Consider the following 56577-nt stretch of genomic DNA (forward strand, 5'->3'; position numbering starts at 1 on the left):
TGGCTGAACCCGGATAACGACGATAGAAAAGCACCCGATGAAATGAAGTTCGCAGCATGAAATAGCGGACAACTATGTTGACAATCACCGCAGGCAGCGCGGCAACAGGAAACCTTGCAACGCGAGCAGCGCAGTCGGCACCAGGACATGCAGCAGCACGACCACGCGCAGCAGCAGGCGCAGGACGTGACGCAACGCGAACAGCAACTATCGCAGGCGCAGCACGCTCGGGAACGCGCTCACGACCAGCAGACAACACAATCGCGCCAACCGCAGCAACCGGAACCGCCGCACGACCGGCACGTTGCATCACGCGAGCAAGCACAGCACCAGGCGCAGGAAACCCGGGACAGCTCCGCCTCGCCACTGCCGGTAGCGAACACGTTGCAGCATCCAGCCCAGCGTTCGGCACACGATGCCGCTGCACACCCCACAGAACCAGCACAGGCCTTGGGTGAGCCTCGGCTTGCAGCCGACCTGGCACACCAGCAAGCATTGGCCAGGCTGGCGCACGAAGGCGATGCACACGGCGTCGCGCAACCGGCGGCACGGGCCGCTGCGACGCGGGTAGCGGCAGTACCCTCCTCTGCGTCGGATGATGCACAGCGACAAGCCGCTCAGCCGCTGCACTCCCACCAGATCGATGCTAGGCAGCCGCAGGTGCCACTCTCCACTTCCCAAGCGCGGCCTGCGGACCTTGCGGCGGAGCCTGAGCAGGTGAGGCAGCCGCTGCACTCGCTATCGCCGGCTGTCCCCATCGCTGCGCGGCACGGCGATGCCCCAGCCTGGCAGACAGCCGGGCCAGACACGCCTGACGCTGCTGCGACGATGTCACGACCAGGCCTGCCTATTGCTGAGCGCGCCATCGCCGCTGGCAACAGTGAGATCGTTGCACCGCAGGCATCGGGCCTGGCCCAGGCCGGGCCATCGGATCCACCAGCGGCCGCTGCATCGAAAGATCCGAACACCGCATGGGACGAGCTCTACGACAGCCTGCGTGCACTACGCCTCCAGGGCGAACGGGATCTTGAAAGAAACACGCGTGTCGCAGACGAACGACGCGCGCGCATCGGGCGCGGAGAACAGCCCTTCACCGCGTTGGAATTGCATGGTGAAGACGACCCGGACAGCCCTCCGGCACGAGTGGATGCGCGATACCCGCGACAGCCCATGCCACATCACGCTGCCGGTGCGCATGCCACAGACCAGCAAGGTGATCGACCAGCGCTCCAACGCACGACCATCACCGGCGATCCAGACGTGGATGATCTGGTCTATGCGCTGGACTCCAAGAACGATGTGGCCATCGCACATGCCCTCAAGCGTGTGGCCAACAGCGCGCAGGGCAATGCCTTCGCGCAGGAAGGTCATGCCCATCTGGACGCCAAGGCCCAGCAGGAAGCCCAGGAGCACGTCGCGGCGCACCAAGCCCTCGGGATGGACGTAGCACCAGAGGTACAGACCAGCCGTGGCCCGGTGATGGTACTGACGCTGCCGCAGTTCGCGCACGGGCCCACGCTGCCATACGGCCCGCAGGGTGAGGGGGGCGGCGGCAGCGGCGACGGAGGTGGTGGCGGCGGCGGATAGGCGGCGGATAGCTGGAGTACGCACAACCAATCAATCCTTCGAGAGAACACCATGGATATCCAGAACAATACCGGTCTAGACGACACCACGGCATCGATGAGGGAAGCGATCAAGGCCATGGCCGTCTTGATCGCGGCGCTGCAGCAGCGTGAGCAGAATCTTGAGCAGCGGGTGCAGCAGCAGATGCAGCTTTTGCAGGGCGCAGTCGCCAATGCGGATCGGCAGGTCAACCAGGTGATGGAAGACGCGCTTCCACGCCTGACGCAGGTGAGTCAGCAGGCGTTGATGCAAACGCTGGAGCCGGCGTCCGAGCGCCTGAACCGGACGCTCGCCGATGCGGCACACACGCTCCAGCAAGCGACCGCACGCTATGCGCAAGCACAGCACGCGCTGGAGACTACCGCCACCCGACGCATGTGGCTCGGCTTGGGGGCCATGATGATCGGAGCCATCCTGTGCATGGGAGGGCTGGTCTATGCGGCCAAGGGAGCCCAACCAGTCCTGGCAGAGGCCGCTCAGCGCAGAACCGAGATCGCTTATCTGGATCGGGTTGCACGCGCCGATCTGCTGCCCTGCGGCAAGGACAGACTATGCGCCACGTTCGAGACCAAGGGACCGCGCTATGGCAATCGCGGGCAGTACCGAGCGATCACCCTGCGCCAGCAATCGCCTTAACAGTAAACAGGTCAGTGGACGCGTCGTTATGCGAATCATTGCGCGCCAAACGGTAGCAATGCAATTCACCCGAATGCGCCGAATCCGGCACTTGCGACATTATCCAGGAAGATAATCGTTAAAAATGATCTGGCCCTGGCGGACCGCGACGCGGAGGCCACTGCTATTCCAACCTTGCCGGGGGCAGGCAACCGCAACTGGTCGGGTTTTGTAAAGAACCGGCCCGGACCAGGCTCAGCAAGCTTCTGTGCGGCGAACTGCCCAAGGTTTGATGCCCCACCGCCGTAGAGCGACGGTGTTCAGTCTTCGCGAATGTCGGCAATGTCTTGAAGACCTTGCGGGCACTTGCCTTTGCACGCATAGAATCCGATGTCGGCGCACGCTCAGGCGTTCACCCTTATCTCCGTCCGCAAGGCGACCGGCCGGACGGTCTTCACGGAGAACCACCATGTCTGCAGTTCAACCCTTCATTCGTACCAACATCGGCTCGACCCTGCGCATCACCGAAGAACCGCAGCGTGAGGTGTACTGGATCAACATGCATGCCGACCTGGCCGATCATCCTGGGCGGGCCTGCTTCTCGACCCGACTGGTCGATGACATCACCGGCTACCAGACAAACTTGGGGCAACGACTCGCAGCGGCTGGCGTCTTGTCGCCACACGTGGTGCTGGCATCGGACAGCGACGTATTCAATCTGGGTGGCGATCTGGCGTTGTTCTGCCAGCTCATTCGCGAAGGCGACCGCGCACGCCTGCTGGACTATGCGCAGCGCTGCGTCCGCGGCGTGCATGCCTTTCATGTCGGCCTCGGCGTGCGTGCGCACAGCATCGCCTTGGTGCAAGGCAACGCGCTCGGTGGTGGATTCGAAGCGGCGCTGAGCTGCCACACCATCGTCGCCGAGGAAGGCGTCATGATGGGGCTGCCCGAGGTGTTGTTCGATCTGTTTCCCGGGATGGGCGCCTACTCTTTCATGTGCCAGCGCATCAGCGCTCAACTGGCGCAAAAAATCATGCTGGAAGGGAATCTATATTCGGCCAACGAATTGCAGAGCATGGGCCTGGTCGATCGCGTCGTCCCGCGCGGACAGGGTGTTGCTGCGGTGGAACAAGTGATTCGAGAGAGCAAACGCACCCCGCATGCCTGGGCGGCAATGCACCAGGTGCGCGAACTGACCACGGCCGTACCGCTGGACGAGATGATGCGTATTACCGAGATCTGGGTCGACACGGCGATGCAACTGGGCGAGAAGTCACTGCGCACCATGGACCGCCTGGTGCGCGCCCAGTCGCGTCGCTCGGAACTTGACGCAGGCTGATGCGTCGGCGGTCTGTCTATTCGCGACTCTGGGGGGAGCACTCGTCGTCCCTGGCGCCTTGCAAGCGTGCGCCGAGTGCCTCTCTTCCCGCTGTCAGCTGTTCGCGCAACACCGACAGACGTTGTCTCCATTCGCTCTGCAATTGCCAATCGGCCATGCGCATCAGTTCGCCGCCGTTACCGGCCACTTGCGCCAGGCCCAGATTGCTGGCGACGCCACGCAACGCATGCGCGTTCTCACGCAGTTGCTCCCAATCCGAGCGCGTGCCGTCGCGTTCGATCGCAGTCATGCAGTTATGTGCATCTTCCAGGCACTGCCGGACGAACTGCCGTTCGAATTCGTCGCCCATGCCCAGCGCCGCCAACTCGTCCAGCACGCTGGCGTCGAGCACGCCCTGGAAACTGGTCGGCGCCTGCACCACGGTGGCCGGCGTCGCCAAGGGGCGGGTACTGACAGCCAGGTCGGCCAGGGTGTCGAGCAATCGGGCCGCGACCACCGGCTTGGCGAGAAAAGCGCGCGCGCCGGCCTGTTCGCAGCCACGGATCGCTTCCGGCGTGACGTCGGCGCTGAGCACGATCACCGGCGTGTAACGCATGCCGCTGGCTTGCATCACCCGCAATTGCTTGAGCATCTGCAGCCCATTCATGCCCGGCATGTGCAGGTCCACGATCGCCGCGTCGAAGTCTTCCTCGCTCAGCGCGTCCAGCACCTGTTCGCCCCCGTTGACGCACAGCACCTTGTGCCCGGCCTTTTCCAGCAGACGCTGCAGCACCATGCGATTGGCTTCATGGTCATCGGCCACCAGCATGCGCATGCTGCGTACCCGCGCGCGATGACGCAGGAACGGATTGGAGAACGCGATGACATTCGAGGCTTCCAGTTCGTCGGACGCCTCCACCGGCGCACCGGCGGGACCGCGCGCTTGGGTGGATTTCACCGCCTCGCCGATCTCGACCGGCAACTCGAACCAGAATACGCTGCCGTCGGGCTGGTTCTGCTTGAATCCGATACAACCGCCCATGGCTTCGACCAGCCCCTTGGCGATGGTGGTCCCCAGCCCGGTTCCTTCATAGCGACGCGACAGACCGACATCGGCCTGCTCGAACGCCTCGAACAGCCGCGGGCGCATATCCATCGGCACGCCGATTCCGGTGTCTTCGATCTCGAAGCGCAGCCGCACCGCCTCATCTGCGTTACCGGGTATGCGCGACACCCGCAACAGTACATGCCCATGCTCGGTGAACTTGACCGCATTGCCCAGCAGATTGAGCAATACTTGCCGCAGATGGCCAGTGTCGCCCTTGAGCAGGTCCGGCACCTCTGCAGCGACTTCGGTGATGTATTCCAGGCCCCGCGTCCTGGCCTGCGGCTTGAGGATCATATCGACGGAGCCGATCGTTTCTCGCAGCGAGAAGTCGCGGCGATCGATGCGGATCTTGCCGGCCTCGATCGCGGAGATATCCAGCACTTCTTCCACCAGCGACAACAGGCTGCGTGCCGATGCCTGGATGGTATTGAGGCATTCCTTCTGTTCGGCATCCAGCCGCGTGGTCGCCAGTACCTCGGTCATGCCCGACAGCCCGTTGAGCGGAGTGCGGAACTCGTGGCTCATGTTGGCCAGGAAACGGCTCTTGGCCTGGTTGGCGTGCCGCGCCTCGCGTACTGCGCGGGTCAGCGCACGCAACAAAGAGTCGAAATACAGCGGCACCGCGATCAAGCCCAGCAACAACCCCCAGCTCAGGTAGGGATTGGCTTTCCAGTACGGCGAAATCAGGATGGCACTGAGAAAGCTCAGACTCCCCATGGCGGTGGCGGCGCGCAGATACGGGCTGCCATAGCGCAAGCCGTTACCAATGGTCACCCACAGGCACACCGCATACAGCGGCGAGGCGGGCTCGCCCTGGATGGCCATGATCGCGCCGGTGCAGGTGTAGTCCACCACCATGCCGACCAGGCGGCGTGTATGCGAGATCTGTGGCCTCAGCAGGATCGCCACCATCAATCCAAGCGACACCACCAGCTCGCCGACCAGGATCAACCAGGTCGCCATCAGGGTATCGCCGTGGGTGTGCAGGTAGCGCCAGCCCAGGTAGGAGATGAACAGGGTGGTGATGAGAATACGGATCAGATTCTGCGCGTGTTCCGTATCTGCCCGCCCTGAGAGGCGACCCTTCAGCCATGGTAATGGAGACTTCATAGACGCCTCAGTGCCGCGTTTGCTTGGATGGGGTTGGGGGGTGGCCGCGCAATGGCGCCATGTCGTCACCGTGGTCGTGCCCGGCGACGGGCGGGTGGGCATCGGCAACGTCGTCCAGCAGGCGCAGCAAGGACATGGGAATCACCACCAGTGCCGCCAGCAGGGCAAGCCCGAGCTCGGTCCGTTGTTGCCAATACGGGCTGTTGGCAAGGGTTGCCCCGAAGCTGAGGACGGCCATCGCCACTGCCGTCTGCAGCGCATGCGTGCCGAAGCGTAATCCGTTGCCAATGGTTACCCACAGCACCACGACGTAAAGACACGCCAGCGGCGCACCGAACCAGGTCATCGCCAGGCTGAGCAGACCGTAGTCAGCCAGCATGCCAAGCGTGCGGCGCAGGTGCGAGCGCCCTGGTTTGACGACGATCCACACCACCAGCAGCACCGCCCCACTCTGCGCGATTGCGATCAAGCGCAACAGCAGATGCAGTGGACGGTCGGGCAGGTCCCAGTGCGAGCCGAATGCCAGGACGTACGCCAGGATCAATCCGATCATCACCACGCGCACCAGCGCCTGGCGATGCTCACTGTCGGCGCGCCGTACGAACCGGTCGCGCAACCGGGCGAATACAGCCCTCACGTCATACCCCGGGTCGCGCCGATGCGGTGGAGAATTCGCCGCAGATCTGGTCGAGCTGGGCGCGGCCGCGCAGCAATGCATCCACGCAGCGCGGGTCGAACAGGCGGCCGCGCTGCGCATACAGATAGGCCAGCGCCGCATCCATGGTCCATGCATCCTTGTATGGGCGCGGCGACAGCAGCGCGTCGAAGACGTCGGCTACCGCCACGATGCGCGCTTCCAGCGGAATCGCCTCGCCCACCAGGCCATCGGGATAGCCGGTGCCGTCGTAGCGTTCATGATGGCGCAGCGCGATCAGCGCGCCGATCTGGATGAAACGGTTCTGGCTGCCGCTGAGCAATTCGTAGCCGATGCGCGGGTGACGCTTCATCACGCTCATCTCGTCGTCGGTGAGCTTGCCCGGCTTGAGCAGCACCGCATCGGGAATGGCGATCTTGCCCATGTCGTGCAGCGGTGCAGCCATCTCGATGATGCGCACCTCTTCCTCGGACAGCCCGAGTTGCTCAGCGATCAGGCCGGCCACGTGCGACATGCGCTCCAGGAAGGCGCTGGTGCCGGAATCGCGGTATTCGATGGCACGCGCCAGCCGCGACAAGGTTTCGCGCTCGCGCTCCTCGACCTCGTTCATGCTGGCCAGAAGACGCTGCTCCAGCGATAGCGCGCGTTGCTTGACGCTCTCGCTCTGCTGGCGCAGCTGCAACAGATTGGCGCAGCGCGCGCGCAGTTCGCGCGGGCGGATCGGCTTGACCAGGAAATCGATCACCCCGGCTTCCAGTGCGGCCTGCCGGATCGGCTCGTCACCGACGATGGTGATGAGGATGATCGGGATGTCGCGGTGGATGGGCAGCCGGCGCAGGCGCCGCGCGAACTCCAGGCCGTCCATGCCCGGCATGCGGTAGTCGAGCAACAGCAGGTCCACCCGCCCGGCCTCGCACCAGGCCAGCGCGTCCAGCGGATCGCCGAAATCGAACACCTTCAATTCTGGCGCAATGTCTTCGATCACATGGCGCAGCATCGTCCTCGCGGACATCTGGTCATCGACAATGACGATGTTCAATCCCAGATCCGCCTTTTCCGTCCAGCTACCCCATGCATCCGTCGACACCATGCCGCGCGGACCCCCTGAAATATCCTGCATAGCCGTTGCTCCTCTATTCCGAGAACGGAAAAGCGATGATGCCGACCCCTGTGTCGACTCCCATGGACCGCAAGCGGCCCATGGCTCTGCCCTAGCATATGCAGTATCTGTGCCGCCGACACGCGGTTAGCACAAAAAAAGTCAGGCTTCCGGACGCATGTAGGGGAATAGCAGGACATCGCGGATCGACGTACTGCCCGTCAGCAGCATCACCAACCGGTCGATGCCGATGCCCAGGCCGCCGGTCGGCGCCATGCCGTACTCCAACGCACGGATGTAATCGGCATCGAAATGCATGGCTTCATCGTCGCCACCGTCCTTGGCCTGCACCTGCGCCTGGAAGCGCGCGGCCTGGTCTTCGGGGTCGTTGAGCTCGGAAAAGCCGTTGGCCAGTTCCTTGCCGTTGATGAACAGTTCGAAGCGATCGGTATAGCCAGGCTCGGTATCGCTGGAACGCGCCAGCGGCGACACCTCGACCGGATGGTCGGTGATGAAGGTGGGTTGCACCAGCGTGGGCTCGACGGTGGCCTCGAAGATTTCCAGCAGCAGCTTGCCCCAGCCGTAAGACGGCTTGACCCGGATCTTGAGCCTCTCGCAATGGCGCAGCAGCGCGGCGCGATCGGTGCAGTCGGCCACGCTGATCTCCGGGTTGTGATGACGAACGGCCTCATCCATGCGCCAGCGCCGGAAAGCCGGCGCCAGATCGATGGCGGCGCCGTCCCAGTTCACCTGCGTGGTACCCAGCACCGACTGCGCGGTGTCGCGGATCACCTGCTCTGTCAGGTCCATGATCTCGTGGTACGTGGCGTAGGCCTCGTACAGCTCGAGCATGGTGAACTCGGGGTTGTGCCGGGTCGACACGCCCTCGTTGCGGAAGTTGCGGTTGATCTCGTAGACGCGCTCCAACCCGCCGACCACCAGGCGCTTGAGATACAGCTCCGGGGCCACGCGCAGGTACAGATCCAGATCCAGCGCGTTGTGGTGGGTGGTGAACGGTTTGGCCGTGGCGCCGCCGGGGATGTAATGCATCATCGGCGTTTCCACTTCCAGGAAGCGGCGCGCGTCCAGCCAGGCGCGCATGGCGCGGATGATCCTGGAGCGTTTGATGAAGACCTCGCGCGCTTCCGGGGTGACGATCAGGTCCACGTAGCGCTGGCGGTAGCGCTGCTCCACGTCCGACAGCCCGTGCCACTTATCCGGCAGCGGGCGCAGCGATTTGGTCAGCAGCCGCAGCGTACTGGCCTTGACCGACAGCTCGCCGGTCTTGGTGCGGGTCAGCCCGCCCTCCACCGCCACGATGTCGCCCACGTCCCAGCCCTTGAACGCGGGATAGGCATCGCCGAGCACATTGCCCTGCAGGAACAGCTGCACGCGCCCGGACTCGTCCTGGATCTGCGCAAAGCTGGCCTTGCCCATCACCCGCTTGGCCATCAGGCGGCCGGCCATCTTGACGGTGCGTCCGCTGGCTTCCAGCGCTTCGGGGGTCCAGGTGTCGGCATCGGCGAATTCGGCCTGCAGGTCGCCGGCAAAGTGCTCGCGCACGAAGTCATTCGGATACGCGATGCCCTGGCCGCGCAATGCGCCCAGTTTCGCGCGACGCTCGGCGATGAGGCTGTTCTCGTCGGCGGGGATCGGTGGCGCGGGGGTCTGCTCGGTCATGGCGGGAATCGGTCTGCAATAAGTCGGGCGGTGCCCGGTGGGGAGTGAGCAACCGGCAGCGCCGGCACTCTCTTTTACGTTGGCGGTGTGACGAACGCACGCTGGTCCCGGGTCACCCGGGGCTACATGCGCTCTCGCCGCTGCGATGCAGGCACCGCAGTGGCGCGCCAGGATGCCGTGCGACGACGGCCGCCCGACGCGGCGGTCAGGCATCCAGGCGTTTGGAACCTGCGGCCAGACCGGCCTTCAGGCTGGCCTCGACGAATTCGTCCAGGTCGCCGTCGAGCACTTTCTGGGTATCGCTGCGTTCGATGCCGGTGCGCAGGTCCTTGATGCGGCTCTGGTCCAGCACATAGTTGCGGATCTGGCTGCCCCAGCCGATGTCGGACTTGGTCGCTTCCAGCGCATCGCGCTCGACATTGCGCTTCTGCACTTCCAGCTCGTACAGCTTGGCGGCCAGCATCTTCATCGCGTTGTCGCGGTTCTGGTGCTGGCTGCGGCCGGTCTGGCAGGCCACCACCGTATTGGTCGGGATATGCGTGATGCGCACCGCCGATTCGGTCTTGTTGACGTGCTGGCCACCGGCGCCGGAGGAGCGATACACGTCGGTACGCAGGTCGGCCGGGTTGATGTCGATCTCGATGTTGTCGTCCACTTCAGGCGACACGAACACCGAGGTGAAGCTGGTATGCCGGCGGTTGTCCGAGTCGAACGGCGACTTGCGCACCAGCCGGTGCACGCCGATCTCGGTCTTGAGCCAACCGTAGGCGTACTCGCCCTCGATGCGCACGGTGGCCGACTTGATGCCCGCCACTTCGCCACCGGAGACTTCCATCAGCTCGGTCTTCCAGCCGCGCGACTCGGCCCAGCGCAGATACATGCGCAACAGGATTTCGGCCCAGTCCTGCGCCTCGGTACCACCGGCGCCGGCCTGGATGTCGACGAATGCGTTGGCGCTGTCCATCTGTCCGGAGAACATGCGCTGAAATTCCAGCTTTTCCACGTGCGCCTGGTACTTGTCCAGATCGGCGATCACCGCTACCGCAGTCTCTTCGTCCTGCTCGCTATCGGCCAGCTCCAGCAGATCGCCGGCATCGGCCAGGCCAGCCAGCACGTCGGCGATCCCGACGACGGTCTTTTCCAGCAGGGAACGTTCACGCCCCAGGGCCTGGGCACGCTCGGCGTCGTTCCACACATCCGGGCTCTCCAGCTCCCGGCTGACTTCCTCTAGGCGCTCTTTCTTGGCGTCGTAGTCAAAGATACCCCCTGAGCGAGAGCACGCGATCATTGAGATCGGTGATGCGCTGGCGGATCGGATTGGTTTCGATCATGACGGATTTCCGGCAAACAAGCTGGCTAGTTTAGCAAGCGGGCCGCATGCGCGGAACGCAGCAGTGGCCGGCGCGCGCGCCGCGGCCCGGCAGCACCGCTCGACTAACCGGACGGATCACAAGACACGCCGCCGGCGTCTCGGCTCCGCACAACCCTGGGGAGGCCCCTGCAGAAAACTGCACTGCCGCTCGCGGGCGTTTGCTTCAGACCGTCACCGCGTCCGGCCTGGGCGTGCCGGCCACCTGCCCGGCCCGCGCCCGCAGCCCGGCCAGATGGCTGCGACTGCAGGGCAGCACCGTGGCGTCGCGCAGGTGCACGCGCGCGTCGCCGGAATCGACCGGTTCGATCGCCTGCACCTGGCCCAGATTGACCAGGTAGCTGCGGTGGATCCGTACGAAGACGGCCGCATCCAGCCTGGCCTCGATCGCCGCCATGGTGCTGCGCAGGGGATAGTCATGACCGCGGACGCGCAGGTTGACGTAGTTGCCGGAGGCCTGGATCCATTCGATGTCGGCGGTGGCCACCAGGAAATCGCGGCCAAGCTTGCGCACCAGGAAGCGTTCCGGGCGATCCAGCGGCTCCACGGGTGGCCCCTCGTCCGGCGCGGCGAGCAGATGCGCCTCGCCCTGACGCCGCCGCGCATACCAGCCCAGCGCGTGCTGCACCGCCACCAGCAGCGCAAAGGTGCGCAGGTCCTTGGATAGCTCGTACACCCACTGCAACCAGCCGCCGAAATCGTAGTGCGCGCCGGCCAGCCCGTAGACCAGCTTGCGCACCAGCACCATGCCGCCGACGTGCGCCAGCCACCATCCCAGGGCCGCAGCCAGGTACAGCGGCACACGTCGCAGCCAGGCATCGGCATGCAGCGGCCAGCGTGTGCACAGCCACAACACCGCCGGCAGCAGCAACAGCGCGGCGGTGGCACTGCTCAGCTCCCAGCTCAGCAACTGCCACAGCACGATCGGCTGGCCGTCGCGGCGCGCGGCCAGGCAGGCGGTCCAGACGTTGCCCAGCGCACTTGCGTAAAACACCAGCGACCAGATCACGACGGCCCAGCGCGTGGCGGCACGGCCGGCCCCGTCCCAGGCGATTGGCGGGCGCGACCCGGTCAATTCCATTGCATACGTCCGCAGTTGGCAGGTGCCGATCATAGAGGCCCGCGCAGCAAGGCGAAACCGCCATCCCGGCCGTCCCCATTCGTCCCTGGGTGGACGCCACTGGTCACTGCGGGCGGTGGTTTCCACCCCTGACCCCACCTGCGGCAAGGGCTGGTGGGCAGGATGCGTCCACCCCTCCAGCAACCGCCGACCATGACCGAGCGCCGCCACGATATCGATGCCTTGCGCGTCTTCGCCTTCGCCTTGCTGATCCTCTATCACGTGGGCATGGCCTACGTGGCCGGCTGGGGCTTCCATCTCAAGAGTGCCTACACCACCGACTGGCTGCAGCCGCCGATGATTGCGCTCAACCGCTGGCGGATGCCGTTGCTGTTCATGATCTCCGGCATCGCGATCGGCCTGGCGCGTGCCGAGCGTGCGCCCTGGCAGTTCGCCTGGCGGCGCTGCGGGCGCTTGCTGCCGCCCCTGCTGTTCGGCATGTTCGTGGTGGTGTCGGTGCAGGCCTACTGCCAGGGCGTGAGCAACGGCAAGGTGGTCCCCGGCTTCGGCAGCTTCCTGCTGCGCTACTGGCAGGTCCGGCCGTGGCCGGCCGGCAGCTTCGATGGCTGGGAACATGGCATCACCTGGAACCACCTGTGGTACCTGGCCTACCTGCTGCCCTACACCTTCTTACTGATGGTGCTGGTTGCGCTGGGCCGCGCCCTGCCGGTCACCCTGCCGCGACTGCCCACCTGCATTGCGGTCCCTGCCCTGCTGCTGGCGCCGATCGTGTGGGAAGCCTTCTGTGTGCTGTGGGTGCTGCCACGTCATCCACCGAGCCATGCCCTGGTCGGCGACTGGTTCGTGCATGCCGAGTCGTTTCCGCTGTTCGTGCTCGGATATGTGCTGGCCCACAGCAGCCGGTTATGGACGTGGGTGGCGCAGTGGCGCTGGCCGACGCTGGTGGCCGCGCTGTTGGCCATCACCACCGAGCTGAGCATTCGTCATCTTGGCCATACCCTGGATACGGCCCAGCCCAGCGCGCTGCTGGCCAACGTGCGCTGGGATGGGATCGAACGGCTGGCGCGCGCGGCCTACACCTGGCTGGCCTTGCTGGCGCTGCTGGGGTGGGCGCGGCATCGTCTGAACCACCCGTTCGCCTGGCTGTCGTACTGCACCCAAGCGGTGTTCCCTTGGTACATCCTGCACCAGAGCCTCATCATCCTGGCGCTGTACTGGCTGGCGCCGCTACAGTTGGGCCCCTGGCTGGAACCGGTACTGGTGCTGCTTGCCGCCGTGGCGGGTTGCCTGCTGTTGCACGAAACCCTGATCCGCCGCCTGCGCTGGCTGTGGCCATTGTTCGGCATGCCGATGCGCGCGCCGGAGAACCGCACGCGCCAGACCACACCAGCGATGAAGGCGTAATGGCGCGCGGCACTGTCCCGCGTCGTCGTGCAAAAACCAACATGTGCATGCGTGGAACACCGGAATCGAGTGCCACCACTGCCTGCATCCAGTGCTGCTGCAGGCGACGCGCTCCCACACGATGCATGGTGTTTGCTGCGGGTCACCGACCTGGCTGCACGCATGACAGGCGGCATGGATGCCGCCATCGAGCCTCCATGGAACGATTTACGACGTGTCCCGCGAGCGGTGAGGGCATCGCAGCCTCGCGATTTTCGCGTTTGCTGCAGGGCCCTTGCCCGCTCACCATCGCGGGACACGCTGCAAGTACGTCCTTGTAAGCTCCGTGGCGGCATCCATGCCGCCAAGGGTCCCGCGACGGTGAGCGGGCAAGGACCGGTAGAGATGGTCGGCGTGCAGGGCTTTCAATAAAGCAAGCAGCGACGCGCGGTCCCCGCTCTTCAACAGCACCTAGCCAACTGTCTAGTGCGGTGCCCTCGCCGATTGCGGGACCGTGTGGCGGCATGGATGCCGCCACCGAGCCTCCAGGGACGGATTCACGGCGTGTCCCGCGAGCGGTGAGGACACCGCGCACGCGACGCTGCGAATTTGCTGCAGCGCCCTTGCCCGCCCACCATCGCGGGACACGCTGCAAGTACGTCCTTGTAAGCTCCGTGGCGGCATCCATGCCGCCAAGGGGCCCGCGACGGTGAGCGGGCAAGGACCAGTCGAGATGGTCGGTTTGTCAGGGCAAGCGATACTGATTGCGGTGCCTGGATGACGACGCGCGCAAAGCTCTCAGATCAACCCATGCCCGTTGCCGGCTCGCAATGCTCGACGATCAACTGCACTGCGGTGCCGCCGCGGTAGTCATCACTGACCAGCCGATAGGCCAGCCGCACCATGCGCGCCGGCTCGCTGCCGTGCCAGCCGTTGAAATGGATGGCGTTGAGCGGCTCGGCACGGCCGGCGCAACGCAGCGTCAGCTTGAGGTGACGCTCCTTGAGCACGCGGTATTGCAGCACCTCGAACTGCCCATCGAACAGCGGCTCGGGAAAGCCCTGCCCCCAGGGACCGGCCACACGCAACGCTTCGGCATGCAGGTGGTCGAGTTCGTGCGCGGCCAGTTCGCCATCGCTATGCAGTTCGGCATGCAGCAGCGAAGCGTCCACCATCGTCTGCACTTGCGCTCGAAACGCCTGCTCAAAGATCGGCAACGCCGCACGTTCCATGCTCAGCCCGGCCGCCATCGCATGGCCGCCGAACTTCTGGATCAAGCCGGGATGCCGGGCATCCACCGCTGCCAGCACATCGCGGATATGCAGGCCGGGGATCGAACGCGCCGAACCGCGCAGCTGATTGCTGCCTGGCTCGGCCGGGGCCAACGCGATCACCGGGCGATGCAGCCGGTCTTTCAGTTTGGAGGCGACCAGACCGATCACCCCGGGGTGCCAGTCCGGATCGAACAGGCAGGCGGCGATCGGCAAGGCGCCATCGGCATCCAGCACCACCTTGGTCACCGCCTGCTCGGCATCGTCGGTCATCAATTGCTGCACCGCGCGGCGTTCGGCGTTGATCTCTTCCAGGGTGCCTGCGATCTCGCGTGCGCGGTTCCAGTCCTCGCTGAGCAACAGTTCGATGCCCAGCGCCATGTCTTCGAGACGGCCGGCCGCATTCAAGCGTGGGCCAAGCGCGAACCCGATATCGCTGGCACTCAGTCGCGCCACGTCGCGGCCGCTGGCGTCGATCAAGGCACGCAGGCCGATGCAGCCGCGCCCCTCGCGCAGCCGACGCAGGCCGGCCGAGACCAGCGCCCGGTTATTGGTATCCAGCGGCACCAGATCGGCCACCGTGCCCACCGCCACCAGATCCAGCAATACCGATAGATCTGGCTCGTTGCGGTCGGCGAACGCGCCACGCGCACGCAGCACGCTGCGCAAGGCCAGCAGCACGTAAAAGATCACGCCCACGCCGGCCAAGGATTTGCTGGGGAAATCGTCCACGGCCAGGTTCGGGTCCACGATCGCATCGGCCGGCGGCAGTACCTCGCCCGGCAGATGATGGTCGGTGACCAGCACCGTCCAGCCGCGCGCCTTGGCCGCAGCCACACCGGCATGGCAGGCGATGCCGTGATCGACGGTGACCAAGACATCCGGCTGCAACACGGCCAGCTCATCCACCAGCGCTGGCGACAGGCCGTAGCCATGCACCATGCGATTGGGCACGGCGTGATGCACATCCAGCGCGCCCAGCATGCGCAGGCCGCGCACCCCCACTGCGCAAGCGGTAGCGCCGTCGCAATCGAAATCGCCCACCACCAGGATGCGGCGTTGCTGCGCGATCGCATCGGCCAGCAGGGTCGCTGCCACGGTGCTGTTGTGCAGCCGCTCCGGCGACAGCAACTGCCCCAGCCGCGGCTGCGCGCCTTGCACGTCGGTCACGCCGCGTGCGGCGTAGATGCGGCGCAGCAGCGGCAACATGGCATCGGGCCAGCTTCCGGCCTGCCCTGCCGGGCGCCGGACAATCCGTGGAGTGCCCGTCATTACGCCAGCTGCAACCGCGGTGAACGCCAGAACCGCCAGCGTTGTGCGCGTGCCAGCGACAGCGTTTCGCCGTCCTGGAAATCCAGCACCAGCCGATCCAGCTCGCCGCGGGTCATCGCCGCCAGCAGCGGTGCCACTGCGTCGTCGCCGAATTGCTGCAGCGAGCGCAGATGGCGCAGATCCACCAGCGCATCCACGCGCTGTTCGTCCTGCGCATCGGCACCGGCCGCCAGGGCCAGCGCACGCAGCAGCGATTCACGGCTGCGCACCTGGCGATGCGGCGATGTCACGACCTGCGGCAATACGCCACCGCCCCAGAACCACAGCGAGTTGATCGCCGGTTTGCCGCTGGCCACGCGACCTTCGTTCCAGGGATGCTGATGCAGCATCACCTGTGCTTCGGTCAGCAGCGCGCGCCAGCGCCGGCCAAGATCGCCGGCCGGCAAATGGTCGAACAGGTCATCGCCGATCGCCACATCCGGCGGTGCGAACTCGGGCAGCTTCGCATCCGGCGACAGACGCAGATACCAGCGCGACGGCGTGGGCGCATCGAGCAGGAATCCGGCATCGCCGAACATCGGCTTGAGGATCGGCAGCAGCATCGCCAGATCCTCCGCGGTGGCACCGAGCGCCTCGCCATAGCCCATCAGCCGCGCGCCCTGCATGTCCGGCACCACGTAGGCCGGGTCGGCGCGCACCCAGGTGGCGCCGGCGGCATCGCCGGCATCCAGCTGCCGCGTCAACGCGGCCACCGGCCAGTACGACGGGGTCAGGGTGAAGTGGCGCTGCAATTGCGCCACCTCGCCCGCATTGGCGACGTGCTGGTCGGCACGCGCCAGTGAACGCGTCACCACCGCATTGCCCAGGGTCCCGGGCAGGCGGCGTTTTTCCGGCAGCAGCAGCGTGGCGGTGGTCATCGCGCAGTGATGCCGCTCAATCCAGGTACGCGACGCTGACCACTTCGTATTCGCGCTGGCCAGCGGGCGCGTCGATGGTCACCGCATCGCCTTCCAGTTTGCCGATCAGGGCGCGCGCCAGCGGCGAGGAAATCGCGATCAGGCCCATCTTGATGTCGGCTTCCAGGTCGCCGACGATCTGGTAGCGCTTTTCCTCGTCGGTCTCGACGTCGGCCAGCGTCACCGTGGCGCCAAACACGATCTTGCTGCCGGCGCCCAGCTTGGTGATGTCGATGATCTCGGCATGCGAGAGCTCGCCTTCCAGCTGCTTGATGCGGCCTTCGATGAAGCTCTGCTGCTCGCGCGCGGCGTGGTACTCGGCGTTTTCCTTCAGATCGCCGTGCGCGCGCGCTTCGGCGATCGCGGCGATCACCGCCGGACGCTTGACCGATTTCAGCTGATCCAGTTCCTCGCGCAAGCGCTGCGCGCCTTTGGATGTCATGGGTGCTCTCATGCTTGAAGCTCCTTGTGCAGTTCCTGCAGCGACCAGACAGGGCCGGTGCCGCGGAATTCCAGCGAATGCACCAGCGCCTTGGCGCCGGCGACAGTGGTCGAATAGGTCACGCGATGCTGCAACGCTTCACGCCGGATCGAGAACGAGTCGGAGATGGCGGCACGGCCCTCGGTGGTGTTGACGATATAGACGATCTCGCCGTTCTTGATCGAATCGACGATATGCGGGCGGCCTTCGGCCACCTTGTTGACGATCTCGCAGCTCAGCCCGTTCTGCTGCAACCAGGCACCGGTGCCGCGTGTGGCCACCAGGGTGAAGCCACGCTCCACCAGCGCCTGCGCCACCGGCAACACGCGCTGCTTGTCCGGATCGCGCACCGACACAAAGGCCTTGCCCACCGGCGGTGCCTTGATGCCACCGGCTTCCTGCGCACGCGCGAACGCGGCGCTGAAACTGCGTCCAACGCCCATCACCTCGCCGGTGGAGCGCATTTCCGGCCCCAGGATCGGGTCCACGCCCTGGAACTTGGCGAACGGGAAGATCGCCTCCTTCACCGAATAGTAGTCCGGCACGATTTCCTGGGTAGCGCCCTGCTCGGCCAGCGTCTTGCCGGCCATGCAGCGGGCGGCGATCTTGGCCAGCGGCATGCCGATGGCCTTGGACACGAACGGCACGGTGCGCGAGGCGCGCGGGTTCACTTCCAGCAGATACACGATGTCATCGCCGGCATCGTTGACCTGCACCGCGAACTGGGTGTTCATCAGGCCGACCACGTTCAAGCCTTCGGCCAGCATCACCACCTGGCGACGCAGTTCGGCCTGGGTCTCGGGCGAGAGCGAGTAAGGCGGCAGCGAGCAGGACGAATCGCCCGAATGCACGCCGGCCTCTTCGATGTGTTCCATCACCCCGCCGATCAGTACGTTGCCGTCCTTGTCGGCAATGATGTCCACGTCCACTTCCACCGCGTTGTCCAGGAAACGGTCCAGCAGCACCGGCGAGTCGTTGGAGACCTTCACCGCGTCGCGCACGTAGCGCGCCAGATCCGATTCGCCGTAGACGATCTCCATTGCGCGGCCGCCCAGCACATAGCTCGGGCGCACCACCAGCGGGTAGCCGATCTCGCGCGCCAGCACCAAGGCTTCTTCCGGGTTGCGCGCAATGCGGTTCGGCGGCTGCTTCAGGCCCAGCGTGTCGACCAGTTGCTGGAAACGCTCGCGGTCTTCGGCCAGGTCGATCGAGTCCGGGCTGGTGCCGATCACCGGCACGCCGTTGGCTTCCAGCGCACGCGCCAGCTTCAGCGGGGTCTGGCCGCCGTACTGCACGATCACGCCCTTGGGCTGTTCCAGCTCCACGATCTCCAGCACGTCTTCCAGCGTCAGCGGCTCGAAGTACAGGCGGTCGGAGGTGTCGTAGTCGGTGGAGACGGTTTCCGGATTGCAGTTGACCATGATGGTTTCGAAGCCATCGTCGCGCAGCGCCAGTGCCGCGTGCACGCAGCAATAGTCGAACTCGATGCCCTGGCCGATGCGGTTGGGACCGCCACCGAGAATCATGATCTTGTCGCGACCGGTGGGCAGCGCTTCGCACTCGTCCTCGTAGGTCGAATACAGGTAGGCGGTGCTGGTGGCGAATTCGGCCGCGCACGAGTCCACGCGCTTGTACACCGGGCGCACCTTGAGCGCGCGGCGCAGCGTACGCACCGATTCTTCGTTGCTGCCGATCAGCTGCGCCAGACGCGCATCGGAGAAACCGGCGCGCTTGAGCGTACGCAGGCGCGGCGCATCCAGCGCGGCCATGCCGTCGTCGGCCAGCTGCTGCTCGTGGCTGATGAGTTCCTCGATCTGGTCCAGGAACCAGGGGTCGATGAAGGACAGCGCATACACCTCGTCCACCGTCATGCCGGCACGGAACGCATCGGCCACGTAGAACAACCGCTCCGGGCCCGGCGCCTTGAGTTCGCGCTTGAGCACGGCCATGTCTTCTTCGCTACCCAGATCCAGGCCGGTCGGGTCCAGCCCGATCTTGCCGGTTTCCAGGCCGCGCAGCGCCTTCTGCAGTGATTCCTGGAAGGTGCGGCCCATCGCCATCACCTCGCCCACCGACTTCATCTGGGTGGTCAGGCGCGCATCGGCCTGCGGGAACTTTTCGAACGCAAAGCGCGGGATCTTGGTGACCACGTAGTCGATCGACGGTTCGAACGACGCCGGGGTCAGGCCACCGGTGATCTCGTTGCGCAGTTCGTCCAGCGTGTAGCCCACCGCCAGCTTGGCGGCGACCTTGGCGATCGGGAAGCCGGTGGCCTTGGAGGCCAGCGCCGAGGAACGCGACACGCGCGGATTCATTTCGATGACGACGACGCGACCGGTGGTCGGGCTGATGCCGAACTGCACGTTCGAGCCGCCGGTGTCCACGCCGATCTTGCGCAACACCGCGATCGAGGCATCGCGCAGGCGCTGGTATTCCTTGTCGGTGAGGGTCTGCGCAGGAGCGACGGTGATCGAGTCGCCAGTGTGCACGCCCATCGGGTCGAGGTTTTCGATGGCGCACACGATGATGCAGTTGTCCGCAGTATCGCGCACGACTTCCATCTCGAATTCCTTCCAGCCCAGCACCGATTCTTCCACCAGCACTTCGGTGGTCGGCGACAGCTCCAGGCCGCGGCCGACGATCTCGATCAGCTCTTCGCGGTTATACGCGATACCACCGCCGCTGCCGCCCAGGGTAAAGCTCGGCCGGATGATGGTCGGATAACCGACGCGGGTCTGGATATCCAGCGCTTCTTCCAGCGTGTGCGCCACTTCGGCCTTAGGGCAGTCCAGGCCGATCTCGCCCATCGCCACGCGGAACAGTTCGCGGTCTTCGGCCATGCGGATGGCTTCGCGCTTGGCACCGATCAGCTCGACGTTGTACTTCTCCAGCACGCCGTGGTCGGCCAGATCCAGCGCGCAGTTCAGCGCGGTCTGCCCGCCCATGGTCGGTAGCAGCGCATCAGGCTTTTCCTTGGCGATGATCTTTTCCACCGTCTGCCAGTTGATCGGCTCGATGTACACGGCGTCGGCCATGTTCGGGTCGGTCATGATGGTGGCCGGGTTGCTGTTGACCAGCACCACGCGGTAGCCCTCGTCGCGCAACGCCTTGCACGCCTGCGCGCCGGAATAATCGAACTCGCAGGCCTGGCCGATGACGATCGGGCCGGCGCCGATGATGAGGATGGTTTTAAGGTCGGTTCGCTTTGGCATTGTCTTATTCAGGCCTTCATGAGTTCTTGAATCTTCGCGATATCCACATCTTTACTGAGGATTTCGAGATCATTGATTTCTGCGCAGACGCAATGGAACACGTCGAACCTGCGCTTATCCAGCGTTACATTGGTCTGGCGAGCCTTCCGGAATACTTCCGCAGCACGCACGGCTTCTTGGCCCCGTACCTCGAACTCCTTCATGTCGTTGAGGATGGCGTTCACCGCACCGACATCCGCCTCGTCCAACCCTCGCAGTACTTCGTATCGAATCAGCGGGGAGATCGCGATCTTCACGTCAGGATCGGCGACCAGCGCCTCGAACGTCGACAGCGACGCTTCGTGAGCCGCGTTGCCGTCCTCCCCGTCCAGTGCGCCGATCAGAAGGTTGGCATCGAGCAGTACCAGACGTGTCATGCCTGCTTCCCACCTTGGCGATCGCGGCGCTGCTTGACCAGGTCCAGCAACGCACGCTTGGTAGCGGACTGGTCTTCGCTGACCAGCGCCTCGCGCTTGAGTGCATTGAGATCGACACCAAAGGTCTCTTCAAGCACATCGGCAAATGCCTTCATGTTGGGCGAGTCGATCACAGACGATCTGACGACTCCGTCCGCCGCGTCGCGTTCCAGCAGATAGGCCTCCCCTTGCTCAAGCTGGGTCAACACCAGCGGCGAGTGGGTGCTGATGAAGAACTGCGTATTCGGAAACAGCGTCTTCAGATGCCTGACGATGCTGACCTGCCAACCAACGTGGAGATGACTTTCGATCTCGTCGATCAGCACCACGCCCGGCAGGTTCTGCAGATCCTTGGAATTGCTGAAGCCGGCGTACCCGGAGATGATCGCTTGAAACAACTTCACCACCGAGGCGAAACCCGAACTGAGTTCACCCAGCTCGATCATGCGGCCTTCCACGCTCAGATAAACACGCTGCGACCCGTCGATCTGCAGGCGCTCGGCATCCACGCGCTGATCGATGCGATGCAACAGCTTTAACACCGACTCGATCTCATTACGCAGGTTGTCCTTTTCCACCTGGAAAGGATTGACAGACTGCGCACGCTGTATGAACCACACCCGGATATCCGCATCCATGCCGGAAGAGCGCAAAGAGCCTCCCACGCATTCCTGCAATAACACTTCAAAATGATGAGACCTACGCTCCTGGAAGTTTCCCAGCGCAGGAATAGATGTGGGCTGACTTCCAACCGACGAACGCCCACCCGCACCGATGTAGACCAAAGGGCGCGAGTGGTCTCCCGCATGTAAGGCAACACTCTTTGCTTGTACAAGCCGCTGCAAAGGCTGGTAAAGAAAGCACTGCGTATCGTCGATAAAGACCTTGGACGCGGGCACGCATTTCTCTGGATAAATCCCCCGATCACCCTTGACCCGCAAAAATTCCTCATTGGTAAATAGCAATACCGAATAGACAGCCTCTAACGACTTGGTCTTGCCAACCCCATTGACGCCGAAAAGCACGCGTGCCCGGCTGGCTGCGTCGAACCGCAGCTCCACCTTGCCGACTCCCTTCAAATCTTCGATGTCGATGCGATCAAGCATTGGAATCTCCACTGGGCGACGGGATGCCGTGCAGTCATCAGGGCGAACACATGGCCCGGCAACCGGGTTCAAGCTTTTGCTTCAGCCATCAGGTCCACAAACCGATCGAACAACGGCCCCACATCGCGCGGACCCGGCGAGGCTTCCGGATGGCCCTGGAACGAGAACGCCGGTGCGTCGGTCAGCGCGATGCCCTGGTTGGTGCCGTCGAACAACGAACGATGGGTCACCCGCACATTGGCCGGCAGCGTGCTTTCGTCCACGGCAAAGCCATGGTTCTGCGAGGTAATCATCACCCGCCCGCTATCCAGATCCTGCACCGGATGGTTCGCGCCGTGGTGGCCGGTGGTCATCTTCAGCGTCTTGGCGCCGGCAGCCAGCGCCAGCAGCTGGTGGCCCAGACAGATGCCGAAGGTCGGCACCTTGCGTGCAATCAACTCCTTGATCGCGGCAATGGCGTAATCACACGGCTCCGGATCGCCCGGGCCGTTGGAGAGGAACACGCCGTCCGGGTTCATCGCCAGTACTTCGGCCACCGGCGTGCGCGCCGGCACCACGGTGACGTCGCAGCCCCGTTCGGCCAGCATACGCAGGATGTTGAGCTTGACGCCGTAGTCATACGCAACGACGTTGTATTTCAGCTCGGCCCGCACGAAGGTGTCTGCATCCAGATCCAGCTGGCCTTCCTGCCAGGTGTAGCTGGTTTCGGTCGAGACCACCTTGGCCAGGTCCATGCCCTTCAGGCCGGGGAAGCTGCGCGCGGCTTCCAGCGCCTTTTCGATGTCGATCTCGCCGGCCATCAGCGCACCGTTCTGTGCGCCCTTTTCGCGCAGCAGACGGGTCAGCTTGCGGGTATCGATGCCGGAAATGGCCACCACACCGCGTGCCTGCAGCCATTCCGGCAAGGCCACCTGGCTGCGCCAACTGCTGGGACGGCGCGGCACATCGCGCACGATCAGGCCGGCGGCCCAGATCTTGCTGGCCTCGTTATCCTGATCGGTGAAACCGGTATTGCCGATGTGCGGATAGGTCAGCGTGACCATCTGGCGGGCGTAGGAGGGATCGGTCAGAACTTCCTGGTAACCGGTCATGGCGGTGTTGAACACCACTTCGCCGACGGAAAGCCCGTTGGCGCCTACGGATTCGCCCTCGAACACGGTGCCGTCTTCGAGGACAAGGATTGCGGGTTGGGTCACGTGGGGTCTCGCTCTGGCTGCCTGGGACTCCGATGCGCTTCCGGCCAAATTCCGGTTGCAGCAAAGCGCGGACACGGTGCTGGGGACCGGTCCGACGCTGGTTCGGGCAAGCGGGAATTGTAAAGGCAAGTGCCCCGGCTTGCCAGCCTGACGAGCGAATCAGGCCGACTGCATGGCCGCGCATCCGCACCAACAGGCTGCGGCAGGCCGCACCCGTTCACGTGCGATTGCGCTGCGTTTACAACACCAGGTCGCGCACCCGGTAACTGCCGGCGGGCCGGCCGATCAGGCGCTTGGCCGCGTGCAGGGCGCCGCGCGCGAAGATGTCGCGGTTGGTGGCGCGATGCACCAGCTCCACCCGCTCGCCCAGCCCGGTGAACTGCACCATGTGCTCACCGACGATATCGCCGGCACGCAGGCTGGCAAAGCGCGGCTGCGCACCGCTGCCGGTGGCGGCCTCGCCCAGGGTCAATGCGGTCCCCGAAGGCGCGTCCTGCTTGTGCACGTGATGCGCTTCGACGATGTCGCAATCCCAGCCCGGCAAGGTGCCGGCGGCGCGCTCGACCAGCTCGGTGAGTACCGCCACGCCCAGGCTGAAGTTGGACGCCCACACCAGCGGGATCCTTTGCGCCGCTTCCAGCAATGCCGACCGCTGCGCCTCGTCCAGCCCGGTGGTGCCGGACACCAGCGGTTTGCCGCGCTGCGCGCACAGCGCCAGGATCGGTGCAAAGCCCTGCGGCAGGCTGAAATCGATCGCCACATCGAAGGCCGGCGCGCCGCCCAGCTCGCTGGCGGCGAAGAACGGTACGCCGTCCACCACCCGCTGCGCTGGCGAGCGCCCCACCACCGCACCGACGACCTGCACGGCCTCGTCTTCAGCCGCCAGGCGCAGCAAGGCCTTGCCCATCCGCCCGGAGGCGCCGTGGATCAACACTTTTACAGAGGAACTTGTCATGCCCGCAGGCTAGCGAGGCTGCGGGAGTTGTACAAGGTGCCGGGAATCGGGAATCGGGAATGGTCAAAGCTTGAGGTATGCACCGATGGCACTGTGCGTATCGATGCGGGTGAAATCGCGCGTCACGCCGGCCGCCGGTGGACGCGCGGTTGTCGATGCCGTCATTGGCCCTGCGCTGGCAACTCGGCCAGTGCCTCGCGCAGCACCTCGCCCAACACGTGGATGCCGGTATCGATCCTCTCGCCCGGCACCGTCACGAACGACAACCGCAAGGTATTGGCCTGCGGCAAGGTGGCGAAGAACGGCGCGCCGGGCACGAAGGCCACGTTGCGTGCGATCGCCCGTGCCAGCAGCACTGTGCCGTCCAGCCCCGGCGGCAGGCTGACCCACAGGAACATTCCGCCTTCGGGGCGGTTCCATCGCACCTGTGCGGGAAAATGCCGGTCCAGCGCTTCCAGCATCAGGCTGCACTGGCGTGCATACAGCGCGCGAATCTGCGGGATGTGGGTATCGAGAAAATCGTCCTGCAGGGTCTGGTACACCACGCGCTGGGTGAACGACGGGGTATGCAGATCAGCCGCCTGCTTGGCCTGGATCAACTTGCCCAGCACCGCTTCCGGCGCCACCACGTACCCCAGCCGCAGGCCGGGCGCGAGCACCTTGGAAAACGAGCCCATGTAGATGACGCCGTCGGGGTTCATCGACAACAGGCTGGGCAGCGGCTCCCCGCTGTAATACAGCTCGCCATAGGGATCGTCTTCGACGATCGGTACGCCCGCCTGCGCCGCACGTTCCACCAGCGCCTGGCGTCGGGCCAGCGGCAGACGGCGGCCGGTGGGATTCTGGAAATTGGGCAGGCAATACAGAAACCGTGCATCGGCCAGCAGCGCCGGATCCAGCGCCTCCACCACCACACCCTCTTCGTCGGAGGGCATGCCGACGAAGCCGGGCTGGAACAGCGAAAACGCCTGCAGCGCGCCGAGATAGCTCGGCGTTTCCACCAGCACCTTGCTGCCTTCGTCGATGAACACCTTGCCCAGCAGGTCCAGGCCCTGTTGCGAGCCAGTGGTGATCAGCACCTGACTGGGCCGGATGCTGGCGCCATCGCGGCTCAGCCGCGCAGCCACCCATTCGCGCAGCGGCGCATAGCCTTCGGTCGGGCCGTATTGCAGCGCGGCCTGCGGCGCATCGCGCAATACCTGGTCGCTGGCCGCGCGCATGCGCTCCACCGGAAACGTGGCCGGCGATGGCAGACCACCGGCGAAGGAAATGACCTCCGGGCGCTCGGTCACCTTGAGGATTTCGCGAATCGCCGAACTGGTCAGCGCCTGCGCACGTCGGGAGATCTGGAAGGAAGTGGTCATGGCGCTAGCATAACCAACCGCTGCGGCGGACGGGGTGTGCACTGCGTGGCGCCGGGCCAGCGTGCGTCAGTGCCTGCGCGGTGGCGTCGGGCCGCAACTGTCGCAGCCGCCACAGGACGCGCCCGCCTGGGTGGCCGGCGGCGCCACGCGACGGCCAAGCGCCCGCATCCAGGCTGGCCGCCCATCGCGCAGCAGCACCAGCGCAAGCGCGCCGCGCAGCCGTCGCAAGCCGCCGGGGAACTGCTTGTTCATCACCACCCACACGCTCAGCAGCACCGCGACGGCGATGACCACATACTGCAGGGTGAGCGACAGGTCCATCTCAGCCAGCCCCGAGCGCGACCGCCAACTGGTAGGTCACCAGCGAGGCCAGGTAGGCCAGCGCGAACAGGTAGACCGCGCTGATGGTCATCTGCTTCCACGAGTTGGTTTCGCGTTTGATCGTGGCCAGCGTAGAGATGCACATCGGCGCGTAGATGTACCAGACCAGCAGCGACAGCGCGGTGGCCAGCGACCAACCATCGCTGATGAGTGGCGACAGCGCCTGCGCCGCCGCATCGTCATCGGCGGCCGACAGCGCGTACACCGTGGCCAGCGAGGCTACCGCCACTTCGCGCGCAGCAAGGCCAGGAATCAGCGCGATGCAGATCTGCCAGTTGAAGCCCAGCGGTGCAAAGAACACCGCCATCGCATGGCCGATGCGGCCGGCGAAGCTGTAGTCGATCGCCGGCAAGGTGGCATTGGCGGGCGCCGCCGGGAACGAGAGCAGGAACCACAATAGAATGGTCAGCGCAAGGATGATGCCGCCCACGCGCTTGAGGAAGATCCACGCGCGCTCCCATAACCCCAGCGCCAGGTCGCGCAGCTGCGGCACGCGATAGGACGGCAGCTCCAGCATCAACGGGTGTTCGCTCTTGTCGCGGCGCCACTTCTTCATCATCCACGACACCAGCAGCGCACTGACGATGGCCGCAGCGTACAAGCCGAACAACACCAGCCCCTGCTGGTTGAAGATGCCCCATACCGTCTTTTGCGGAATGAAGGCGCCGATCAGCAGCGCATACACCGGCAGGCGCGCCGAACACGTCATCAATGGCGCGACCATGATGGTGGCGAGCCGGTCGCGTGGGTCCTGGATGCTGCGGGTGGACATGATGCCCGGCACCGCACACGCAAAACTCGACAGCAACGGAATGAACGAGCGCCCGGACAAGCCGGCCGCCGCCATCATGCGATCAAGCAGGAAGGCCGCACGCGGCAGGTAGCCAGACTCTTCCAGCGCCAGGATGAAGGCGAACAGGATCAGGATCTGCGGCAGGAAGATGATGACCCCACCCAGGCCGGCGATGATGCCGTCCTTGAGCAGGCTGTTGAGCGGGCCTTCGGGAAAGCTGGTCCCCACCCACTCACCCAGCGCAGCGGTGCCGGCATCGATCAGGTCCATCACCGGGGTGGCCCAGGCATACACCGCCTGGAAGATCAGGAACATCACCACCGCCAGCGTCACCAGCCCCCAGATGGGATGCAACAGCCAGCGGTCCAGCGCGTCGTCCACCCGCGCCGTGCGCGTCGGCATGGTCACCGCCGCGCTCAGGATCTGCCGCACCTGCGCGTGATAATTACCGTCCGCCGGTGGCGTCGCGGTTGGTGCGGCCAGGCTGGCCGCCTGCGAATCGAGCCGTTCCACCAGGGTCTTGGCGCCACCGCGCCGCACTGCCACGGTTTCCACCACCGGCACGCCCAGCGCCTGTTCCAGCGCCGGCAGGTCGATGACGATGCCGCGTCGCTGTGCGGCATCGACCATGTTCAACGCCACGAGCATCGGCCGGCCCAGTTCGCGCAGCTCCAGCGCAAAGCGCAGGTGCAGGCGCAGATTGGTGGCATCCATCACGCACACCAGCACGTCCGGTGCCGGTTCGCCGGGATAGAAGCCGCGGCACAGGTCGCGGGTGATCGCCTCGTCCAGGCTGGCCGGCTGCAGGCTGTAGGCACCGGGCAGGTCCAGCACCGCGAAGTCACGGCCGGAGGGCGCACGGAAGTGCCCTTCCTTGCGCTCGACGGTGACGCCGGTGTAATTGGCCACTTTCTGCCGACTGCCGGTCAGCTGATTGAACAGCGCGGTCTTGCCGCTGTTGGGATTACCCACCAGGGCCAGGCGCAAGGGCACGGCAGCGACGCTCATGCCGACACCTCTTGACGCACCTGCACGCGGGCGGCTTCACTGCGCCGCAGCGCAAAACGCGTATAGCCAACCTGCACCAGCAATGGCTCACGACCCACCGGCCCGGTGGCCAGCACGGTGACCTCTTCGCCCGCCACGAAGCCCAGCTCGCGCAGCCGCCGTGCAATGGTGTCGTTGGGAAGACGATCCTCTACCGAATCCACGATGGCCACGCGATGCAGGGGCATGTCGGACAACGTCACAAAGACGGCCTGGTGATTAGGAATGGTTCTCAATTCTAGCATCGACGCACTGCATCATGGCCGAGACGGGCCGTACCGCTATCATGGTTCGCATCTCATTCATGGACGTCTATCGCAATGCAGGACACTGGCTTGATCGTCGAGGACCACGGACCGGTTCGCACCCTGCGCCTGCACCGCCCCATGGTGCACAACGCCTTCGACGCGACCTTGATCGCCGCCCTCACCGAGGCCTTGCAACAGGCCGGCCGTGCAGCGCAGATCCGCGTGGTGGTGCTGACCGGTGCCGGCGATGCATTTTCCGCAGGTGCAGACCTGAACTGGATGCGTGGCATGGCCACTGCCAGCGAGGCGGACAATGCCGCCGATGCATCGGCGCTTGCGCGGCTGATGCGCACCTTGGACGAACTGCCCAAGCCCACCATCGCCCGCGTCAATGGCGCCGCCTTCGGTGGCGGCGTGGGGCTGGTGGCCTGCTGCGATATCGCCATCGGCTGCACCGAGGCGCGCTTCGGCCTGACCGAGAGCAAGCTGGGGCTGCTGCCGGCGGTGATCTCGCCGTATGTCGTCGCCGCCATCGGCGCGCGCCAGGCGCGGCGCTGGTTCGCCACCGCCGAAATCTTCGATGCCGGCACCGCACAACTGCTGGGCCTGCTGCATCAGTTGGTGGCGTCCGATCAACTGGACACGGCAGTGGAACGCCAGATCCGCCTGCTGCTGGCGGCCGCACCGCTGGCCGCCAGCACTGCCAAGGCCTTGGTGCGCTCGGTCATGCCGCCCGCTGATCGCGACGCCATCGATGCGGCCAACGCGGCCTGGATCGCCCGCCTGCGGGTATCGCCCGAGGGCCAGGAGGGTCTGGGCGCGTTTCTCGGCAAGCGCACCCCGGCCTGGGTACCGGAGAACGTGGCATGACGCTGCTTGCCTGCTGCGATATCGGCGGCGGCACGGCGGCGCCCGTCGGCATCGGCATCGAGTGCCGCGCTGCGCTAGCCGCCGCGCCCAGGACAGCGGCGGCATGAGCGACTTCGTCCGCATCGTCGAGGTGGGTCCACGCGATGGACTGCAGAACGAGACCCAGCCGATCGCCACCGCCGACAAGATCGCCTTGATCGATCAGTTGTCGGCCACCGGCCTGCGCAGCATCGAAGCCACCAGTTTCGTCAGCCCACGCTGGGTACCGCAACTGGCCGACGCCGCCGAGGTGTTCGCCGGTATCACGCAAGCGCCGGGCATTGCCTATCCGGTGCTGGTGCCGAACCTGCAGGGCTATGTGCGTGCACAGGCGGCTGGGGCGCGCGAGGTGGCGGTGTTCACTGCAGCGTCGGAGGCATTCAACCGCACCAATACCAATGCCGGCATCGACGAATCGATCGAGCGCTTTCGCCCGATCCTGGAGCAGGCCGCCATCGACGGCGTGCGCGTACGCGGCTATGTCTCCACCGTGCTCGGCTGCCCGTACCAGGGGGAGGTGCCGTTGGCCGACGTGGTAGATGTCGCGCAACGGCTGCATGCGCTGGGCTGCTATGAAATCTCGCTGGGCGACACCATCGGGGTCGGCACGCCGCGCAAGGCGCAGCAGATGCTGGCCGCCGTGGCGCAGCAGGTGCCGATGCAGGCCCTGGCGGTGCATTTCCACGATACCTACGGCCAGGCGCTGGCCAATATCGCCGCCTGTCTCGACCAAGGCGTGCGCGTGGTCGATGCGGCGGTTTCCGGCGCCGGCGGTTGCCCGTACGCCAAGGGGGCCAGCGGCAATGTCGCCAGCGAAGACGTGGTGTACCTGCTGCATGGCCTGGGCATGTCCACCGGCATCGACCTGCCCGCCCTGGCCCGCACCGGCCGCTGGCTGGCGCAACTGCTGGGCCGCGAGAGCGGCAGCAAGACCGGCAAGGCGCTGGCGACGGCCGCCTGAGGGGTCGCCAGCGTTACCACCACGATCGCGCGAAGGCTTCGGATAGAATTGCCGGCCACGCACCCACCCGTTCGCGCGCCGATCTGCATTGGCCTGCAACGCTTCTTTCCGGGAATCCTTCCATGCAGCCAACCTCTGTCCTTGCCGCGATCACTGGCGGCGTCTCCGGCCTGGGCCTGGCCGTGGCACAACGCATCGTGGCCGACGGCGGCCAGGTGGCGCTGTTCGATGTCAATGCCGACAAGGCCGACGCCGCGCTGGCGTTGCTGGGCGCAGGCAACGCGCATTACTTCGCCACCGACGTCACCGACGAGGCACAGGTGTCGGCCAACATCGCCCAGGCCGCGCAGGCGCTGGGCGGGCTCAACCTGGTAGTCAATTGTGCCGGCATCCTGGGCGCTGGCCGCGTCCTGGGCAAGGACGCGCCGATGCCGCTGGCGACCTTCCGCAACACCGTGCTGGTCAACCTGGTTGGCAGCTTCAATGTCGCCAAGGCTGCGGCCGATGTCATGCAACACAATGCGGCCGGCGACGACGGCGAGCGCGGGCTCATCATACACACCGCCTCGGTCGCCGCCTTCGAGGGGCAGATCGGCCAGGCCGCATATGCCGCCAGCAAGGGCGGCGTGGTCAGCATGACCCTGCCGATGGCACGCGAGCTGGCGCGTTTCGGCATCCGCGTGATGACCATCGCCCCTGGCGTGTTCTGGACCCCGATGGTGGACGGCATGCCCGAAGCGCTGCAGCAATCGCTGTCGGCCGCGATCCCGTTCCCGTCGCGCCTGGGCCAGCCCGAGGAATACGCCGACACCGTCGCCTTCCTCCTGCGCAATCGCTATCTCAACGGCGAAGTGATCCGCCTGGACGGCGGCGTGCGATTGGCGCCCAAGTAGCCGGGAATCGGGAATCGGGAATCGGGAATCGGGAATGGGGAATCGCAACGACGCCCTACTCTCAGCACCCCGGCCCCGGCTTTTTCGATTCCCCATTCCCCATTCCCCATTCCCCATTCCCTACTCCCGATTCCCATGAAAGCCAACGACATCAAGAAAGGCAACGTCGTCGAATACAACGGCGGCATTTACCAGATCCGCGACATCGAGCGCAGCTCGCCGCAGGGGCGCGGCGGCAACGTGCGCTTCCGCTTCATCATGTACAGCGTGCCCGGCGGCGCCAAGCTGGATGCCAGCTTCGATGCCGACGACAACCTGCCGGACGTCGAGCTGCTGCGCCGTCAGTCCACGTTCTCCTACAAGGACGGCGAAGCATTCGTGTTCATGGACGACGAAGACTTCACCCCCTATACGCTGGACGCGGACGTGATCGGCAACGATGCCGGCTACATCACCGATGGCCTCACCGGCATCTACGTGCAGGTGATCGACGACCAGCCGGTGGCCGTGCAACTGCCGCAGACGGTCACCCTGGAAGTGGTGGAAACCCCGCCCGAGCTCAAAGGCGGCACCGCTACCAAGCGCCCGAAGCCGGCCAAGCTCAACACCGGCATGGAAATCATGGTGCCCGAGTACATCGGCAACGGCGAACGCGTGTTGGTCAATACCACAACCGGTGAATTCGCCGGTCGCGCCGACTGAGGTGGCATCTGAAGGCAGCCCTGTCACCGGGGCTGCTGGCTGACTGCACCGCCAATCCGGTGCCGACGCGCCGGACTTGGTGGACGCCGTACCACCGTGACGCCGCGTGCCTGGCGCACGCCAAGCACCTACGACGCGGCGGCCGAAGACGCCTGCACCGGTCGCGCCAGTTCGCGTAGCCGCGCCTGCAGCCGCTGCACATTGGCCTCGCCTTGCATCAGCCGCTCGCGCAGCGGCGGCGGCAACTGCTGCCGCCCCCGCTGCTGCAATTGCTTCCAGCCATCGGCCAGCCCGGCGCTGGACTGCGCCACCTGCGTGACCAGGTGATCGCGTTCGCTCGGCTGCGGCAACCCGTACCCCTCCCCGTCCAGCAAGGCCGCCGGATGGCTGAGCTGCGCCTGGCGGGCGAACAGCTGTTGCAGCTGCGCCTGCACGGCGTCCAGCCCGGCCGCGCCCGGACGCAGCAGGTGCTTGATGGCATCGCGCGCCAGCAATTCCTGGCGCCGTAACGCGGCCTGTTCCAGCAACAAGGCCGCCGCAGTTTCGCGCAGGCCGCCGCGATCGAACCACTGCGCGCGCGCCTGTGGCTCCGTCTCCAGCCATTGCGCCACGCTGGTCTGCGGTACCGGCAGGCCATGCCGGAGTACATCGAACATGGCCTGGTAATGCGTGGCCGCCGATTCGAAGTAATAGCCCTGGCGCGTGGCCTGCGCGCGGTCGTCCAGCACGGCCATGTCGGCGATGCCCGCGCGTTGCAGGCGCTGGCGCACGCCGCGCGGGGTGATCGAGGACAGGCCGGCGGCGGCCAGGCGCGGTACGCCGTCGTGCAGCAGCTTGTAGGTTTCCACCGCGCAGTTGTTGCTGACGAAGTAGTAGCGCCCGTCGTAGCTCCAGTGCACCTGCGCGGCGCGCGCGAGCAGCGCGGCGATCTCGCCGGGCGTCAGCGCCAGCGGCACCGAGGACAAGGCGCGTAATTCCACCTGGGTGTACTCGTCCACCACCTGATTCAGCGGCAACACGAACAGTCGCGACGGATACGAGCCGGTGAGCCCGCGCCAGCTGGAAATCTGCACATCGCCGACGAAGGCGCGGAACGACAGCACGCGGTGGTACTGCAGATCCAGCCGGCATGCCGGCCCGGGCGCACGCCCGGGCGCGCAGATCACCAGCCGCAGCATGCTATGGCCCCAGCGGCTCATCGGCTGGTCGTTGCCTTCGGCGAGCAGGTAGTCCACGGCATACACGCGCGCCGGGTCCAGCATCAGCAACGACATCGCACCGGCATCGTTGTCGGCCTGCAGATACGGCAGCGCCGGCATACACGAGGCAGTGTCCTGCGGCGGACCCAGCTGCTGCGCAAACCAAGCCGCCAGTGCAGGACGCCGGCAGGCGTACTCCGGGTCCAGTACGAAATGCTCAAGATTGACCGCGACGAACTCGGCCGAGCTACGCCGCTCGTAGTTGTCGGGGCTGCGGTCGCTGAACTGGTTGGCGCCGCGCCCGATACGCCAGGGCCGCACCTGCCAACCGGCCAGGTCGCGCAACCGGGGATCGCGTGACAAGGCACTGCCGTTGCCACGATCCAGCACATGCGCCAGCTCGTGCACCAGCGCCGCCATCGCCGCACGCGTTGCCGGCATTGCCACATCGGCGCGCGCGCTTGCCGGCTGCGCGCTCCAGGCCTGCAACAAGGCGCGATCGAGCAGGACACGCTGGCCGATCGCGCGGCCGTGCACGCGCGCCGGCAGATCGTCGCGCCACTGCAGTTGGATCGGCATCGCCACACGCTGCGCCCAACGCGCGGGCAGATGCTTTATCACCTGCCCCACCAACTGCGCACTGGCATCGCGCTCGGCCGCGCTCAACGGCGCCGCTGCCAAGCGGATCTGTAGCGCCGGCGTTGCCGGCGATTCGGCGTAGGCCGCCGGTGCGATGACTGCGGCCAGCCACAGCCATCGACACCGACCGCGGCGGTTCACTGCGCCAGGATGGACTGGGCCAGTTCCATGTCGCTGGCCAGGCGTGCGGTGTCGTGCCGCGCACGCAGTTGCAGCAGGGCCGCTTCCAGCCGTGCGCCGCGAATGCTGCCATTGCTGGCGACGAAGCCGGCGGCATCTTCGCGGGCATCGGCTACCACCTTGTCATCGCCCGAGCTGCTGCTGTTGGACGAGCCGGCCGAGGACGCACCGGCCGACGTGCCGGCCAGGCTGGAGGCGAACGCTGCCAGCGGCAGCAGGGTCAACGCACAAAACACCAGAGAGCGCATCATCGACATGTCGTTTCCGTGTGAAGGTGTGGAAAGACTAACCGGCCTGTGCGGGTCCTGGCGTGTCCTGCATGTCGAACAGCTTGCCTGGATTCAGCAACAACTGCGGGTCCAGCACCTGCTTGACGCCGCGCATCAACGCGATTTCCGCGGCCGAGCGCGTGCTGGATAAATAGGGCTTCTTGACCAGGCCAATGCCATGTTCGGCGGAGATGCTGCCAGCGCAGCGCTGCAGCGCCTGCGCCAACAGCTTGGTCACCTGATCGCAGGCCGCCACGAACTCGGCCTGGCTGGTGGCATCGGGCTTGAGCACATTGATGTGCAGGTTGCCGTCGCCGATATGACCGAACCACACCACTTCGAAGTGCGGATACGCCTCGCCGAGCAAGGCCTGGGTTTCGGCCAGGAACGCCGGCATTGCCGAGATCCGCACCGAGACATCGTTCTTGTACGGTGTATAGCGCGCCACCGCCTCGGTGATGCCCTCGCGCAACCGCCACAGCTGCGCGGCCTGCGCATCGCTCTGGCTGATGACGCCATCGCTGACCCAGCCCTGCTCCATGCAGGTCTCGAACGCGGCCATCGCGGCCGCTTCCTGCGCCTCATCGCCGGCGGCGAATTCGGTGACCACGTAATACGGATGCACCTGCGCGAACGGTGCCTGCGCGCCATGCGCCAGCACATGCTCGAGCGCACGGTCGGTAAAGAATTCGAAGGCCTCCAGGCGCAGCTGCGCGCGGAAGGCGGCAAACACCTGCATCAGCACCTCGAACGACGGCAATGCCAGCAGCATCACATTGCTGGGCGGCGGCGGATCGGTGAGCCGTAGCGTGGCCTCGACCACGATGCCCAGCGTGCCCTCGGAGCCGACCATCAGGTGCCGGAAGTCGTAGCCGCTGGAATTTTTCACCAGTGCGTTATTGAGCTGCAGCAACTCGCCGGCGCCAGTGACCACCTTCAGCCCGGCGACCCACTCGCGCGTGTTGCCGTAGCGGATCACGCGAATGCCGCCCGCATTGGTGGCGATATTGCCGCCGATGGAGCAGGAGCCGCGCGCGGCGAAATCCACCGGGTAGAGCAACCCCTGTTCGCGTGCGGCGTTGTGCACCGCCTCCAGCGGCATGCCGGCCTGCACGGTGAGCGTGCGATCCACTGCGTTGAAGTCCAGTGGTTTGTTCAGGCGCTCCAGGCTCAGCACCAGCTCGCCGTTGGCCGCCACTGCACCACCGGACAGCCCGGTGCGGCCGCCCGAGGGCACCACCGCCACGCCCTGCGCATTGGCCCAGCGCACCACGGCCTGTACTTCTTCCACCGACCCGGGCAGCGCAATGGCCAGCGGGTTGGGCGTCCAGCGTCGCGTCCAGTCGCGGCCGTAGTGTTCCAGCTCGGCCGGCTCGGTCTTCAAACGCAACGCCGGCACGGCCTGTTGCAACGAAAGGATGCGGGGATCGGTCATGGCACGCGGCGCAGCGGTAGGAACCGCACAGCGTGCCAGCGTGCGCCAGCGGCGTCCAGTTACATCGCCAGCCGCCAACACTGTGTTTGATTCAGCTGAAACCGTTGCAGCACAAGGGCTGCGCCGCTGCGAACCATGCGTTGCGAACGCCCCATCGCGCACCCCATCTGGCATAGTGGCCGGCCCGATTGTTGCAGTGCACTCCCCCATGTCGCCGAAGAAGACCTCGTTTCCCAAGCAGGACATCCGCGTGCTGTTGCTGGAGGGTGTCAGCCCGACCGCCGTGGAGGTGTTCCGCGCCGCCGGTTATTCGCAGATCGAATTGCACGCCAAGTCGCTGCCGGAAGACGAATTGATCGCCCGCATCGCCGACGCACACATCGTCGGCATCCGCTCGCGCACGCAGCTGAGCGCCGAGGTACTGGCGCACGCCAAGCGGCTGATCGCGGTGGGCTGCTTCTGCATCGGCACCAACCAGGTGGACCTGGAAGCGGCCGAGCTGGCGGGCATTCCGGTGTTCAACGCGCCTTACTCCAATACCCGCAGCGTGGCCGAACTGGTGATTGCCGAAGCCATCCTGTTGCTACGCGGCATCCCGCAGAAGAATGCGCAATGCCACCGCGGCGGTTGGTCCAAGTCGGCCGCCGGCAGCCACGAAACCCGCGGCAAGGTACTGGGCATCGTCGGCTACGGGCATATCGGCACCCAGGTCGGCGTGCTGGCCGAATCGCTGGGCATGCAGGTGATCTTCCACGATATCGAAACCAAGCTGTCGCTGGGCAACGCGCGCGCGGCCATCGACCTGGACGACCTGCTGGCGCGCGCGGACGTAGTGACCCTGCACGTCCCCGAAACGCCGTCCACCAAGGACATGATCGGCGCGGCGGAAATCGCCCGCATGAAGCCCGGCGCGCACCTGATTAATGCTTCGCGCGGCACCGTCATCGACATCGCGGCGCTGGATGCGGCACTGACCTCCGGCCAGATCGGCGGCGCGGCGGTGGACGTGTTCCCGATCGAACCCAAGGGCAATGGCGATGCGTTCGAATCGCCGCTGACCGCGCACGACAATGTGATCCTGACGCCGCACGTAGGCGGCAGCACGCTGGAAGCGCAGGACAACATCGGCATTGAAGTCGCCGCCAAGCTGGTGCGCTACAGCGACAACGGCAGCACCTTGTCAGCGGTGAACTTCCCGGAGGTGACCCTGCCCGAGCACCCCGACAGCCTGCGTCTGCTGCACATCCACCGCAACGTGCCGGGCGTGCTGTCGCAGATCAACGAACTGTTCTCGCGCCACAACGTCAACATCGACGGCCAGTTCCTGCGCACCGACCCCAAGGTGGGTTACGTGGTGATCGACGTCAGTGCCAGCGAGGCGCAGGCCATCGCGCTGAAGGAAGGCTTGGCGTTGATCGAAGGGACCTTGCGGACGCGGGTGTTGTATTGATCGATTGGTGCACGAGCGGCCCTCATCCGGCGCTTTGCGCCACCTTCTCCCGCAAGCGGGAGAAGGGAGTGCAGGCTACCCATCTCCCACTTGCTTCCTTCTCCCGCTGTTTCCTTCTCCCGCTGTTTCCTTCTCCCGCTGTTTCCTTCTCCCGCTTGCGGGAGAAGGTGCCCGCAGGGCGGATGAGGGCGCACCCATCACACGCCTCGAGCCACCCACTTTTCCGCCATGCGCCGCATTGACGGATCCAGCTCTCCTTCGGCAAGCAGCTCGGCAATCGGGCGCCAGGCCAGGGCCAGTGATTCTGCGCTGACTTCGAACGCTTCGTCCGCGCCTGCCACCACCACGTAGCGCGCATCGTAATGCCAGTGGCCGGCCACCTCGCCGCGTGCCGGGATCCAGTGGCGGTCCAGATCGAATAGAACCGCATCCGCCAGCCGCAGGCCACTCAAACCAGATTCTTCCTCCGCCTCGCGGAGCGCGACCTGGGCCAGGTCGCGGTCGCCATCGGCATGCCCGCCCAGCTGCAGCCAGCGTTGCAGCTTGCGGTGATGCGTGAGCAGGGTGCGCTCGCCGTCGGCGCTGACCACCCACGCCGAGCCGGTGAAGTGACCTTCGGCACGCGCGCGCACGAAGGGATCTGCCGCATCGTCCAGCAGCTGTGCGAACTGTTCGGCCACCGCAGCTTCCTCCGGCCAGCGCGTCCGGTAGGCAGCCAGTTGCTGCCGCAGGGTTGCATCCACCATCTATCGTGCTCGATCGCCCATGGGCCGGACCGCCATTATCGCCATTCATGCTGCGTACGCGCTTGTCGTGAGCCTGCGGCTTTGGCAAGGTAGGCCGCTTGCCTGTCCGTCGGGACGCGGCGCACACCTTTTCCGGGCGCCATCGCCCGACGCTTTGCCACTTGGGGATGTACCGAATGCTGAAGTCTCTGTTGAGGGTCAAACCGATCGAACCCGCTGGACACGTCGATGCGGGCGAACCGGTCGAAGGCGGCCTGCAGGGCGAGGTCACGCTGCAACGGACCCTCACCGCCAAGCACCTCATCATGCTAGGCATCGGCGCGGTGATCGGCGCCGGCATCTTCGTGCTGACCGGCCAGGCCGCAGCCAACCATGCCGGCCCCGCCGTGATGCTGTCGTTCGTCTTCGCCGGCATCGCCTGCGCCTTCGCCGGCCTGTGCTACGCCGAATTCGCCGCGATGATGCCCGTCTCCGGCAGCGCGTACTCGTATTCATACGCCACCCTTGGCGAAGGCATCGCCTGGTTCATCGGCTGGTGCCTGGTGCTGGAATATCTGTTTGCCGGCTCCAGCGTTGCGGTCGGCTGGTCGGCCTACCTCATCAGCTTCCTGACCGGCACGCTCGGGCTGCCGTTCCCGGCAGAACTGGCAGGCGCGCCACTGGCGTGGGACGGGCACAGCTTCGTCAGCTCGGGCAACCTCATCAACCTGCCGGCGGTGCTGATCGTCGCGGCGGTGAGCATGCTGTGCTACGTCGGCGTCACCCAATCGGCGTTCGCCAACGCCATCGTGGTGGCGATCAAGGTGGTGGTGATCTGCCTGTTCGTCGGCTTCGGCATTTCCTATATCGACCCGGCCAACTGGCACCCCTTCATCCCGCAAAACACCGGCCCGGGCCAGTTCGGCTGGGACGGGGTGTTCCGCGCGGCATCCATCGTGTTCTTCTCCTACATCGGTTTCGACGCGGTTTCGACCTCGGCCGGCGAGACCAAGGACCCGCAGAAGAACATGCCGATCGGCATCCTGGTGTCGCTGGCCATCTGCACGGTGATCTACATCATCGTCTGTGCGGTGCTGACCGGGCTGCTGCCCTACACCCAGCTGGGCACCGCCAAGCCGGTAGCGACCGCGCTGGAAGCGCATCCCCAGCTGACCTGGCTCAAGACGGCGGTGGAGATCGGTGCGATCGCCGGCCTGTCCTCGGTGGTGCTGGTGATGCTGATGGCGCAGCCGCGCATCTTCTACACCATGGCCAAGGACGGATTGATGCCCAAGCTGTTCGGCAAGGTGCACCCCAAGTTCCACACCCCCTACGTCGGCACACTCTTCGTCGGCGTGGTTGCCGCGCTGCTGGCCGGCATGATCCCGTTGAACGTGCTGGGCGAACTGGTCTCGATGGGCACCCTGCTCGCCTTTGCCACCGTCTGCGCCGGCGTCATGGTGCTGCGCTTCACCAAGCCCGATTTGCCGCGCCCGTTCCGGGTACCGCTGGCGATGGTGATCTGCCCGCTGGGCGCATTGGCCTGCCTGTTCCTGTTCTTCCAGGCCTTCCAGGAACACTGGAAGGTGTTCGTGGGCTGGACGGTGATCGGCCTGTTCATTTATTTCGGCTACGGCATCCACCACAGCCGTCTGGCCAAACGGGCCTGACTGTCTCTCAAGACCGGCGCCCAGCGCCGGTCTTCTCGTTCAACGATCGCGCGCAGCGCCAAGCCGGAACCCCTCCATGTTCAAACAACTCTGGGCCACCAAACACCCGCACGCCAGCCATGAGGCGGCCGACGGGCTGGGCCTGCAACGCGCGCTCGGCCCCTGGGGGCTGACCGCACTCGGCATCGGCGCGGTGATCGGCGGCGGCATCTTCGTCATCACCGGCCAGGCAGCGGCCGACCATGCCGGCCCGGCGATCGTGCTGTCGTTCGTGCTGGCCGCCGTCTGCTGCGCGTTCTGCGCCATGGCCTACGCTGAATTCGCAGCGATGGTGCCGGTGTCCGGCAGCGCCTATACCTATACCTACGCCACCTTCGGCGAACTGGCGGCCTGGTTCATCGGTTGGATGCTGGTGCTGGAGTACGGCGTCTCGGCTTCGGCGGTAGCGGTCAGCTGGACCGGCTATTTCCTGAGCCTGCTGGAACACTTCGATATCCACCTGCCGGCCGCACTGGTCAGCGCCCCGCTGGACGGCAAGCTACAACCCACCGGCGCCATCGCCAACCTGCCGGCCGCCGGTATCGTGCTGTTGCTGACCTGGTTGTGCTACGTGGGCATCCGCAAGTCGTCGGCGATGAACATGGCCATGGTGATCCTCAAGACGGGGCTCATCCTCCTGGTCATCGTGGCCGGCTGGAAATATGTGGATCCTTCCAACTGGCACCCCTTCATTCCGGCCAACGAAGGCCCGGGCAAGTACGGCATGGAAGGCGTCTTGCGCGGCGCGGCGATGGTGTTCTTCGCCTATATCGGCTTCGAGGCCGTCTCGGTGGCGGCGCAGGAATCGCACCGGCCGCAGCGCGACCTGCCGATCGGCATGATGTTGTCGCTGGTGATCTGCACCGTGCTGTACATCGCCATGGCCGCGGTGATGACGGGCCTGATTCCCTACACCCTGCTGGGCACCGACGAGCCAGTGGTCACGGCGGTGGCCGCGCATCCACAGCTGGCCTGGTTGCGCGTGGTGGTGGAAGTGGGCGCGTTGATCGGGCTGTCGTCGGTGGTGCTGGTGATGATTATCGGGCAACCGCGCATCTTCATGATTATCGCGCGCGACGGTCTACTGCCACCGATCTTCACCCGCATCCACCCCAAGTACCGCACGCCGCATATCAACACCGTCATTACCGGCGTGGGCATCGCGCTGCTGGCCGCCGTCTTCCCACTGGATGTGCTGGGCGAGCTGACCTCGATGGGTACGCTGATCGCCTTCGCCGCCGTCTGCGCCGGCGTGATGATCCTGCGCCACACCCACCCGGAACTGCCGCGTCCGTTCCGCATTCCGTTCGCCTGGCCGATCTGCATCGCAGGAGTGCTGAGCTGCCTTGCCTTGCTGTCGGCAATGACCCTGCACAACTGGATGCTGATGGGGGTGTGGACGCTGGTCGGGCTGGTGGTCTACTTCGGCTACGGCTATCGCCACAGCCGCCTGCGCGACGGTCGCTGAGCCAACACGCGAGCCATCAGTGGCTGACGCAAAGACTACGCAGCGGCGTATGGCAGTGCAGATGATCCGGGTGCTCGTTGCAGAGCGGCCGATCTGCCGCTTGGCTTGAGAGCGCTGATCTGTCGCTTGATTGCAGGGTCCTTGCCCTGCTGTGCTGACACGTGCGTCCGCCTAACGCCAGCCGATCAACGAACCTGCTTTTCAGCAAGCAACCGACCAACAGTCTGGCTCGGTGTCCTCGCCGATTGCGGGACCGTTGGCGGCATGGATGCCGCCATCGAGCCCCCAGGGACGGGTTCACGGCGTGTCCCGCGAGCGGTGAGGGCACCGAGCCCCCGACCGACTCAGCGTTTGATTTGGGCTTCCAACTGCATCCGCCCAGAGGTGGCTGACCAAACCACTGCCCTCACTGCCAGACGCGCACGCCCTTCATCCCGTCGGACGCTCCAAGTCCGGGCGTGGCTGCAACACACCCTGCTGCGCTGCACCTGACCGTAATCCGGCAGGGCAGTAGAATAGGTCCATGAATGCGACCACTGCCCCCCTGCCCTATAGCGCCGCGCGTCTGCACGAGTTGGCGCAGTTGCTGATCGGCAACATCCGCGAGCTGGCCCAGGCTGGCTGGACGCCAGCCACCAGCAGCAATTTCTCCCATCGCCTGGACGAGCAGCACGCCGCGATCACGGTTTCCGGCCGCGACAAGGGCCGGCTGGTCGAAGAAGACATCATGGTGGTGGATTTCGATGGCCAGCCCGTCGGCCGCCCGTTGCGCCCGTCTGCGGAAACCCTGTTGCATACCCAGTTGTATCGCCGGTTTCCGGAGATCGGCTGCGTGCTGCATACCCACTCGCCGGTGCAGACGATTGCTTCCCGCCTGTATGCCGACGCCGGTGTGATTCGTCTGGAAGGCTACGAATTGCTCAAGGCCTTCGATGGCAATATCACCCACGACACTGCAGTGGACGTGCCGGTGTTCGCCAACACCCAGGACATGCAGGTGCTCGCGGCGCAGGTGGAGGCCTTGCTGGACAAACAGAGCCTGTGGGGGTATCTCATCGAAGGACACGGCCTGTATGCCTGGGGCCGCAACATGGCCGAGGCACGCCGTCATCTGGAGGCGTTCGAATTCCTGCTGCATTGCGAACTCGAACTGCTGAAACTGCGCGGCCCGCGCTAAGTTCAAGTTCTGCCCGTCCCCCTTCGTGAGCCAGACCGCCATGAGCCGACTGCGTATCTTCGCCGACACCAACCCCGCCACGCCGGACTTCGACAGCCGCGACGGCGACGCCATCGCCACCGAGCTGAAGAAGATCGGCGTGACCTTCGAGCGCTGGCACGCCAGCCAGCCGGTCGAACCCGGCGCCACGCCCGAGCAGGTCATGGATGCCTATCGCGCCGACATCGACCGCATCAGCGCCGAGCGCGGCTTCAAGACCGTGGATGTGGTGAGCATCGCGCCGGACAATCCCAAGCGCGAGGAAATGCGCGCCAAATTCCTCGACGAGCATTTCCACAAGGAAGACGAGGTACGGTTTTTCGTCGCCGGCTCGGGCCTGTTCACCCTGCATGTACAGGACAAGGTCTACGAGATCGAGTGCGTCAAGGACGACCTGATTGCCGTGCCTGACGGAACCCTGCACTGGTTCGACATGGGACCGGAGCCACACTTCGTGGCGATCCGCTTCTTCACCGAGCCGGACGGCTGGGTCGGCCACTTCACCGGCACCCAAATCGCCACACAATTCCCCCGCTACGCCCCCGAGAAACCGCACAAGGCCAGCTGACGATGACACGACCGCAAGCGATCCTCACCGATATCGAAGGTACGACCAGTAGCATCTCGTTCGTCAAGGACGTGCTGTTTCCGTATGCACGCCGTGCCATGCCCGCCTATGTGCGCGAACACGGCAATCATCCGCAGGTGCGCCACTGGCTCAACCAGGTGGCCGACGAGATCGGCGAGGACGTACCGGACGAAGTCCTGATTACCACGCTGCAGACCTGGATCGACGAGGACCGCAAGCACACCGCGCTCAAGGCCCTGCAAGGCCTGATCTGGGGCGACGGCTACAAGACCGCCGACTTCACCGCGCACATCTATGCCGATGCGGCGATCCAGCTGCAGGCCTGGCATGCGCAGGGCATCCCGCTGTCTGTGTATTCCTCCGGCTCGGTGCCGGCACAGAAGCTGTTCTTTGCCCATAGCGATGCCGGCGACCTGAGCGGGCTGGTCAGCGACTGGTTCGATACCGAAGTCGGCCCCAAGCGCGAGAGCGCCAGCTATCGCCGCATCGCCGAACGCATCGGCGTACCCGCCGCGCAGATCCTATTCCTGTCCGACGTGATCGAGGAACTGGATGCGGCCAAGCGCACCGGCATGCGTACCGCCCTGCTGGATCGCCGCGAGGACTACCCCACGCCGCGTTCTGCGGACGATATCGGCAGCCACCAGCGCGTGGAAAGTTTTTCCCAGCTGGTGTTCTGAAACCAGGCGGGTGATTGAGCACATCCGGCTGCCCGCACGGCAGCCGGGCGTCCTTCGGAGCGCATTGTTCAAGCACAGCCTCCATGGGCATTCGTGAGGCATCGGCGTTGTTCCCTTCGCTACCCACCGGTCTACCCGCAGCTGCCGCAATCCGCCGGGCATTGTTGCTGCTGGCCATGGTCGCCCTGCCGGCCGGGTGCCACCCCGATGCCGGCGCCGCCTTGCCGGCGCCGGCAGGGAAACAAGCAGCCGAAGTAGACCTGATCGACCAGGCCGCACTGGCCAAGGCGCTGTCGGCGTTGCAACCGCAGCGCCCCGGCGTGACCGATCTGTACGTGGTCGGGTTTGCTGGCGATGCCAGTGACGATGTGTTCCGCAACGAGACGCTCTACCTCAAGCAGTTGTTCGAGCAACGCTTCGATACGCGCGGCCGTGTGGTCACCCTGGTCAACAACCCCGACAACCTGGGCGAGCAGCCGTACGCGCCGCTGGCCACCTACGACAATCTCCACGACACGCTCGCCGCCATCGGCAAGCGCATGGACCGCAAGGAAGACGCGCTATTGCTGTTCGTCACCACGCATGGCACCGAAGACCACAGCTTGTATGTGCAGGTGGACGAGAACGAAGAAGATTTCATCAGCCCGCAGGATCTACGCACCGCGCTGGACGATGCCGGGATCGGCCACCGCATCATCGTGCTGTCGGCCTGCTATTCCGGCGGCTTCATCCCTGCTTTGCGCTCGCCGGACACGCTGATCCTGACCGCCGCGCGCGCCGACCGCCCCTCGTTCGGCTGCGGCAACACCTCCAACGCCACCTACTTCGGCCAAGCCTGGTTGATCGATGCGATGAACCAGACCGACGATCCACTGGCCGCCTTCACCATGGCCAAGGCCGCGATCACTGCGCGCGAAAAACAGGACGGCGAACTGCCCTCGCTGCCGCAGCAGTCACTCGGCAAGCGCATCGCGCCAGTGATTGCCCGCTGGCGGGCGGGGCTGACGCCGGGGCCGGCGGTTGCGTATCCCTATCCGCCGGTCGCGCGCGCGGCCGATGCCGATCCGCAGGACAGCAGCAACCCGGCCCCCGCTGCCGAAAGCACCAACGACAAGACAGCAGCCCCGGAGACGGCAGCACCCGACGCCCACTCACCGGCCACGCGCACGCCGTGACAGACTGAGACTAATTCTCATTTCGTCAACGCCTGCGCCGCCTCGCTACACTCACCCGGCCAGCCAGCATCAAGCCAGCCAGCACCGATCCCGCCAGCGCGCCGTCGCCTGCCAGCCCGGATCCTCAAAACGCCTCCTTCGTGGAGGCGTTTGTGTTTCAAGCATCACGTCATGATGCCAGCCGCGCTCAGGGTTCAGCGCGCTGCAGGCGGTACACGGTACGCGCCGTGTACTGGCCGGTCGGCAGGCTCGCGCGGACCTCGACGGTGTGCTCGCCCACCGCCAGCTTGGTCGGCAATGCACCGCGCCACAGATGGGTGGACGGCGTGGCCTCGGGAGAACGGTCGTAGCCGCGCAACGCGTCGGCGGCATCGTCGCGCATGTTCTCGGCCAACACGCCTGGGTCTGCGCGCTCCAGCCGCTGCATCGGTTGCCATCCGCCGTCATCGATGCGCATCTCCACCGCAGTGTCGTCCTGGCCCATGAACACATTGGCGTAGATGCCCCAGGCCGGGTATGCGCCCTGTCGCAACACCTTTGGCGCATGCAAGGACAGTTGCGCATCATCGGCTGCCCGCGCTGCGTGATAATCCAGCGTGTAGTCGCCAGCCGGTGCCACCTTCAGTACGGCGTAGCCATTGGGCGTGCCGTCGCTCATCGTCGTGTCGGGAATGCCGTCGGCATCCTTCATGCCCGACCAGAACGCACCGCAGGCAGCGCCCACGTTGTACTCGTGCAGCGCACGCGCGCCCATCCAGCCCTCGGCGGCGCCATGCTGCACGTGTTGCTGGGTATGGCTGTGCCCACTCAACACCAGCACATGCGGAAAATCCTTGAGCAGCGCGAACAAGCGCCGGCGATCGGCATGGCGGAAGGTTTCCTGCCCCGGTGCCGCATCGAAGAGCGGAATGTGCATGCCCAACACCACCAAGCGCTCGCGCGGCAGTTGCGCCAGATAAGCCTGCAGGAAGACGAACTGGTCTTCGCGCAGGCCACCGACGTACGCCGGCCTGGCGCCCGGCGTGTAGACCACATCGTCCAGGAACACGAAACTGGCGTTGGCTTCTTCCACCGCGTAGGTGTCCGGGCCGTAGACCGCGCGCCAGGTGTCCAGCGAGTGCAGATCGTCGCCAGCATCCAGGTTGAGATCGTGGTTGCCCGGCACATGGAACCAGGGCACGCCGAGCTGGGTGGTCACCGCGTTCAAGGCCGGGTACAGGCTCAGATCGTCATTGACGATATCGCCCAACGTGGTACCCAACCGTGCCGACACCTTGCCGACGATGGGCGCCACGATATCGCGACGGTAGTAGTCGACATCGGTGAGCGTGGCGGTCTGGCTATCGGCGAAAATCAACATCTGGAAGCCTTCGGCGCCACTGTCCTGCCGCGGGGAGAGCGCGAAATCCCAGTGGTGCGTGTTTTTACCTGTCGCGGGAATGCCGGCGTACTTGTGCTTGGCCGTGCCGGCGGGCGCGTAGTGACGCCAGAACCCGGGCAAGCCATCGGCAGCTGGCACGAAGCGGCGATCGCCCGGCTTGACGACGAAGACCGTCTGGCCCTCGCGTACCGGCAAGCGATAGCGGCCTTGCGCATCGGTGCGCACGAGTTGCTGCCCGTTGGAGACGATCACACCGGCAAGACCAGGCTCGTCATGGCTGCGCCCCGGCCTGCCGTCGCGCTCTTCGAACACCACGCCATCGACGACGGCATCGCGCGCGTGCGCAGTGCCTGCGAGCAGGCCAACGGCCAGAAGGGCGAGACGAAGCGGCATGGATGTTCCAGCGATGACCAGCGGCGATTGTAGCGGGGCTGGACCGGATTACCGTTTCACGTAGGAGCGCGCCTGAGCGCGATGGGGTGTTACCGGTAACGCCCCATCGCGCTCGGGCGCGCTCCTACGGGTGCGGTGCAGCGAGGTCTTATGTGTGTCGCGATTCCAGCAGCGCCACCGCATCGCCCAAGGCCAGACCGCGCGCATGCAGCAACACGATCAAGTGGTACAGCAGATCGGCCGACTCGCCGAGCAACTCGGCATCGTCCTGCACCACGCCGGCCAGCGCGGTTTCCACGCCCTCCTCGCCCACCTTCTGCGCGATACGGTGGATGCCCTGCTCGAACAATTTAGTGGTGTAACTGCCCTGCGGGCGCTCCTGCGCGCGCGTGGCGATCAGCGCATCCAGGCTGCCCAGGAACTGGCCAGGCGCGGTCGGGAAACAGCTGGTGCGACCCAGATGGCAGGTGGGTCCGTGCGGGCGCGCCAACACCAGCAGCGTGTCGGCATCGCAATCGGCCTGGATGGACACCACGCGCAACACGTTGCCCGAGCTCTCGCCCTTGGTCCACAGCCGCTGCTTGCTGCGGCTGAAGAAGGTGACCTCGCCGCGCTGCTGCGTGACAGCCAGCGCTTCGGCATTCATATAGCCCAGCATCAACACGCGCAGGTTGTCGGCGTCCTGCACGATGACAGGCAACAGGCCCTCGCCCTTGCTCCAGTCCAGCGCTTGCAGCGCGTTGTCGGTTGTCACGGTGTCACTGCCCATCACGTACCTCGATCTGTTGCGCGCGCAGGAACTGCTTGAGTTCCGGAATCGGAATCGCGCCGCTATGGAACACGCTGGCGGCCAGCGCGCCATCCACGTCGGCCTGGTCGAAGACATCGGCAAAGTGCTGCATCTGACCGGCGCCGCCGGAGGCGATCAACGGCACCTGGCACAGTGCACGCACCTGACGCAGCTGCGCGATGTCGTAACCGCGCCGCACGCCATCATTGTCCATGCAGTTGAGCACGATCTCGCCTGCGCCCAGGCGTTGCGCTTCGGCCACCCAGTCCAGCGTGCGCATCGGCAGCGCCTGAGTCTTGCTGGGGTCGCCGGTATAGCGGCGTACCCGCCACTGGCCGTCTTCTTCGCGAATGGAATCGATGCCGACCACCACGCACTGCACGCCGAAGGCATCGGCCAGTTCGCAGATCAGTTGCGGGCGGCCCAGCGCCGGGGAGTTGATGGAAATCTTGTCGGCACCGGCATGCAGCACCGCACGCGCGGTGTCGACATCACGAATGCCGCCGGCCACACAGAACGGGATATCGATCAACCGCGCCACCCGCTCCACCCAGGTGTAATCGACCGAACGCCCTTCCGGACTGGCACCAATGTCGTAGAACACCAGCTCATCGGCGCCCTGCGCGCGGTAACGCAGCGCCAGTTCGACGATGTCGCCCATGTCGATGTGGTCACGGAACTTGACGCCCTTGACCACGCGGCCATTGCGCACGTCCAGGCACGGAATGATGCGCCGGCTCAGCATGCCACTGCCTCGCTGAGATTCAGCTGGCCTTCCAGCAAAGCCTTGCCCAGCACGATGCCGGCGCAGCCGGAGGCCTTGGCCGCCGCCACATCGGCAAGATCGCGCGCGCCGCCGGAGACCTGCACCTGCAACTGCGGCGCAAGCGCACGCAGATGCGCGTACAACGCCATGTTCGGCCCGGACAACATGCCGTCGCGCGCGATGTCGGTGCACAGCAGGTGCTGCAGGCCGGCCTGCGCGTAACGCACCGCCAGTTGATCCAGGGTGGCCTCCGCCGCCTCGGTCCAGCCATGCACCGGCAATTGCCATGCACCGGCAGCATCCTGGCGCGTGTCCAGCGCAATGGTCAGCCGCTCGGCGCCAAATTCCTGCAGCCAGCCGATCACGGTGTCGGCCTCGCGCACCGCCAATGAGCCAATCACCACGCGCGCAGCGCCGGCATCGAGGATGCGCGCCACATCGTCGCGCGACCGCACGCCACCGCCGGTCTGTACCTGCAAGCCGGTCTGCCGGGTGATCTCGCCGAGCAGCGTGGCCAGCGTGTAGCCGCCGGCCTTGGCCGCATCCAGATCGACCAGATGCATCCACTGCGCGCCGGCATCGGCGAAGGCCTGCGCACGCGGCAGTACATCGTCGCCGTAGCGGGTTTCGCGGGCGTAATCGCCCTGCAGCAGACGCACCACGCGACCATCGCGGATATCCAGCGCGGGGTAGACAGTAAAACTCATGGAAAGCTCATCTCGAGAAAATTGCGCAGAATGCGTGCGCCGGTGTCTGCCGAACGCTCGGGGTGGAACTGCGCGCCGCAGCGCAGCCCCTGGTGCACCACGGCGGTGAACAGACCGCCGTGATCGCAGGCGGCCACGGTATCGGCGGTCACCGGTGCCGCGTAGCCATGCACGAAATACGCACTGGCGCGCTCCGGCAGGCCGGCCAGCAGCGCGGACGCGCGCAGCGGCAGCAGCTGGTTCCAACCCATGTGCGGCACGCGGATACCCAGCGCCGGCGTCATGTGGCGCACGATGCCCGGCAGCAGCCCGAGGCAGTCGACATCGCCTTCTTCGGAGTGTTCGAACAACAACTGCATGCCCAGGCAAATGCCGATCAAGGGCACCTGCAGCTGCTGCAATGGTTCGACCAAGCCTTGCGCACGCAGGCGCGACATTGCCTCCGGCGCCGCACCGACGCCCGGCAGGATCACCCGCTGCGCGCCCTGCAACCCCGCTGCATCGCGCACCACCCGTGCGTCCACGCCCAGCCGCTCCAGCGCATAACGCACCGAGCCCAGATTGGCGCCACCGGCATCGATCAGCGCAACGGCGGTCATAGCGCGCCCTTGGTGGACGGCAAGGCGGTGCCTTCGCGGCGGATCGCCTGGCGCAGCGCACGCGCCAGCGCCTTGAAGCAGGCTTCCACCTTGTGGTGGTCGTTGTCGCCACGCACGCTCAGATGCAGGTTCAATCCGGACGCATCGCAGATCGAGCGAAAGAAATGCGGCACCAGTTCGGTGGGCATGTCGCCTACGCGCTCGCGCTTGAAGTCGCCTTCGAATACGAAGTACGGCCGGCCACTGAAATCCAGTGCGGCACTGGCGATGGTTTCGTCCATCGGCAGCGTGAACCCATGCTGCGCGCCCTCGCCTGCGGCCAGCCATGGGCTTTCCGACGGATCGAAGCCATACCGGCCGATGCCGCGCTTATTGCCCAGCGCCTCTCGCAGCGCCTGACCCAGCGCCAGGCCGGTGTCTTCGATGGTGTGGTGCTCATCGATATGCAGATCACCATCGGCACGAATGTCCAGCGCAAACCCTCCGTGCTTGCCGATCTGTTCCAGCATGTGGTCGAAGAACGGCAGGCCGGTGGCGGTCTGCGGCTCGGCCACGCGATCCAGGTCCAGCTCGACGCGAATCCTGGTTTCCTTGGTGTTGCGCTGGACCACCGCACGACGCGGCGCATCGACCAGCTCGTGCGCGATGCCGGGCCAGTCCCACTCGCCACCGAATTCGTCGGTCCGCAGCTGGAAACCGCGGATGTTGAGGTTCTGCGCGAACTGGATGTCGGTGAGACGGTCGCCCACCATTGCCGAGCGCGCCCAGTCGATGTTGCGGTCCTGCAGGTACGGCACCATCAGGCCGACGCCCGGCTTGCGCGTGGGCGCATTATCGGCCGGCCAGCTGCAGTCGATCAGCACTTCGCGGAACTCGATGCCCTGGCTGGCGAAGATCTGCAGCATCAGGTGATTGGGGCCATCGAACGCAGCCCGCGGATAGCTCTCGCTGCCCAGCCCATCCTGGTTGCTGACGATGACGAACTGGTAGCCGGCATCGCGCAGCTTGAGCATCGCCGGGATGACGTTGTCGACGAAGCGCAGCTTTTCATACGCGTCGATCTGGTAATCGGCCGGCTCGGTGATCAGCGTGCCATCGCGGTCGACAAAAAGAATCGGGGTCATGCCGCAGCCTCCTGCGTGCGCCGCAGCGCACCGAGCACACGCTCGTTCTGTTCGACGGTGCCCAGGGTGATGCGCAACGCATCGGACAGGCGCGGCACCGCGCGTTGGTCGCGCACCACCACCCCGGCCTCCAGCAGCGCCTGGAAGGCGGCTTCTGCGTCGTCGAAGCGCACCAGCAGGAAATTGCCCTGCGATGCATAGACCCGGCGCACGCCAGGCAGTCGCGCAAGGGCGAGACGAACGCGCTCGCGCTCGCTGCGCACTTCGGCAATGTGCCGGCGGGTCACCTCCAGTGCCGGCGCGGATAGCGCCTGCACTGCCATCGCCGCGCACGGCGTAGGCACCGGGTACGGCGCCTGGCAGCGGCGCAGCAGCGCGATCAATTGCGCATTGGCAATCAGGCTGCCGATGCGCGCGGCCGCCAGCGCGTGTGCCTTGGACAAGGTGCGCAGCACGGCCAGGTTGTCGTAGCGCTCCAGCAGGCTAACCGCCGATGGCACATCGGAAAATTCGCCATAGGCTTCATCGACCACTACCAACGCCTTGCCTTGCAGCGCCTGCAAGGCGGTTTCCACCTCCTGCAGTGTGATCGCCGAACCGGCCGGGTTGGACGGCGAACACAGGAACACCAGTTTGGCCTTTGCCGCCAGCGCGGCTTCCACGATGGCCGGAAGATCGGCATGGAAACCGTCGCTGCCATCGACCAGTGGCACCTCGACCAGTGGCGCGTTCTGCAGCCGCGCGCACACCGCATACATGCCGAACACCGGCGGGGTGACCACCACCGCATCGCGCTCGGGCACGCACAGGCTACGCACCAGCAGATCGATCGCTTCGTCGCTGCCACGGCCGATCAACAACTGTTCCGGCGCGCAGCCATACAGCGCCGCCAAGGCGTTGCGCAGCGCGCCGGGTTGCGGATCGGGATAGCGGCGCGTGCTGCCTTGCGGGTCGGCAGGATTGCCCCAGGCCGACTCGTTGGCGTTGAGCCAGACATCGCCCTGCAAGGCGCTGGTGCGCGCCGACGAATAGCCGGCGAACGCACGCAGATCTTCGCGTACCAGATCCAGGATCGACGACGTACTCATGCGGCCACTCCCATTCGCACCGCCACCGCATTGGCATGCGCATCCAGGCCTTCGGCACGCGCCAGGATCAAGGCACATTCGCCGATGCCTTCGATACCGGCCTTGCTGGCCGCCTGCACGCTCAGCATGTTTTGGAAGCTGGCCACGCTCACCCCGCTATACGCCCGCGCCGCACCGCTGGTCGGCAGGACGTGGTTGGTACCGCTGCAATAATCGCCCAGTGCCTCGGGTGTGTAGTCGCCCAAGAACACCGAGCCGGCCGCTTCGACCTGGGCCAGCCATGCACGCGGCTCGCGCAGCGCGAGAATCAGATGTTCCGGTGCATAGCGGTTGCTGATGGCAAACGCCTCGTCCAGCGACTGCACCTTGATCAGCCGCGACTGTGCCAGCGCCTGGCGGGCGATCTCCGCACGCGACAGCTGCGCCAACTGCGTGTCCAGTTCCACCTGCACCGCCGCGATCAGGGTATCGCTGTCGGACAGCAGCAACACCTGCGAATCCGGGCCGTGTTCTGCCTGCGATAAAAGGTCGGCGGCCACGAACGCCGGTTGCGCACCGGCATCGGCAATCACCAGCACCTCCGACGGACCGGCCGGCATGTCGATCGCCGCCGCACCCGACTGCGCCACCTGCTGCTTGGCTTCGGTGACATAGCTATTGCCCGGCCCGAACAACTTGTCGCAGCTCGGCACCGATTCGGTGCCATAGGCCATCGCGGCAATCGCCTGCGCGCCACCGAGCTTGAACACACGGCGCACGCCGGTGAGCTGCGCGGCCACCAGCACCGCCGGGTCCACGCTGCCATCCTTGCGTGGCGGCGTGCATAGCACGACCTCGCGGCAACCGGCCAGGCGCGCCGGCACGCCGAGCATCAGCGCAGTCGACGGCAACGGGGCGCTACCGGCCGGCACATACAGGCCCACCCGGCCGATCGGCCGCACGATTTTTTCGCAGACCACACCGGGTGCGGTTTCCACCGCGTAGCCTTCGCTCATGCCGGCGCGATGAAAGGTCTCGATGCGCGCGACGGCGTCCCGCATGGCCTGGCGCAGCTCCGGTGCCACGGCCGCATCGGCCGCAGCAAATTCGGCATCGGTGACCACGAAGCTGTCCAGTGACACGCCATCGAAGCGCGCGGTGATCGCGCGCAGCGCCGCATCGCCACGTGTGCGCACATCGTCGATCAATGCCGCCACCGCATCGCGGGTCTGGGTGGCCACGGTCTGCGCCGGACGCGTCAGCGCAGCGGCGCGCGCACCGTTATCGAGTCGGGACCAATCGAGAATATTCATGCCAGCGAGCGCTCCACCGTCAACACCATCAAGCCTTGCGCACCTGCGCGTTCGAGTTCTTCCAAGCGTTGCCAGGTCACCGCGCCATGGCACATGGTCTGCAAGCGCAGCGCGCCGTTGCCGTCGTCGGGTAGCTGCACCAATGGCTCGGCATCGGGTAGCAGGCGGCGCAGCGCTTCCACATGGGTCTGCTCCGCGCGGAACATCAGCAGCTTGCTGTCGCGCAGCTTGAGCACGCCATCCATGCGCCGCAGCAGCATTGCCAGCAACGCCGCGCGTGCATCGGCCGGCTCGCGCACCGCGCCGGCCAGCACAGCTTCGCTTTCCATCACCAGCTCCACCGGCTTGAGCTGGTTGGCCGCCAGGGTGGCGCCGCTGGAGACCAGATCGCAGATGAGGTCCGCGGTACCCAGCCGCGGTGCGATCTCCACCGAACCGGACAGCTCCACCACCGCCGCATCGATCCCTTGCCGCTCCAGCCAGTCGGCCAGGATCGCCGGGTAGCTGGTGGCGATGCGCTTGCCCGCCAACTGCGCCATGCCCTGCCAGTCCCACTCTTCCGGCACTGCCAGCATCAGCCGGCACTGGCCGAAACCGACTCCGCGCACGGCGTAGTACGCGGCCGGCAAGCCAGCGCGACGACGCGCCGATGCCTGCTCGTCCAGCTCGTTCTGGCCCACGATCCCCAAGTCGCAAACGCCATCGGCGATCAGGCCGGGAATGTCGTCATCGCGCACCAGCAACAGATCCACCGGTAGCGATTCGCCATAGCAGAACAACTTGTCGCGGCTCTGCCGCCAGCTCAGCCCGCAGGCGGCCAGCAGGCTGCGCGCTGGCTCGGCCAGGCGGCCGTTTTTCTGGATGGCAATACGCAGCCGGTCACGTGCCGGCGCTGCCGTGGAAGCACTCATCTTGTTCTCTCGATGGATTGGACAGGGCCTGCGGCTTGCTCGCGCAGGGCGGCGGCGTACCCACCGGCGCCATGGTCCAGGGTGCGCGCAACGCGCCCGATGGTGGTCACGCTGACCTGGGTCAGCTCGTGGATTTCGCGGTACGGCACGCCCTTGATGAGCAGTGGCACCACCCGCCAACGGTCGGCCATGGCCTCCAGCTCGGCAGGCGTGCACAGATCACGCAGGAATGCCTCGACCGCGCCGGGCTCTTTCAGGCAGGCCAAGGCATCGGCCAGCATCTGCAGCGAAGCGGCAACATCGGTGGATTCGCGGGGGGCTGGGCGTTGTTTCATTGCGTTAATGTAATAGCGTGCTAGTACATTAGCGCAAATAGCGTGACCTGTCACCTGCCTGGTGGCGACGTCAGAACAGTTCGGAACGGCTGCCTTGCCCCCCCCGGAGGTGACCGAGGGGCGGATGGGGGCAGGACCTCGTGCAGCGCCGCCCTCCTCAAGTGCAAATCGCGTGCCCCGCCAATCACAAACCGGCAACGAAGCCTGGGTGAAGCGCTACACCCAACCTTGCAGCTGAGCCGCTGGGAAGCTGCAAAGCCCCCTCATCCGGCGCTGCGCGCTCCCTTCTCCCTTCTCCCGTCAATGGGAGAAGGGAGCGAAGCAAGGCATCTGTGGAACTCGGAAGACAGCCGTTACCCTTCCCCCGCCTGCGGGGGAAGGTGCCCGAAGGGTGGATGGGGGCAGGACCCCGTCCGGCGCCGCCCTCCTCAAGTACAAATCGCGTGCCCCGCCAATCACAAACCGGCAACGAAGCCTGGGTGAAGCGCTACACCCAACCTTGCAGCTGAGCCGCTGGGAAGCTGCAAAGCCCCCTCATCCGGCGCTGCGCGCCACCTTCTCCCGTCAACGGGAGAAGGGAGCGAAGCAAGGCGTATCGGGCTCGAAGAACACGTGCTGCCCTTCCCCCGCCTGCGGGGGAAGGTGCCCGAAGGGCGGATGGGGGAAGGACCTCGCGCGCTACCACACACCGCTTCAAACGCCGATTCCGTGCCCAGCCAGTCGAAAAACCAGCAACGCGCAGCGCTGCCTTACGGCATCACCTTGGCCTGCTCCAGCTCCACCAGCAGCGTGCTCGCCAGCTCCTCGCGCGCTACCTCGAACTGCTGTTCGCGCACCAGGTCCTTCACCGCCACCACGCCGCGTGCCAGCTCGTCGTCGCCGGCCAGAACCACGAAGCGGATGCCGGCGCGCGCGGCGTACTGGAACTGCTTGCCGATCTTCTTCGGCTCCATCTGCACTTCGGTATTGATGCCACCGATACGCAGGCGGCGCGCGATATCCAGCGCATCATCCAGGCGCGCTTCGTCCATCAGCGCCACCATCGCCTGCACGCTGCTCTCGGCGATGCCCTGGATCAGGCCAGCCTCGCGCAGCTGCCAGAACAGCCGGGTCAGGCCGATCGAGATGCCGACGCCGGGCAGCTTCGACTTGGTGTAGTGGCTGGCCAGGTTTTCGTAACGGCCGCCCGAGCAGATCGAGCCGATCTGCGGGTGATCGGTGAGCGTGGTCTCGTAGACGGTACCGGTGTAGTAGTCCAGCCCGCGCGCGATCGAGAAATTCAGGCAGCACGCCGTTTCCGGCACGCCCAACGCCTTGACCAGCTCCAGCACCTCGCGCAGCTCGGCAATGCCCTCGCCCAGCGTCGCACTCGCACCCACCGACGCCTCAAGCGCCTGCAACTGCGCCAGCGCATCGGCATGCCCGTTCGAGCGCACCGCCACGAAGCCCAGGATCCTGGCGACCTGCTCGGCAGCGATGCCGAAACCCTCGCCCATCAGCGTGTCGCGCACGTAATCGGGGCCACGCTTGTCGATCTTGTCGACCTCGCGCAGCACTGCCAGCTGCAGTTCGCCCTCGGCCACGCCCAGGCTTTCGAAGAAGCCGCGCAGCAGCTTGCGGTTGTTCATCTGTACCTTGAAGTCGCCGATGCCCAGCTCGGCAAACACCGCGTGGATCACCGCCAGCACTTCGGCGTCGTAGCGGATGCTCAACGCATCCTTGCCGATCACGTCGATGTCGCACTGATAGAACTCGCGAAACCGCCCACGCTGCGCTCGCTCGCCGCGGTAGACGCGCTGCATCTGGTAACGACGGAACGGGAAGCTCAAGTCGTGCTCGTGCTCGGCAACATAACGCGCCAGCGGCACAGTGAGGTCGAAGCGCAGTGCCAGCTCGGGCAGCCCGCCAGTTTCTGCGCCTTCATCGGTGGCCGCCGCCGCATTGGCCAACGCACCGGTGGACTGCACGAAATACACCTGGCGCTCGGTCTCGCCGCCGGACTTGGTCAGCAGCACATCGGACAGCTCGAACACCGGGGTTTCGACCGGCAGGAACCCGAACCGCTCGTAGTTGCGGCGGATGACGTCCAGCGTGCGCTGGAACGCGATCTGCTCGCGTGGCAGCAATTCCATGATGCCGGGCGGCGTACGGGGCTTGATCACGAGCGAAACTCCTGCAGGACGACGGGGGGCGAGCCGGCAATTCTACCGGCTGAGCGGCCGTGCTGACCGCATGGCGTATCATGCGGGCGCGTTCCAGGCAGTGCGTGGCTCATGTACCGGCAGCTTCCAGACCCCAGCGTGACCTGCCCTGCGCCCAGCGCGGCAGCTGGCGTGGACGCGCGCAATTCCGATTGCGCGCTGTGCGCGGTCCGTGGCCGGGCGATCTGCGCCGCGCTGTCGCCGCTGGAAATGGACGCGCTCGACCAGGCCACCAGCGGCTCGGTGCATGCGCCCGGCAGCACCCTGGTCCGGGCCGGCGAGCCACGCCACCACGTCTATACCGTCACCTCCGGCGCCTTGCGGCTGGTGCGCACGCTGGCCGACGGGCGCCGCCAGATCACCGGTTTCGTGCTGCCCGGCGACTACGTGGGGCTGACCGAGACCCCGCAGCACCGGCACGATATCGAAGCCATCGTCGAAACCCGCGTGTGCCGCACGCCGATGGCGCAGATGCGCCAGCTGCGCGAGCGCTACCCGCATCTGGAACGCAAGCTGCTGCAGCGCGCCAGCATGGAGCTGGCCGCCGCCCAGGACACCGGCCTGCTGCTGGCGCGCCTGCAGCCCAGCGAGCGGCTGGCGCATTTCCTGCTGCGGCTGGCTGCGCGCTCCACCCAGCCCGGCAACAGTGGCGACACCGTGGCGCTGCCGATGAGCCGCGGCGACATTGCCGACCATCTCGGCCTGACCATGGAAACGGTGAGCCGCACCTTCACCAAGCTCAGGCAGCAGCAGCTGATCGCGCTGCCGCAGCTGCACTTGGTACAACTCCTCGACTACGCCGCATTGCGCAGCCTGGCCGGCGAAACGGACTGAAATCCGGTCGGGCCGCACCCCGCTGCCGCCCGAAAGGTGCGGTGGACGACAGCGGGCGATGGTGGTCCACACGTGCGCCTAACAGCGCCTCGCCCATCAGCCTGACCCCACACACCTGCCGATGCGACAACGCGGGCAACCGCGTCACGCCGCAACCACGCGCGTCAACGTCCCCC

Annotated in this window: 50 protein-coding genes and 1 pseudogene (1 of these 51 only partly in view); 16 read left to right on the forward strand and 35 right to left on the reverse strand. The window is 65.8% G+C overall.

Annotated elements, in window-relative coordinates; translation table 11 throughout:
* Nucleotides 1-84: 84 nt before the first annotated feature.
* Nucleotides 85-207, reverse strand: coding sequence for a hypothetical protein (locus XcuCFBP2542_RS20230; protein WP_274393817.1), 123 nt, complete (start codon nucleotides 205-207; stop codon nucleotides 85-87).
* A 945-nt stretch (nucleotides 208-1152) separates the two neighbouring features.
* Between XcuCFBP2542_RS20230 and XcuCFBP2542_RS20315 the strand changes: the two are divergent.
* From XcuCFBP2542_RS20315 to rpfF, 3 genes and pseudogenes are all read left to right on the forward strand, one after another.
* Nucleotides 1153-1587, forward strand: a pseudogene (locus XcuCFBP2542_RS20315) (hypothetical protein); the annotation flags it as partial.
* A 51-nt stretch (nucleotides 1588-1638) separates the two neighbouring features.
* Nucleotides 1639-2262, forward strand: a complete 624-nt coding sequence (locus tag XcuCFBP2542_RS13875; protein ID WP_104604122.1) for a hypothetical protein — start codon at nucleotides 1639-1641, stop codon at nucleotides 2260-2262.
* Nucleotides 2263-2710: 448 nt separating this feature from the next.
* Nucleotides 2711-3580: a diffusible signal factor synthase RpfF gene (gene rpfF, locus XcuCFBP2542_RS13880; protein WP_104604123.1), complete on the forward strand. Its 870-nt coding sequence runs from the start codon at nucleotides 2711-2713 to the stop codon at nucleotides 3578-3580.
* 16 nt (nucleotides 3581-3596) lie between these two features.
* Here the strand turns inward: rpfF and rpfC are convergent, their stop codons facing one another.
* From rpfC to XcuCFBP2542_RS13910, 6 genes are all read right to left on the reverse strand, one after another.
* Nucleotides 3597-5777 carry a sensor histidine kinase RpfC gene (rpfC, locus tag XcuCFBP2542_RS13885; protein WP_104604124.1) on the reverse strand — a complete coding sequence of 727 codons (2181 nt, stop codon included), beginning with the start codon at nucleotides 5775-5777 and terminating at the stop codon, nucleotides 3597-3599.
* Nucleotides 5778-5784: 7 nt separating this feature from the next.
* Nucleotides 5785-6414, reverse strand: a complete 630-nt coding sequence (locus XcuCFBP2542_RS13890) for an RpfH protein (RefSeq protein ID WP_104604125.1) — start codon at nucleotides 6412-6414, stop codon at nucleotides 5785-5787.
* Between the two features lies 1 nt (nucleotide 6415).
* Entirely contained in the window at nucleotides 6416-7552 is a 1137-nt protein-coding gene (gene rpfG, locus XcuCFBP2542_RS13895) for a cyclic di-GMP phosphodiesterase response regulator RpfG (protein ID WP_104604126.1), read from the reverse strand.
* Nucleotides 7553-7693: 141 nt separating this feature from the next.
* Nucleotides 7694-9211, reverse strand: coding sequence for a lysine--tRNA ligase (gene lysS / locus XcuCFBP2542_RS13900; RefSeq protein ID WP_104604127.1), 1518 nt, complete (start codon nucleotides 9209-9211; stop codon nucleotides 7694-7696).
* 205 nt (nucleotides 9212-9416) lie between these two features.
* Nucleotides 9417-10542 (reverse strand): peptide chain release factor 2 gene (gene prfB, locus XcuCFBP2542_RS13905; protein ID WP_104604128.1). Its coding sequence is split into 2 segments (ribosomal slippage): nucleotides 9417-10466 and nucleotides 10468-10542, totalling 1125 coding nucleotides; the frame shifts between segments, so codons are not numbered across the junction.
* Nucleotides 10543-10746: 204 nt separating this feature from the next.
* Nucleotides 10747-11694, reverse strand: a complete 948-nt coding sequence (locus XcuCFBP2542_RS13910) for a LytTR family DNA-binding domain-containing protein (RefSeq protein ID WP_104604129.1) — start codon at nucleotides 11692-11694, stop codon at nucleotides 10747-10749.
* A gap of 159 nt (nucleotides 11695-11853) precedes the next feature.
* Between XcuCFBP2542_RS13910 and XcuCFBP2542_RS13915 the strand changes: the two genes are divergently transcribed.
* Complete coding sequence (locus XcuCFBP2542_RS13915) at nucleotides 11854-13065, forward strand: acyltransferase family protein (RefSeq protein ID WP_170066992.1); 1212 nt, start codon at nucleotides 11854-11856, stop codon at nucleotides 13063-13065.
* Nucleotides 13066-13847: 782 nt separating this feature from the next.
* Here XcuCFBP2542_RS13915 and recJ read toward each other — a convergent pair.
* The 12 genes from recJ to XcuCFBP2542_RS13975 form a co-directional block, all read right to left on the reverse strand.
* Nucleotides 13848-15587, reverse strand: coding sequence for a single-stranded-DNA-specific exonuclease RecJ (gene recJ / locus XcuCFBP2542_RS13920; protein WP_104604131.1), 1740 nt, complete (start codon nucleotides 15585-15587; stop codon nucleotides 13848-13850).
* On the reverse strand, nucleotides 15587-16504 hold the full coding sequence (locus XcuCFBP2542_RS13925; protein ID WP_104604132.1) for a phosphoglycerate mutase: 918 nt from the start codon (nucleotides 16502-16504) through the stop codon (nucleotides 15587-15589). Before XcuCFBP2542_RS13925 ends, recJ begins: the two co-directional genes overlap by 1 nt.
* A gap of 16 nt (nucleotides 16505-16520) precedes the next feature.
* Nucleotides 16521-16985 (reverse strand): transcription elongation factor GreA, encoded by a 465-nt coding sequence (gene greA, locus XcuCFBP2542_RS13930; protein ID WP_029219710.1) that lies wholly within the window; start codon nucleotides 16983-16985, stop codon nucleotides 16521-16523.
* A gap of 8 nt (nucleotides 16986-16993) precedes the next feature.
* On the reverse strand, nucleotides 16994-20236 hold the full coding sequence (gene carB, locus XcuCFBP2542_RS13935) for a carbamoyl-phosphate synthase large subunit (RefSeq protein ID WP_104604133.1): 3243 nt from the start codon (nucleotides 20234-20236) through the stop codon (nucleotides 16994-16996).
* Nucleotides 20237-20244: 8 nt separating this feature from the next.
* Entirely contained in the window at nucleotides 20245-20652 is a 408-nt protein-coding gene (locus tag XcuCFBP2542_RS13940; RefSeq protein WP_104604134.1) for a PIN domain-containing protein, read from the reverse strand.
* Nucleotides 20649-21797, reverse strand: a complete 1149-nt coding sequence (locus XcuCFBP2542_RS20070) for an AAA family ATPase (protein WP_249027657.1) — start codon at nucleotides 21795-21797, stop codon at nucleotides 20649-20651. Before XcuCFBP2542_RS20070 ends, XcuCFBP2542_RS13940 begins: the two co-directional genes overlap by 4 nt.
* A 68-nt stretch (nucleotides 21798-21865) precedes the next feature.
* Nucleotides 21866-22993 carry a glutamine-hydrolyzing carbamoyl-phosphate synthase small subunit gene (gene carA, locus XcuCFBP2542_RS13950; protein WP_104604136.1) on the reverse strand — a complete coding sequence of 376 codons (1128 nt, stop codon included), beginning with the start codon at nucleotides 22991-22993 and terminating at the stop codon, nucleotides 21866-21868.
* A gap of 238 nt (nucleotides 22994-23231) precedes the next feature.
* A complete protein-coding gene (gene dapB / locus XcuCFBP2542_RS13955; RefSeq protein WP_104604137.1) occupies nucleotides 23232-23948 on the reverse strand; it encodes a 4-hydroxy-tetrahydrodipicolinate reductase in 717 nt (238 codons plus the stop codon).
* A gap of 161 nt (nucleotides 23949-24109) precedes the next feature.
* Nucleotides 24110-25312, reverse strand: a complete 1203-nt coding sequence (locus XcuCFBP2542_RS13960; protein ID WP_104604138.1) for an aminotransferase-like domain-containing protein — start codon at nucleotides 25310-25312, stop codon at nucleotides 24110-24112.
* Nucleotides 25313-25378: 66 nt separating this feature from the next.
* Nucleotides 25379-25633, reverse strand: coding sequence for a DUF6587 family protein (locus XcuCFBP2542_RS13965; RefSeq protein WP_170066991.1), 255 nt, complete (start codon nucleotides 25631-25633; stop codon nucleotides 25379-25381).
* Between the two features lies 1 nt (nucleotide 25634).
* Entirely contained in the window at nucleotides 25635-27494 is a 1860-nt protein-coding gene (gene feoB, locus XcuCFBP2542_RS13970) for a ferrous iron transporter B (RefSeq protein ID WP_104604139.1), read from the reverse strand.
* Nucleotides 27491-27736 carry a FeoA family protein gene (locus XcuCFBP2542_RS13975; RefSeq protein ID WP_104604140.1) on the reverse strand — a complete coding sequence of 82 codons (246 nt, stop codon included), beginning with the start codon at nucleotides 27734-27736 and terminating at the stop codon, nucleotides 27491-27493. The genes feoB and XcuCFBP2542_RS13975 overlap by 4 nt, the downstream gene beginning before the upstream one ends.
* 117 nt (nucleotides 27737-27853) lie before the next feature.
* Between XcuCFBP2542_RS13975 and XcuCFBP2542_RS13980 the strand changes: the two genes are divergently transcribed.
* From XcuCFBP2542_RS13980 to yeiP, 4 genes are all read left to right on the forward strand, one after another.
* Entirely contained in the window at nucleotides 27854-28651 is a 798-nt protein-coding gene (locus tag XcuCFBP2542_RS13980) for an enoyl-CoA hydratase-related protein (protein ID WP_104604141.1), read from the forward strand.
* A gap of 103 nt (nucleotides 28652-28754) precedes the next feature.
* Nucleotides 28755-29651, forward strand: coding sequence for a hydroxymethylglutaryl-CoA lyase (locus XcuCFBP2542_RS13985; protein WP_104604142.1), 897 nt, complete (start codon nucleotides 28755-28757; stop codon nucleotides 29649-29651).
* A gap of 122 nt (nucleotides 29652-29773) precedes the next feature.
* The gene (locus tag XcuCFBP2542_RS13990) at nucleotides 29774-30544 is read left to right on the forward strand and encodes an SDR family oxidoreductase (RefSeq protein ID WP_104604143.1); all 771 of its coding nucleotides are present in this window, start codon (nucleotides 29774-29776) and stop codon (nucleotides 30542-30544) included.
* Between the two features lie 135 nt (nucleotides 30545-30679).
* Nucleotides 30680-31246, forward strand: coding sequence for an elongation factor P-like protein YeiP (gene yeiP / locus XcuCFBP2542_RS13995; protein ID WP_104604144.1), 567 nt, complete (start codon nucleotides 30680-30682; stop codon nucleotides 31244-31246).
* 128 nt (nucleotides 31247-31374) lie between these two features.
* On the opposite strand, the gene XcuCFBP2542_RS14000 is transcribed toward yeiP, so the two are convergent.
* Genes XcuCFBP2542_RS14000 through XcuCFBP2542_RS14010 form a run of 3 tightly spaced genes read right to left on the reverse strand, consistent with a single transcriptional unit; the run spans nucleotide 31375 to nucleotide 34968 of the window.
* The gene (locus XcuCFBP2542_RS14000) at nucleotides 31375-33225 is read right to left on the reverse strand and encodes a DUF7844 domain-containing protein (RefSeq protein WP_104604145.1); all 1851 of its coding nucleotides are present in this window, start codon (nucleotides 33223-33225) and stop codon (nucleotides 31375-31377) included.
* A complete protein-coding gene (locus XcuCFBP2542_RS14005) occupies nucleotides 33222-33515 on the reverse strand; it encodes a DUF2388 domain-containing protein (RefSeq protein WP_104604173.1) in 294 nt (97 codons plus the stop codon). The genes XcuCFBP2542_RS14000 and XcuCFBP2542_RS14005 overlap by 4 nt, the downstream gene beginning before the upstream one ends.
* Before the next feature lie 34 nt (nucleotides 33516-33549).
* Nucleotides 33550-34968, reverse strand: coding sequence for an FAD-binding oxidoreductase (locus tag XcuCFBP2542_RS14010; protein WP_104604146.1), 1419 nt, complete (start codon nucleotides 34966-34968; stop codon nucleotides 33550-33552).
* A gap of 208 nt (nucleotides 34969-35176) precedes the next feature.
* Between XcuCFBP2542_RS14010 and serA the strand changes: the two genes are divergently transcribed.
* Nucleotides 35177-36418, forward strand: coding sequence for a phosphoglycerate dehydrogenase (serA, locus tag XcuCFBP2542_RS14015; RefSeq protein WP_104604147.1), 1242 nt, complete (start codon nucleotides 35177-35179; stop codon nucleotides 36416-36418).
* 197 nt (nucleotides 36419-36615) lie between these two features.
* On the opposite strand, the gene XcuCFBP2542_RS14020 is transcribed toward serA, so the two are convergent.
* Nucleotides 36616-37164, reverse strand: a complete 549-nt coding sequence (locus tag XcuCFBP2542_RS14020; RefSeq protein ID WP_104604148.1) for an NUDIX hydrolase — start codon at nucleotides 37162-37164, stop codon at nucleotides 36616-36618.
* Between the two features lie 176 nt (nucleotides 37165-37340).
* Here XcuCFBP2542_RS14020 and XcuCFBP2542_RS14025 point away from each other — a divergent pair, with 176 nt between their 5' ends.
* The 6 genes from XcuCFBP2542_RS14025 to XcuCFBP2542_RS14050 all read left to right on the forward strand — a co-directional run bounded on the left by XcuCFBP2542_RS14025 (nucleotide 37341) and on the right by XcuCFBP2542_RS14050 (nucleotide 43980).
* Nucleotides 37341-38813 carry an amino acid permease gene (locus tag XcuCFBP2542_RS14025; RefSeq protein WP_167526868.1) on the forward strand — a complete coding sequence of 491 codons (1473 nt, stop codon included), beginning with the start codon at nucleotides 37341-37343 and terminating at the stop codon, nucleotides 38811-38813.
* 76 nt (nucleotides 38814-38889) lie between these two features.
* Nucleotides 38890-40320, forward strand: a complete 1431-nt coding sequence (locus tag XcuCFBP2542_RS14030) for an amino acid permease (protein WP_104604150.1) — start codon at nucleotides 38890-38892, stop codon at nucleotides 40318-40320.
* Between the two features lie 523 nt (nucleotides 40321-40843).
* On the forward strand, nucleotides 40844-41497 hold the full coding sequence (locus XcuCFBP2542_RS14035; protein WP_104604151.1) for a methylthioribulose 1-phosphate dehydratase: 654 nt from the start codon (nucleotides 40844-40846) through the stop codon (nucleotides 41495-41497).
* Between the two features lie 40 nt (nucleotides 41498-41537).
* Nucleotides 41538-42104 carry a 1,2-dihydroxy-3-keto-5-methylthiopentene dioxygenase gene (locus XcuCFBP2542_RS14040; protein WP_104604152.1) on the forward strand — a complete coding sequence of 189 codons (567 nt, stop codon included), beginning with the start codon at nucleotides 41538-41540 and terminating at the stop codon, nucleotides 42102-42104.
* A gap of 2 nt (nucleotides 42105-42106) precedes the next feature.
* Nucleotides 42107-42805 carry an acireductone synthase gene (mtnC, locus tag XcuCFBP2542_RS14045; protein ID WP_104604153.1) on the forward strand — a complete coding sequence of 233 codons (699 nt, stop codon included), beginning with the start codon at nucleotides 42107-42109 and terminating at the stop codon, nucleotides 42803-42805.
* Nucleotides 42806-42888: 83 nt separating this feature from the next.
* Complete coding sequence (locus tag XcuCFBP2542_RS14050) at nucleotides 42889-43980, forward strand: C13 family peptidase (protein ID WP_104604154.1); 1092 nt, start codon at nucleotides 42889-42891, stop codon at nucleotides 43978-43980.
* Between the two features lie 187 nt (nucleotides 43981-44167).
* On the opposite strand, the gene XcuCFBP2542_RS14055 is transcribed toward XcuCFBP2542_RS14050, so the two are convergent.
* From XcuCFBP2542_RS14055 to hisS, 11 genes are all read right to left on the reverse strand, one after another.
* The gene (locus XcuCFBP2542_RS14055; RefSeq protein WP_104604155.1) at nucleotides 44168-45754 is read right to left on the reverse strand and encodes a calcineurin-like phosphoesterase C-terminal domain-containing protein; all 1587 of its coding nucleotides are present in this window, start codon (nucleotides 45752-45754) and stop codon (nucleotides 44168-44170) included.
* A gap of 148 nt (nucleotides 45755-45902) precedes the next feature.
* The gene (gene hisIE / locus XcuCFBP2542_RS14060) at nucleotides 45903-46523 is read right to left on the reverse strand and encodes a bifunctional phosphoribosyl-AMP cyclohydrolase/phosphoribosyl-ATP diphosphatase HisIE (protein WP_104604156.1); all 621 of its coding nucleotides are present in this window, start codon (nucleotides 46521-46523) and stop codon (nucleotides 45903-45905) included.
* Nucleotides 46513-47289: an imidazole glycerol phosphate synthase subunit HisF gene (hisF, locus tag XcuCFBP2542_RS14065; RefSeq protein WP_104604157.1), complete on the reverse strand. Its 777-nt coding sequence runs from the start codon at nucleotides 47287-47289 to the stop codon at nucleotides 46513-46515. Before hisF ends, hisIE begins: the two co-directional genes overlap by 11 nt.
* Nucleotides 47283-48017, reverse strand: coding sequence for a 1-(5-phosphoribosyl)-5-[(5-phosphoribosylamino)methylideneamino]imidazole-4-carboxamide isomerase (hisA, locus tag XcuCFBP2542_RS14070; RefSeq protein WP_104604158.1), 735 nt, complete (start codon nucleotides 48015-48017; stop codon nucleotides 47283-47285). The genes hisF and hisA overlap by 7 nt, the downstream gene beginning before the upstream one ends.
* Nucleotides 48014-48616, reverse strand: a complete 603-nt coding sequence (gene hisH / locus XcuCFBP2542_RS14075) for an imidazole glycerol phosphate synthase subunit HisH (RefSeq protein ID WP_104604159.1) — start codon at nucleotides 48614-48616, stop codon at nucleotides 48014-48016. The genes hisA and hisH overlap by 4 nt, the downstream gene beginning before the upstream one ends.
* Nucleotides 48613-49740: a bifunctional histidinol-phosphatase/imidazoleglycerol-phosphate dehydratase HisB gene (gene hisB, locus XcuCFBP2542_RS14080; protein WP_104604160.1), complete on the reverse strand. Its 1128-nt coding sequence runs from the start codon at nucleotides 49738-49740 to the stop codon at nucleotides 48613-48615. Before hisB ends, hisH begins: the two co-directional genes overlap by 4 nt.
* Nucleotides 49737-50828, reverse strand: a complete 1092-nt coding sequence (gene hisC / locus XcuCFBP2542_RS14085; protein WP_104604161.1) for a histidinol-phosphate transaminase — start codon at nucleotides 50826-50828, stop codon at nucleotides 49737-49739. Before hisC ends, hisB begins: the two co-directional genes overlap by 4 nt.
* Nucleotides 50825-52120, reverse strand: a complete 1296-nt coding sequence (gene hisD / locus XcuCFBP2542_RS14090) for a histidinol dehydrogenase (RefSeq protein ID WP_104604162.1) — start codon at nucleotides 52118-52120, stop codon at nucleotides 50825-50827. Before hisD ends, hisC begins: the two co-directional genes overlap by 4 nt.
* A complete protein-coding gene (hisG, locus tag XcuCFBP2542_RS14095) occupies nucleotides 52117-53031 on the reverse strand; it encodes an ATP phosphoribosyltransferase (RefSeq protein ID WP_104604163.1) in 915 nt (304 codons plus the stop codon). The genes hisD and hisG overlap by 4 nt, the downstream gene beginning before the upstream one ends.
* Entirely contained in the window at nucleotides 53028-53366 is a 339-nt protein-coding gene (locus tag XcuCFBP2542_RS14100; RefSeq protein ID WP_104604164.1) for a YerC/YecD family TrpR-related protein, read from the reverse strand. Before XcuCFBP2542_RS14100 ends, hisG begins: the two co-directional genes overlap by 4 nt.
* A 749-nt stretch (nucleotides 53367-54115) precedes the next feature.
* Nucleotides 54116-55528 carry a histidine--tRNA ligase gene (hisS, locus tag XcuCFBP2542_RS14105; RefSeq protein ID WP_104604165.1) on the reverse strand — a complete coding sequence of 471 codons (1413 nt, stop codon included), beginning with the start codon at nucleotides 55526-55528 and terminating at the stop codon, nucleotides 54116-54118.
* 249 nt (nucleotides 55529-55777) lie between these two features.
* Between hisS and XcuCFBP2542_RS14110 the strand changes: the two genes are divergently transcribed.
* The gene (locus XcuCFBP2542_RS14110) at nucleotides 55778-56401 is read left to right on the forward strand and encodes a helix-turn-helix domain-containing protein (protein ID WP_211293009.1); all 624 of its coding nucleotides are present in this window, start codon (nucleotides 55778-55780) and stop codon (nucleotides 56399-56401) included.
* Nucleotides 56402-56565: 164 nt separating this feature from the next.
* Here the strand turns inward: XcuCFBP2542_RS14110 and XcuCFBP2542_RS14115 are convergent, their stop codons facing one another.
* A protein-coding gene (locus tag XcuCFBP2542_RS14115; RefSeq protein WP_104604167.1) for a murein L,D-transpeptidase catalytic domain family protein crosses the window boundary here: on the reverse strand, nucleotides 56566-56577 show its 3' end. Its footprint extends 729 nt past the window's final position; only the last 12 of its 741 coding nucleotides appear in the window; its start codon lies beyond the right edge, outside the window — the gene reads right to left on this strand; its stop codon occupies nucleotides 56566-56568.

Source organism: Xanthomonas cucurbitae (assembly GCF_002939885.1).
Lineage (GTDB): Bacteria > Pseudomonadota > Gammaproteobacteria > Xanthomonadales > Xanthomonadaceae > Xanthomonas > Xanthomonas cucurbitae.

What these genes read in the sequence shown, in the direction of transcription:
- feoB (WP_104604139.1), bottom strand. Translation starts at nt 27,494, where the DNA reads ATGAGCGTCGCTGCCGTGCCCTTGCGCCTGGCCCTGGTGGGTAATCCC.
- XcuCFBP2542_RS14030 (WP_104604150.1), top strand. Translation starts at nt 38,890, where the DNA reads ATGTTCAAACAACTCTGGGCCACCAAACACCCGCACGCCAGCCATGAG.
- hisF (WP_104604157.1), bottom strand. Translation starts at nt 47,289, where the DNA reads ATGCTGAGCCGGCGCATCATTCCGTGCCTGGACGTGCGCAATGGCCGC.
- hisA (WP_104604158.1), bottom strand. Translation starts at nt 48,017, where the DNA reads ATGAGTTTTACTGTCTACCCCGCGCTGGATATCCGCGATGGTCGCGTG.
- lysS (WP_104604127.1), bottom strand. Translation starts at nt 9,211, where the DNA reads ATGACCGAGCAGACCCCCGCGCCACCGATCCCCGCCGACGAGAACAGC.
- XcuCFBP2542_RS13915 (WP_170066992.1), top strand. Translation starts at nt 11,854, where the DNA reads ATGACCGAGCGCCGCCACGATATCGATGCCTTGCGCGTCTTCGCCTTC.
- yeiP (WP_104604144.1), top strand. Translation starts at nt 30,680, where the DNA reads ATGAAAGCCAACGACATCAAGAAAGGCAACGTCGTCGAATACAACGGC.
- rpfG (WP_104604126.1), bottom strand. Translation starts at nt 7,552, where the DNA reads ATGCAGGATATTTCAGGGGGTCCGCGCGGCATGGTGTCGACGGATGCA.
- XcuCFBP2542_RS20070 (WP_249027657.1), bottom strand. Translation starts at nt 21,797, where the DNA reads ATGCTTGATCGCATCGACATCGAAGATTTGAAGGGAGTCGGCAAGGTG.
- mtnC (WP_104604153.1), top strand. Translation starts at nt 42,107, where the DNA reads ATGACACGACCGCAAGCGATCCTCACCGATATCGAAGGTACGACCAGT.
- XcuCFBP2542_RS13990 (WP_104604143.1), top strand. Translation starts at nt 29,774, where the DNA reads ATGCAGCCAACCTCTGTCCTTGCCGCGATCACTGGCGGCGTCTCCGGC.
- XcuCFBP2542_RS13940 (WP_104604134.1), bottom strand. Translation starts at nt 20,652, where the DNA reads ATGACACGTCTGGTACTGCTCGATGCCAACCTTCTGATCGGCGCACTG.
- hisD (WP_104604162.1), bottom strand. Translation starts at nt 52,120, where the DNA reads ATGAATATTCTCGATTGGTCCCGACTCGATAACGGTGCGCGCGCCGCT.
- XcuCFBP2542_RS14005 (WP_104604173.1), bottom strand. Translation starts at nt 33,515, where the DNA reads ATGATGCGCTCTCTGGTGTTTTGTGCGTTGACCCTGCTGCCGCTGGCA.
- XcuCFBP2542_RS13985 (WP_104604142.1), top strand. Translation starts at nt 28,755, where the DNA reads ATGAGCGACTTCGTCCGCATCGTCGAGGTGGGTCCACGCGATGGACTG.
- greA (WP_029219710.1), bottom strand. Translation starts at nt 16,985, where the DNA reads ATGACATCCAAAGGCGCGCAGCGCTTGCGCGAGGAACTGGATCAGCTG.
- dapB (WP_104604137.1), bottom strand. Translation starts at nt 23,948, where the DNA reads ATGACAAGTTCCTCTGTAAAAGTGTTGATCCACGGCGCCTCCGGGCGG.
- XcuCFBP2542_RS13980 (WP_104604141.1), top strand. Translation starts at nt 27,854, where the DNA reads ATGCAGGACACTGGCTTGATCGTCGAGGACCACGGACCGGTTCGCACC.
- recJ (WP_104604131.1), bottom strand. Translation starts at nt 15,587, where the DNA reads ATGACGGGCACTCCACGGATTGTCCGGCGCCCGGCAGGGCAGGCCGGA.
- XcuCFBP2542_RS14100 (WP_104604164.1), bottom strand. Translation starts at nt 53,366, where the DNA reads ATGAAACAACGCCCAGCCCCCCGCGAATCCACCGATGTTGCCGCTTCG.
- hisC (WP_104604161.1), bottom strand. Translation starts at nt 50,828, where the DNA reads ATGAGTACGTCGTCGATCCTGGATCTGGTACGCGAAGATCTGCGTGCG.
- hisH (WP_104604159.1), bottom strand. Translation starts at nt 48,616, where the DNA reads ATGACCGCCGTTGCGCTGATCGATGCCGGTGGCGCCAATCTGGGCTCG.
- XcuCFBP2542_RS13960 (WP_104604138.1), bottom strand. Translation starts at nt 25,312, where the DNA reads ATGACCACTTCCTTCCAGATCTCCCGACGTGCGCAGGCGCTGACCAGT.
- XcuCFBP2542_RS14050 (WP_104604154.1), top strand. Translation starts at nt 42,889, where the DNA reads ATGGGCATTCGTGAGGCATCGGCGTTGTTCCCTTCGCTACCCACCGGT.
- XcuCFBP2542_RS13910 (WP_104604129.1), bottom strand. Translation starts at nt 11,694, where the DNA reads ATGATCGGCACCTGCCAACTGCGGACGTATGCAATGGAATTGACCGGG.
- hisIE (WP_104604156.1), bottom strand. Translation starts at nt 46,523, where the DNA reads ATGGGCAGTGACACCGTGACAACCGACAACGCGCTGCAAGCGCTGGAC.
- XcuCFBP2542_RS14025 (WP_167526868.1), top strand. Translation starts at nt 37,341, where the DNA reads ATGCTGAAGTCTCTGTTGAGGGTCAAACCGATCGAACCCGCTGGACAC.
- hisG (WP_104604163.1), bottom strand. Translation starts at nt 53,031, where the DNA reads ATGAGTGCTTCCACGGCAGCGCCGGCACGTGACCGGCTGCGTATTGCC.
- XcuCFBP2542_RS14010 (WP_104604146.1), bottom strand. Translation starts at nt 34,968, where the DNA reads ATGACCGATCCCCGCATCCTTTCGTTGCAACAGGCCGTGCCGGCGTTG.
- rpfF (WP_104604123.1), top strand. Translation starts at nt 2,711, where the DNA reads ATGTCTGCAGTTCAACCCTTCATTCGTACCAACATCGGCTCGACCCTG.
- carB (WP_104604133.1), bottom strand. Translation starts at nt 20,236, where the DNA reads ATGCCAAAGCGAACCGACCTTAAAACCATCCTCATCATCGGCGCCGGC.
- XcuCFBP2542_RS14055 (WP_104604155.1), bottom strand. Translation starts at nt 45,754, where the DNA reads ATGCCGCTTCGTCTCGCCCTTCTGGCCGTTGGCCTGCTCGCAGGCACT.
- XcuCFBP2542_RS14110 (WP_211293009.1), top strand. Translation starts at nt 55,778, where the DNA reads ATGGACGCGCTCGACCAGGCCACCAGCGGCTCGGTGCATGCGCCCGGC.
- XcuCFBP2542_RS13875 (WP_104604122.1), top strand. Translation starts at nt 1,639, where the DNA reads ATGGATATCCAGAACAATACCGGTCTAGACGACACCACGGCATCGATG.
- XcuCFBP2542_RS13965 (WP_170066991.1), bottom strand. Translation starts at nt 25,633, where the DNA reads ATGGACCTGTCGCTCACCCTGCAGTATGTGGTCATCGCCGTCGCGGTG.
- XcuCFBP2542_RS14035 (WP_104604151.1), top strand. Translation starts at nt 40,844, where the DNA reads ATGAATGCGACCACTGCCCCCCTGCCCTATAGCGCCGCGCGTCTGCAC.
- XcuCFBP2542_RS13925 (WP_104604132.1), bottom strand. Translation starts at nt 16,504, where the DNA reads ATGACCACCGCCACGCTGCTGCTGCCGGAAAAACGCCGCCTGCCCGGG.
- XcuCFBP2542_RS14020 (WP_104604148.1), bottom strand. Translation starts at nt 37,164, where the DNA reads ATGGTGGATGCAACCCTGCGGCAGCAACTGGCTGCCTACCGGACGCGC.
- hisB (WP_104604160.1), bottom strand. Translation starts at nt 49,740, where the DNA reads ATGACCCCGATTCTTTTTGTCGACCGCGATGGCACGCTGATCACCGAG.
- rpfC (WP_104604124.1), bottom strand. Translation starts at nt 5,777, where the DNA reads ATGAAGTCTCCATTACCATGGCTGAAGGGTCGCCTCTCAGGGCGGGCA.
- serA (WP_104604147.1), top strand. Translation starts at nt 35,177, where the DNA reads ATGTCGCCGAAGAAGACCTCGTTTCCCAAGCAGGACATCCGCGTGCTG.
- XcuCFBP2542_RS14040 (WP_104604152.1), top strand. Translation starts at nt 41,538, where the DNA reads ATGAGCCGACTGCGTATCTTCGCCGACACCAACCCCGCCACGCCGGAC.